This window comes from Antarctobacter heliothermus (assembly GCF_900188425.1).
GTDB classification, from domain to species: domain Bacteria; phylum Pseudomonadota; class Alphaproteobacteria; order Rhodobacterales; family Rhodobacteraceae; genus Antarctobacter; species Antarctobacter heliothermus.
This window is the reverse complement of sequence record NZ_FZON01000034.1, coordinates 1-52,610: the sequence shown is the minus strand read 5'-3', so window position 1 is coordinate 52,610 and position 52,610 is coordinate 1. Positions and strand designations below refer to the sequence as shown.

At 62.0% G+C, this 52,610-nt stretch carries 58 protein-coding genes and 1 pseudogene; 33 read left to right on the top strand and 26 right to left on the bottom strand.

Features of this window, described 5'->3' with window-relative positions:
- On the bottom strand, window positions 1–292 hold a 292-nt coding region (gene tnpA / locus CHB90_RS16345; protein ID WP_089278939.1), incomplete at its 3' end, for an IS66-like element accessory protein TnpA.
- Window positions 293–453: 161 nt separating this feature from the next.
- Between tnpA and CHB90_RS16340 the strand changes: the two genes are divergently transcribed.
- On the top strand, window positions 454–828 hold the full coding sequence (locus CHB90_RS16340) for a hypothetical protein (protein WP_089278930.1): 375 nt from the start codon (window positions 454–456) through the stop codon (window positions 826–828).
- 206 nt (window positions 829–1,034) lie between these two features.
- On the opposite strand, the gene CHB90_RS16335 is transcribed toward CHB90_RS16340, so the two are convergent.
- Entirely contained in the window at window positions 1,035–1,907 is an 873-nt protein-coding gene (locus tag CHB90_RS16335; protein ID WP_089278929.1) for a branched-chain amino acid aminotransferase, read from the bottom strand.
- Window positions 1,908–2,073: 166 nt separating this feature from the next.
- Between CHB90_RS16335 and CHB90_RS16330 the strand changes: the two genes are divergently transcribed.
- The 6 genes from CHB90_RS16330 to dxs all read left to right on the top strand — a co-directional run bounded on the left by CHB90_RS16330 (window position 2,074) and on the right by dxs (window position 7,366).
- Window positions 2,074–2,577: a MarR family winged helix-turn-helix transcriptional regulator gene (locus CHB90_RS16330; protein WP_089278928.1), complete on the top strand. Its 504-nt coding sequence runs from the start codon at window positions 2,074–2,076 to the stop codon at window positions 2,575–2,577.
- Window positions 2,574–3,275 (top strand): response regulator, encoded by a 702-nt coding sequence (locus CHB90_RS16325; RefSeq protein ID WP_089278927.1) that lies wholly within the window; start codon window positions 2,574–2,576, stop codon window positions 3,273–3,275. Before CHB90_RS16330 ends, CHB90_RS16325 begins: the two co-directional genes overlap by 4 nt.
- A gap of 112 nt (window positions 3,276–3,387) precedes the next feature.
- Window positions 3,388–4,311 (top strand): histone deacetylase family protein, encoded by a 924-nt coding sequence (locus tag CHB90_RS16320; RefSeq protein WP_089278926.1) that lies wholly within the window; start codon window positions 3,388–3,390, stop codon window positions 4,309–4,311.
- Entirely contained in the window at window positions 4,308–4,550 is a 243-nt protein-coding gene (locus CHB90_RS16315) for an exodeoxyribonuclease VII small subunit (protein ID WP_089278925.1), read from the top strand. The genes CHB90_RS16320 and CHB90_RS16315 overlap by 4 nt, the downstream gene beginning before the upstream one ends.
- The gene (locus tag CHB90_RS16310) at window positions 4,550–5,422 is read left to right on the top strand and encodes a polyprenyl synthetase family protein (protein WP_089278924.1); all 873 of its coding nucleotides are present in this window, start codon (window positions 4,550–4,552) and stop codon (window positions 5,420–5,422) included. Before CHB90_RS16315 ends, CHB90_RS16310 begins: the two co-directional genes overlap by 1 nt.
- An 18-nt stretch (window positions 5,423–5,440) precedes the next feature.
- The gene (dxs, locus tag CHB90_RS16305) at window positions 5,441–7,366 is read left to right on the top strand and encodes a 1-deoxy-D-xylulose-5-phosphate synthase (RefSeq protein WP_089278923.1); all 1,926 of its coding nucleotides are present in this window, start codon (window positions 5,441–5,443) and stop codon (window positions 7,364–7,366) included.
- A 30-nt stretch (window positions 7,367–7,396) separates the two neighbouring features.
- Here dxs and CHB90_RS16300 read toward each other — a convergent pair whose 3' ends face one another.
- The gene (locus tag CHB90_RS16300; protein WP_089278922.1) at window positions 7,397–8,041 is read right to left on the bottom strand and encodes an exopolysaccharide biosynthesis protein; all 645 of its coding nucleotides are present in this window, start codon (window positions 8,039–8,041) and stop codon (window positions 7,397–7,399) included.
- Entirely contained in the window at window positions 8,038–8,901 is an 864-nt protein-coding gene (locus CHB90_RS16295; RefSeq protein WP_089278921.1) for an SDR family oxidoreductase, read from the bottom strand. The genes CHB90_RS16300 and CHB90_RS16295 overlap by 4 nt, the downstream gene beginning before the upstream one ends.
- Window positions 8,902–9,090: 189 nt before the next feature.
- Between CHB90_RS16295 and CHB90_RS16290 the strand changes: the two genes are divergently transcribed.
- Window positions 9,091–9,573 (top strand): lytic transglycosylase domain-containing protein, encoded by a 483-nt coding sequence (locus tag CHB90_RS16290; RefSeq protein ID WP_089278920.1) that lies wholly within the window; start codon window positions 9,091–9,093, stop codon window positions 9,571–9,573.
- A 66-nt stretch (window positions 9,574–9,639) separates the two neighbouring features.
- A complete protein-coding gene (locus CHB90_RS16285) occupies window positions 9,640–10,266 on the top strand; it encodes a class I SAM-dependent DNA methyltransferase (protein WP_089278919.1) in 627 nt (208 codons plus the stop codon).
- A gap of 5 nt (window positions 10,267–10,271) precedes the next feature.
- On the opposite strand, the gene CHB90_RS16280 is transcribed toward CHB90_RS16285, so the two are convergent.
- The 3 genes from CHB90_RS16280 to CHB90_RS16270 form a co-directional block, all read right to left on the bottom strand.
- Window positions 10,272–11,027: a class II aldolase and adducin N-terminal domain-containing protein gene (locus tag CHB90_RS16280; RefSeq protein WP_089278918.1), complete on the bottom strand. Its 756-nt coding sequence runs from the start codon at window positions 11,025–11,027 to the stop codon at window positions 10,272–10,274.
- Between the two features lie 37 nt (window positions 11,028–11,064).
- The gene (locus CHB90_RS16275) at window positions 11,065–11,547 is read right to left on the bottom strand and encodes a hypothetical protein (protein WP_089278917.1); all 483 of its coding nucleotides are present in this window, start codon (window positions 11,545–11,547) and stop codon (window positions 11,065–11,067) included.
- Between the two features lie 72 nt (window positions 11,548–11,619).
- Window positions 11,620–12,039: a VOC family protein gene (locus tag CHB90_RS16270; protein WP_089278916.1), complete on the bottom strand. Its 420-nt coding sequence runs from the start codon at window positions 12,037–12,039 to the stop codon at window positions 11,620–11,622.
- Between the two features lie 79 nt (window positions 12,040–12,118).
- On the opposite strand from CHB90_RS16270, the gene CHB90_RS16265 reads away from it, so the two are divergent.
- On the top strand, window positions 12,119–13,603 hold the full coding sequence (locus tag CHB90_RS16265; RefSeq protein WP_089278915.1) for an AMP nucleosidase: 1,485 nt from the start codon (window positions 12,119–12,121) through the stop codon (window positions 13,601–13,603).
- Window positions 13,604–13,735: 132 nt separating this feature from the next.
- A complete protein-coding gene (locus CHB90_RS16260) occupies window positions 13,736–14,023 on the top strand; it encodes an HU family DNA-binding protein (RefSeq protein WP_089278914.1) in 288 nt (95 codons plus the stop codon).
- Between the two features lie 92 nt (window positions 14,024–14,115).
- On the opposite strand, the gene CHB90_RS16255 is transcribed toward CHB90_RS16260, so the two are convergent.
- From CHB90_RS16255 to CHB90_RS16245, 3 genes are all read right to left on the bottom strand, one after another.
- Window positions 14,116–14,712, bottom strand: coding sequence for an ImmA/IrrE family metallo-endopeptidase (locus tag CHB90_RS16255; RefSeq protein WP_141135907.1), 597 nt, complete (start codon window positions 14,710–14,712; stop codon window positions 14,116–14,118).
- Between the two features lie 128 nt (window positions 14,713–14,840).
- Window positions 14,841–15,545 (bottom strand): GNAT family N-acetyltransferase, encoded by a 705-nt coding sequence (locus CHB90_RS16250; RefSeq protein ID WP_089278912.1) that lies wholly within the window; start codon window positions 15,543–15,545, stop codon window positions 14,841–14,843.
- A gap of 3 nt (window positions 15,546–15,548) precedes the next feature.
- Entirely contained in the window at window positions 15,549–16,940 is a 1,392-nt protein-coding gene (locus CHB90_RS16245) for an aminotransferase family protein (RefSeq protein ID WP_089278911.1), read from the bottom strand.
- A gap of 368 nt (window positions 16,941–17,308) precedes the next feature.
- Between CHB90_RS16245 and CHB90_RS16240 the strand changes: the two genes are divergently transcribed.
- The 3 genes from CHB90_RS16240 to CHB90_RS16230 all read left to right on the top strand — a co-directional run bounded on the left by CHB90_RS16240 (window position 17,309) and on the right by CHB90_RS16230 (window position 20,510).
- Window positions 17,309–18,316, top strand: coding sequence for a taurine ABC transporter substrate-binding protein (locus tag CHB90_RS16240; protein WP_089278910.1), 1,008 nt, complete (start codon window positions 17,309–17,311; stop codon window positions 18,314–18,316).
- Window positions 18,317–18,441: 125 nt separating this feature from the next.
- On the top strand, window positions 18,442–19,248 hold the full coding sequence (locus tag CHB90_RS16235) for an ATP-binding cassette domain-containing protein (protein WP_089278909.1): 807 nt from the start codon (window positions 18,442–18,444) through the stop codon (window positions 19,246–19,248).
- Window positions 19,245–20,510, top strand: coding sequence for an ABC transporter permease (locus tag CHB90_RS16230; protein WP_089278908.1), 1,266 nt, complete (start codon window positions 19,245–19,247; stop codon window positions 20,508–20,510). The genes CHB90_RS16235 and CHB90_RS16230 overlap by 4 nt, the downstream gene beginning before the upstream one ends.
- 174 nt (window positions 20,511–20,684) lie before the next feature.
- Here CHB90_RS16230 and CHB90_RS16225 read toward each other — a convergent pair whose 3' ends face one another.
- Complete coding sequence (locus tag CHB90_RS16225) at window positions 20,685–21,569, bottom strand: zinc-ribbon domain-containing protein (protein ID WP_245823272.1); 885 nt, start codon at window positions 21,567–21,569, stop codon at window positions 20,685–20,687.
- 156 nt (window positions 21,570–21,725) lie between these two features.
- Between CHB90_RS16225 and CHB90_RS16220 the strand changes: the two genes are divergently transcribed.
- From CHB90_RS16220 to CHB90_RS16205, 4 genes are read left to right on the top strand one after another with little or no spacing between them, the layout of a single operon-like run.
- A complete protein-coding gene (locus tag CHB90_RS16220; protein ID WP_089278907.1) occupies window positions 21,726–22,403 on the top strand; it encodes a cell division ATP-binding protein FtsE in 678 nt (225 codons plus the stop codon).
- Between the two features lie 2 nt (window positions 22,404–22,405).
- Window positions 22,406–23,305 (top strand): cell division protein FtsX, encoded by a 900-nt coding sequence (locus CHB90_RS16215; protein ID WP_089278906.1) that lies wholly within the window; start codon window positions 22,406–22,408, stop codon window positions 23,303–23,305.
- Complete coding sequence (locus CHB90_RS16210; RefSeq protein ID WP_170941092.1) at window positions 23,305–24,027, top strand: lysophospholipid acyltransferase family protein; 723 nt, start codon at window positions 23,305–23,307, stop codon at window positions 24,025–24,027. Before CHB90_RS16215 ends, CHB90_RS16210 begins: the two co-directional genes overlap by 1 nt.
- Window positions 24,014–24,619, top strand: coding sequence for a pyridoxamine 5'-phosphate oxidase family protein (locus CHB90_RS16205; RefSeq protein ID WP_089278905.1), 606 nt, complete (start codon window positions 24,014–24,016; stop codon window positions 24,617–24,619). Before CHB90_RS16210 ends, CHB90_RS16205 begins: the two co-directional genes overlap by 14 nt.
- Window positions 24,620–24,626: 7 nt before the next feature.
- On the opposite strand, the gene CHB90_RS16200 is transcribed toward CHB90_RS16205, so the two are convergent.
- The 12 genes from CHB90_RS16200 to mdh all read right to left on the bottom strand — a co-directional run bounded on the left by CHB90_RS16200 (window position 24,627) and on the right by mdh (window position 39,232).
- Window positions 24,627–25,154 (bottom strand): hypothetical protein, encoded by a 528-nt coding sequence (locus CHB90_RS16200; protein WP_141135906.1) that lies wholly within the window; start codon window positions 25,152–25,154, stop codon window positions 24,627–24,629.
- A gap of 147 nt (window positions 25,155–25,301) precedes the next feature.
- The gene (gene lpdA, locus CHB90_RS16195; RefSeq protein WP_089278903.1) at window positions 25,302–26,696 is read right to left on the bottom strand and encodes a dihydrolipoyl dehydrogenase; all 1,395 of its coding nucleotides are present in this window, start codon (window positions 26,694–26,696) and stop codon (window positions 25,302–25,304) included.
- Between the two features lie 116 nt (window positions 26,697–26,812).
- Window positions 26,813–27,223: an MAPEG family protein gene (locus CHB90_RS16190; protein ID WP_089278902.1), complete on the bottom strand. Its 411-nt coding sequence runs from the start codon at window positions 27,221–27,223 to the stop codon at window positions 26,813–26,815.
- A 64-nt stretch (window positions 27,224–27,287) separates the two neighbouring features.
- Window positions 27,288–28,286: a glycosyltransferase family 2 protein gene (locus CHB90_RS16185; RefSeq protein WP_089278901.1), complete on the bottom strand. Its 999-nt coding sequence runs from the start codon at window positions 28,284–28,286 to the stop codon at window positions 27,288–27,290.
- A 103-nt stretch (window positions 28,287–28,389) separates the two neighbouring features.
- On the bottom strand, window positions 28,390–29,928 hold the full coding sequence (gene odhB, locus CHB90_RS16180; RefSeq protein WP_089278900.1) for a 2-oxoglutarate dehydrogenase complex dihydrolipoyllysine-residue succinyltransferase: 1,539 nt from the start codon (window positions 29,926–29,928) through the stop codon (window positions 28,390–28,392).
- Window position 29,929: 1 nt separating this feature from the next.
- A complete protein-coding gene (locus CHB90_RS16175; protein WP_089278899.1) occupies window positions 29,930–32,902 on the bottom strand; it encodes a 2-oxoglutarate dehydrogenase E1 component in 2,973 nt (990 codons plus the stop codon).
- A 102-nt stretch (window positions 32,903–33,004) separates the two neighbouring features.
- Complete coding sequence (locus CHB90_RS16170) at window positions 33,005–33,706, bottom strand: flagellar basal body-associated FliL family protein (protein ID WP_089278898.1); 702 nt, start codon at window positions 33,704–33,706, stop codon at window positions 33,005–33,007.
- A 4-nt stretch (window positions 33,707–33,710) separates the two neighbouring features.
- Window positions 33,711–34,592 carry a succinate--CoA ligase subunit alpha gene (gene sucD, locus CHB90_RS16165; protein ID WP_089278897.1) on the bottom strand — a complete coding sequence of 294 codons (882 nt, stop codon included), beginning with the start codon at window positions 34,590–34,592 and terminating at the stop codon, window positions 33,711–33,713.
- A gap of 100 nt (window positions 34,593–34,692) precedes the next feature.
- Complete coding sequence (locus CHB90_RS16160; RefSeq protein WP_089278896.1) at window positions 34,693–35,577, bottom strand: hypothetical protein; 885 nt, start codon at window positions 35,575–35,577, stop codon at window positions 34,693–34,695.
- A 57-nt stretch (window positions 35,578–35,634) separates the two neighbouring features.
- A complete protein-coding gene (sucC, locus tag CHB90_RS16155) occupies window positions 35,635–36,828 on the bottom strand; it encodes an ADP-forming succinate--CoA ligase subunit beta (RefSeq protein ID WP_089278895.1) in 1,194 nt (397 codons plus the stop codon).
- A gap of 187 nt (window positions 36,829–37,015) precedes the next feature.
- Window positions 37,016–38,185, bottom strand: coding sequence for a hypothetical protein (locus CHB90_RS16150; RefSeq protein WP_089278894.1), 1,170 nt, complete (start codon window positions 38,183–38,185; stop codon window positions 37,016–37,018).
- Window positions 38,186–38,269: 84 nt separating this feature from the next.
- Window positions 38,270–39,232: a malate dehydrogenase gene (gene mdh, locus CHB90_RS16145; protein WP_089278893.1), complete on the bottom strand. Its 963-nt coding sequence runs from the start codon at window positions 39,230–39,232 to the stop codon at window positions 38,270–38,272.
- A 159-nt stretch (window positions 39,233–39,391) separates the two neighbouring features.
- Here mdh and CHB90_RS16140 point away from each other — a divergent pair, with 159 nt between their 5' ends.
- Window positions 39,392–40,147, top strand: coding sequence for a sulfite exporter TauE/SafE family protein (locus tag CHB90_RS16140; RefSeq protein ID WP_089278892.1), 756 nt, complete (start codon window positions 39,392–39,394; stop codon window positions 40,145–40,147).
- Between the two features lie 66 nt (window positions 40,148–40,213).
- Here the strand turns inward: CHB90_RS16140 and CHB90_RS16135 are convergent, their stop codons facing one another.
- Window positions 40,214–40,534 (bottom strand): hypothetical protein, encoded by a 321-nt coding sequence (locus CHB90_RS16135; protein WP_245823271.1) that lies wholly within the window; start codon window positions 40,532–40,534, stop codon window positions 40,214–40,216.
- A 341-nt stretch (window positions 40,535–40,875) separates the two neighbouring features.
- Between CHB90_RS16135 and CHB90_RS16130 the strand changes: the two genes are divergently transcribed.
- The 13 genes from CHB90_RS16130 (at window position 40,876) to CHB90_RS16070 (ending at window position 51,200) form a co-directional block, all read left to right on the top strand.
- Complete coding sequence (locus tag CHB90_RS16130) at window positions 40,876–41,724, top strand: HpcH/HpaI aldolase/citrate lyase family protein (protein ID WP_089278935.1); 849 nt, start codon at window positions 40,876–40,878, stop codon at window positions 41,722–41,724.
- Between the two features lie 33 nt (window positions 41,725–41,757).
- Window positions 41,758–42,303 carry an NnrU family protein gene (locus tag CHB90_RS16125; RefSeq protein WP_089278934.1) on the top strand — a complete coding sequence of 182 codons (546 nt, stop codon included), beginning with the start codon at window positions 41,758–41,760 and terminating at the stop codon, window positions 42,301–42,303.
- Window positions 42,304–42,307: 4 nt separating this feature from the next.
- Window positions 42,308–42,511, top strand: coding sequence for a DUF1737 domain-containing protein (locus CHB90_RS16120; RefSeq protein WP_089278891.1), 204 nt, complete (start codon window positions 42,308–42,310; stop codon window positions 42,509–42,511).
- Window positions 42,512–42,514: 3 nt separating this feature from the next.
- Entirely contained in the window at window positions 42,515–43,543 is a 1,029-nt protein-coding gene (locus CHB90_RS16115; protein ID WP_089278890.1) for a MaoC family dehydratase, read from the top strand.
- A gap of 213 nt (window positions 43,544–43,756) precedes the next feature.
- Window positions 43,757–44,428, top strand: coding sequence for a DUF1194 domain-containing protein (locus CHB90_RS16110; RefSeq protein ID WP_089278933.1), 672 nt, complete (start codon window positions 43,757–43,759; stop codon window positions 44,426–44,428).
- Between the two features lie 156 nt (window positions 44,429–44,584).
- Entirely contained in the window at window positions 44,585–44,968 is a 384-nt protein-coding gene (gene sdhC, locus CHB90_RS16105) for a succinate dehydrogenase, cytochrome b556 subunit (RefSeq protein ID WP_089278889.1), read from the top strand.
- A 12-nt stretch (window positions 44,969–44,980) separates the two neighbouring features.
- On the top strand, window positions 44,981–45,352 hold the full coding sequence (gene sdhD / locus CHB90_RS16100) for a succinate dehydrogenase, hydrophobic membrane anchor protein (protein WP_089278888.1): 372 nt from the start codon (window positions 44,981–44,983) through the stop codon (window positions 45,350–45,352).
- Between the two features lie 81 nt (window positions 45,353–45,433).
- Window positions 45,434–47,236: a succinate dehydrogenase flavoprotein subunit gene (gene sdhA, locus CHB90_RS16095; RefSeq protein ID WP_089278887.1), complete on the top strand. Its 1,803-nt coding sequence runs from the start codon at window positions 45,434–45,436 to the stop codon at window positions 47,234–47,236.
- A complete protein-coding gene (locus CHB90_RS16090) occupies window positions 47,236–48,084 on the top strand; it encodes a hypothetical protein (protein WP_089278886.1) in 849 nt (282 codons plus the stop codon). Before sdhA ends, CHB90_RS16090 begins: the two co-directional genes overlap by 1 nt.
- Before the next feature lie 386 nt (window positions 48,085–48,470).
- A complete protein-coding gene (locus CHB90_RS16085) occupies window positions 48,471–48,797 on the top strand; it encodes a hypothetical protein (RefSeq protein ID WP_245823270.1) in 327 nt (108 codons plus the stop codon).
- Window positions 48,798–48,807: 10 nt separating this feature from the next.
- Complete coding sequence (locus CHB90_RS16080; protein WP_089278885.1) at window positions 48,808–49,587, top strand: succinate dehydrogenase iron-sulfur subunit; 780 nt, start codon at window positions 48,808–48,810, stop codon at window positions 49,585–49,587.
- Between the two features lie 199 nt (window positions 49,588–49,786).
- Window positions 49,787–49,918, top strand: coding sequence for a hypothetical protein (locus tag CHB90_RS27345; RefSeq protein ID WP_281256111.1), 132 nt, complete (start codon window positions 49,787–49,789; stop codon window positions 49,916–49,918).
- A 436-nt stretch (window positions 49,919–50,354) separates the two neighbouring features.
- Entirely contained in the window at window positions 50,355–51,200 is an 846-nt protein-coding gene (locus CHB90_RS16070) for an urea carboxylase-associated family protein (RefSeq protein ID WP_089278884.1), read from the top strand.
- 27 nt (window positions 51,201–51,227) lie between these two features.
- Here the strand turns inward: CHB90_RS16070 and deoD are convergent, their stop codons facing one another.
- Window positions 51,228–51,932: a purine-nucleoside phosphorylase gene (gene deoD, locus CHB90_RS16065; RefSeq protein ID WP_089278883.1), complete on the bottom strand. Its 705-nt coding sequence runs from the start codon at window positions 51,930–51,932 to the stop codon at window positions 51,228–51,230.
- Window position 51,933: 1 nt separating this feature from the next.
- Window positions 51,934–52,242 carry an H-NS histone family protein gene (locus tag CHB90_RS16060; protein WP_089278882.1) on the bottom strand — a complete coding sequence of 103 codons (309 nt, stop codon included), beginning with the start codon at window positions 52,240–52,242 and terminating at the stop codon, window positions 51,934–51,936.
- A gap of 220 nt (window positions 52,243–52,462) precedes the next feature.
- Between CHB90_RS16060 and CHB90_RS26220 the strand changes: the two are divergent.
- A pseudogene (locus tag CHB90_RS26220) lies at window positions 52,463–52,610 on the top strand (IS5/IS1182 family transposase); the annotation flags it as partial.

Below are 52,610 nucleotides of genomic sequence, written 5' to 3'. Positions count from 1 at the left end.
CAGGGGGATCAACCGGCCCGGGCCGAGAGGTCGGGACATCCTGCGTCACGGTCACCGGGGCGAAGGATACCGGGCGGGCCGCACCAAGCTCACCGTTTCGATACTGCCGACGCCAGATCGTCAACAGCGATCGGCAAATGCCATGCCGCCGCGCCGTGACCGAAACTTGCCGGTGGCCGACAAAACTTTCCTCGACAATCCGGAGCTTGTCCTTATCCGACCATCGCCGACGGCGAACGCCATCGGCCGCGGAGAGAACTTCGATTTGAGGGCGGTAAATGAAATCAGACATAAGGTCGGACTTATCATCGGATCGTAGCCGAAGTCAGACGGCCCCCGCCGGAGCCTCACGTAAAGACCTTTGTCGAAGGCGAAACATGTGTTTTTGCCCGCATTCGGGACGCGATCCTGCGCGGCCAATTCCTGAGCTTTGCGACCTCAGTCGAACAGGAAATGGTCGCGTGTTTCGGAAACAAGGCCAATGACTACCCTGACGGCTTCGACATCGCGTTCGAGATCGCCGAGGTTGAACGGCATAGAGAGGGGGTTCTGCGCGACACCGTCGCGACGCTGGACCGGGTAGAATCCGAGGCCAAGCGTTTCGCCCGCAGCGTCCTGGACATGAAGCGGTATGTCACGGGTCTCAGCTCGACCCGCATGATGTGCAAGATCGAGAGTGCCAGCCTTTCAGGATCAGGCACCGCGCTGACCGGCATCGTCGAACAACTCGACGAATGTCAGAGGGAAATCGAACAACGGCTCGCCCGCATGGTCGAATTGAACGCTGTCATACAGAGCAATACCGGGATGTTGCGTTCTATGCTTTAGGCGTGCCTTCCCGGCGTATCGCGACCAAGCGAATCGGTGATTTGGTCGGCCACAGAGAGTCTGATCAACCTTTGCGGGACAAAGGCCCTGACATCACAGCAAGGCGGCGGTTCAAGGGCCCTTTTTGCAGTGCCGGGGCAGGTCAAATGCGAAACGGCAGAGCCTGTGGCCCTGCCGTTGAGAAAGCCTGGTGGAGCAACGAACGTTCAGCTGCGCACCAGCTTTTCGTACCCTTCGGAAATCTCGCGTGTCAGCGCGCCAACCTCAAAATTGAAGTCGCCAATCTGGCCCACCGGCGTGACCTCGGCCGCGGTGCCGGTCAGCCAGCACTGCTCAAAGCCTTCCATCTCTTCGGGCATGATGTGGCGCTCGTGCACCTTGATCTGCTTGTCTTCCAGCATCCCGATCACGGTTTGGCGGGTCAGCCCATTGAGGAAGCAGTCAGGTTTGGGCGTGTGTACCTCTCCGTCCTTGACGAAAAAGATGTTGGCGCCTGTCGCCTCGGCCACATAGCCGCGATAGTCCATGAACAGCGCATCCGAACACCCCTTGGCCTCTGCCGCGTGTTTCGACGTGGTGCAGATCATGTACAGACCGGCGGCCTTGGCGTGCACCGGGATCGTTTCGGGTGAGGGGCGTTTCCATTTGGAAATGTCCAGCTTGGCGCCCTTCATCTTGGCATCGCCGTAGTAGTTGCCCCAGGACCAGGCCGCGATGGCCAGGCGAACCGGGTTGCGTGCCGAGGCGACCCCCATGTCCGGTCCCGCCCCACGCCACGCCACCGCGCGCACATAGGCATCGGTCAGCCCGTTGGCGGCCAGAACCGCGATCTTGGCGGCCTCGATCTCATCAACGGTATAGGGGATCTCGAAATCCAGTTCGCGGGCCGAGAAATGCAACCGCTCGGAGTGTTTGCGCGACAAGAAGATCTTGCCGTTGTAGCACCGCTCGCCTTCGAAAACCGAACTTGCGTAGTGCAGACCGTGGGTCAGTACATGCACATTGGCCGCCCGCCAGTCCACCATCTGGCCATCCAGCCAGATCTTGCCGTCGCGATCGTCATATGCGCCATCTGCCATCTTGGTTCTCCTCACATGCAGTAGGTCGATTTTTTCGATTATTGCGTTTCTTGCGTCCGAAACGGACATAAAGTTGCGTCAAATCTGCGAATCGCTACCAGTTCACTCTTGGAATGTCAACAAGGCTGACTTAAACTGCCTCCGGGCCAGACAAGGGCGATGACATATGACAGAGGGGCGTACAGCACAGGGAGAGACCCTGCTTTACCTCACGGATGAACAGTTGCGGCAGGGGGCTGAGGCGATGTTCTTTGCCTACCGGGGCTTTACCGCCGATCCTGATCGTATCTTGGACGGGTTATGCTACGGTCGTGCGCACCACCGCGCGCTGCATTTCATTCATACCGCGCCGGGTACGACGGTGAACAACCTGCTGAACATTCTCGGGGTCACGAAACAATCGCTGAACCGGGTGCTGCGCACAATGATTGAGGACGGTCTGGTTGAAAGCCGGGTGGGCCGCGTCGACAAGCGTGAACGCCACCTGTACCTGACAGAGGCGGGCGATGCGCTGGAGCGACAGTTGTCGGATGCACAACGGATGCGGATGCGCGCGGCCTTTCGCGATGCGGGGCCAGAGGCTGTCGCGGGCTTTCGCCGTGTGCTGGAGGCGATGATGGACCCGGAGATGCGCAGGCAGTACCAAAGGCTGAGGGAGGGCCGGGGATGAGCGAAAACGACGCCCATCTGCTGATCGTCGATGACGATGAGCGGATTCGGGGGCTGCTGCAGAAATTCCTGATCCGGAACGGATTTCTTGTCAGTGCTGCACGCGATGCCGCCCATGCGCGGCGGCTGTTGTCGGGCTTGGATTTCGACATGATCGTGCTGGACGTGATGATGCCGGGTGAGGACGGGGTCAGCCTGACCAAGGGCATTCGCGAAACCTCGCAGACGCCGGTGCTGTTGCTGACGGCCCGCTCCGAAACCGAAGACCGGATCAAGGGACTGGAGGCAGGGGCTGACGACTACCTGGCCAAGCCGTTTGAACCCAAGGAACTGTTGCTGCGGATCAACGCGATCCTGCGCCGGATGCCGGAAACCACCGCCGAGGCCAGCGTGCCCAAGCTGCTGACGCTGGGTGACATCCGCTATGACATCGAACGCGGCGAGATGTGGCAGGGCGAGGACATGGTGCGTCTGACCGCGACAGAAAGCCAGTTGATGCGGATTTTCTCCGCCCGTCCGGGAGAGCCGCTGAGCCGTGCCAAACTGGTCGAGGAACTGGGCCGGGACAAGGGGCAGGCGCAGGAACGCGCGGTCGATGTTCAAATCACCCGGCTACGGCGCAAGATGGAGGCCGACCCGAAACAGCCGCGCTATTTGCAGACGGTGCGCGGCGCGGGATACATGCTGGCGCCAGACTGACAGCCCGATTGACAGGTTGCGGCGGCGGGCGTTTCGCGATTTGGTCGGCCCGTGGCGTCCAGTACTTGGTCGCGGCTGTGAGTATTTTTACCAAGAAGAAGCTGGGGGCACGATGGCAACGGCACTCTTTACCCATGCGGATGCACTGGATCATGTAACGCCCGAGGGGCACCCGGAACGGGTCGCGCGGATCGAACATCTGTTGCACGCGCTGGCCGGGCTGGACCTTGAGCGCGAAACTGCGCCCGAGGCGACAGAGGCGCAGTTGCGGCTGTGCCATCCGCAACGCTACATCGACCGGATTCGCGCGGCGGTGCCGGACAGCGGCCAGTTTCAGCTGGACGCGGATACCTGGCTGTCGCCCGGTTCATTCCGGGCCGGATTGCGCGGGGCAGGTGCGGCTGTCGCGGCGGTGGATGCGGTGCTGGAGGGGCGGGTGGCCAATGCGTTTTGCGCCATGCGCCCGCCGGGCCACCATGCGGAGACAGAGACGCCGATGGGCTTTTGCCTGTTCGGCAACGCGGCCATTGCGGCGAAACATGCGCTGGAGGCGCATGGGCTAGGCCGCGTGGCGGTGGTCGATTTCGACGTGCATCACGGCAACGGCACGCAGGATCTGCTGTGGGACGAGGCGCGCGCGCTGTTCATCGGCTCGCACCAGATGCCGCTTTGGCCGGGCACCGGCTGGGTGGAGGATCGTGGCGCGCATGACAACGTGCAGAACCTGCCACTGGCACCGGGATCGGGCGGGACCGAGATGCGCGCTGCATGGGAGCCGGCCTTGGCCCGCATTCGTGCCTTTCAGCCGGAATTGCTGATCATCTCTGCCGGTTTCGACGCGCATCAGGATGACCCACTGGCGCAACTGGAATGGACCGTGGACGATTTCCGCTGGATCACCCGCGAATTGTGCGATTTGGGGGCGGATGTTTGCGGTGGGCGCGTGGTGTCCTGCCTCGAAGGCGGCTATGACCTCGGCGCGCTCAGCACCAGTGGCAAGGCGCATGTGGAAATTCTGATGGAGGCAGGCCAATGAGCGAGACCCCGGTCGAAAAGATGAGTTTTGAGCAGGCCATGACCGAATTGGAAAAGGTCGTGGGAATGCTGGAACGTGGCGATGTGGCGCTGGAGGAGTCGATCACGTTGTACGAACGCGGCGCTGCCTTGAAAAAGCGCTGCGAGCAAAAGCTGAAGGAAGCTGAGGAAAAGGTGGCGCTGATCACGCTGGACGCGGACGGCAATCCTGTGGGGACGAAGCCGGTCGAGGGCCTCTGATGAGTTTCGAAGACGGTCTGGCGGCAGCAGAGGCTCAGATTCGTGGGCATCTGGCCAAGGTGCTGGCCGGGTTTCCCGCGCTGCCGGTCACCGATGCGATGGGCTATGCGGTCGCGGGCGGCAAGCGTCTGCGCGGTTATCTGGTGCTGGAAGGCGCGCGCCTGCATAACGTGGGTCCGGCCCGTGCCATTTGGCCCGCCTGTGCGATCGAGGCGATCCATGCCTACAGCCTTGTGCATGACGATCTGCCCTGCATGGACGATGACGATCTGCGCAGGGGCCTGCCCACGGTGCATCGCAAGTGGGACGAGGCGACCGCCGTGCTGGCCGGCGACGCGTTGCAGACCCTCGGGTTTGAACTGGTGGCGCGGGCGGAATGTCACGACGATCCGGCGGTGCGGGCCGATCTGGCGCTGAGCCTTGCGCGCGCCTCTGGCGCGAAGGGTATGGTATTGGGGCAGGCGCTGGACATGGCCGCCGAACAGGCCGAAACGCCGCTGACACTGGATCAGATCACGGACCTGCAGGCGGGCAAGACCGGCGCGTTGATCTGCTGGTCGGCAGAGGCGGGCGCGCGGCTGGCCCGTGCTGATCTGGCACCGCTGACCGCCTATGCGCAGCGGCTGGGACTTGCCTTTCAGATCGCCGATGACATTCTGGACGTCGAAGGCGACGCCGCGCAGATGGGCAAGGCGGTGGGCAAGGACGCGGACCGGGGCAAGGCGACCTTTGTCAGCCTGCTGGGGCTGGACGGGGCGAAACGCCGCGCACAAACCCTTGTGGCCGAGGCGTGCGATTGCCTATCTGTGTATGGTGCAGAGGCGATCAACTTGCAGCAGGCCGCGCGCTTCGTTATTGTGCGGCGGACCTGACCAGACGGAGGCTGCCCCATGACCGATCGGCCCCAGACCCCCTTGCTTGACCGGGTATCGTCCCCGGCGGACCTCAAGCAGTTTTCCGATGCCGAGCTTGAGCAGCTGGCTGAAGAACTGCGGGCAGAGACAATCTCTGCCGTGTCCGAGACCGGCGGCCACCTTGGCGCGGGTCTTGGCGTGATTGAATTGACGGTGGCGCTGCACGCGATTTTTGACAGTCCGCGTGACAAGATCATCTGGGACGTCAGCCACCAGTGTTATCCGCACAAGATCCTGACCGGGCGGCGTGACCGCATCCGCACCTTGCGGCAAAAGGACGGGTTGTCGGGGTTCACCAAGCGGTCGGAATCGCCCTACGATCCTTTTGGCGCGGCGCATTCCAGCACCTCGATCAGCGCGGCGCTGGGCTTTGCCGTGGCGCGCGATCTGGGGGGGCTGTGTGAAACCGGGCACGGCGACGCCATCGCGGTGATCGGCGACGGTGCGATGAGTGCGGGCATGGCCTTTGAGGCGATGAACAACGCGGGCCATCTGGGCAAGCGGCTGATCGTGATCCTGAACGACAATGAGATGAGCATCGCACCCCCGACCGGCGCGCTGTCCTCCTACCTCAGCCGTCTGTACGCCGAGGCCCCGTTTCAGGATCTCAAGGCCGCCGCCAAGGGCGCGGTGTCGTTCCTGCCGGAACCGTTCCGCGAAGGGGCGCGGCGGGCCAAGGAGATGCTCAAGGGCATGACCGTGGGCGGGACGCTGTTCGAGGAACTGGGGTTTTCCTATCTCGGGCCCCTGGACGGGCACGATCTGGACCAGCTGTTGCCGGTCCTGCGCACGGTACGCCAGCGCGCCACCGGGCCGATCCTGCTGCATGTGCTGACGAAAAAGGGCAAGGGCTATAGCCATGCCGAACATGCCCCGGACAAGGGGCACGCGCGGGCCAAGTTCGATGTGGTCACTGGCAAGCAGAAAAAGGCGCCGTCCAACGCGCCCAGCTATACCAAGGTCTTTGCTCAGGCGCTGTTGCAGCAGGCCGCGGACGATCCGCGCATCTGCGCGGTGACGGCGGCGATGCCGGACGGCACCGGGCTGGACCTGTTCGCAGAACGCTATCCGTCGCGGTGTTTCGACGTGGGGATTGCCGAACAGCATGGCGTCACCTTTGCCGCCGGACTGGCGGCTGGCGGAATGCGGCCGTTCTGCGCGATGTATTCGACCTTTCTGCAACGCGGCTATGATCAGGTTGTGCATGACGTGGCGATCCAGCGCCTGCCGGTGCGGTTTGCCATCGACCGCGCGGGGCTGGTCGGGGCCGACGGCGCGACCCATGCGGGCAGCTTTGATGTCGCTTATCTGGCGAATCTGCCGGGGTTCGTCGTGATGGCTGCCGCCGATGAAGCAGAGTTGAAACACATGGTCGCCACCGCAGCGGCGCATGATGAGGGGCCCATCGCCTTTCGCTATCCGCGCGGTGAGGGTGTTGGCGTTGAGATGCCGGAACGCGGCGAGGTACTGGAGATCGGCAAGGGCCGCATGATGCGCGAGGGCAAGGGCGTTGCGATCCTGTCCTTTGGCACCCGTCTGTCCGAGGTGATGAAGGCGTGCGAGGCGCTGGAGGCGCGCGGCGTGTCCCCCAGCGTGGCCGACGCCCGTTTCGCCAAACCGCTGGACCGCGATCTGATCCTGCAACTGGCGCAAGACCATGAGGCGCTGATCACCATCGAAGAGGGGGCCATTGGCGGCTTTGGCAGCCACGTGGCGCAGTTGCTGGCCGAAGAGGGCGTCTTTGACCGCGGCCTGAAATACCGCTCGATGGTGCTGCCTGATACCTTTATCGACCATGCCAGCCCAAGCGATATGTACGCCGCCGCCAAGATGAACGCGGCGGACATAGAGGCGAAAGTGCTGGAGGTACTGGGCGTAAAGGTGCTGGACAAGCGGGCCTGAGCAGGCCCGCCTCTGTTGCACCAGATCAGGTCAGATCAGGCCCGACCAGATCGAGATCAAGGCCAGTGTGACCAGCCCGGCCTGCGTATAGCCCGCCAGCAGGTAGATTCCGTCGCGCGTCATCACGCCGAACATCATCATCGCCACGGCCCCGGCAAAAAACGAAGTCACAAACGGCAGGATCTCCAGGAACGGCCAGGACAGCGCGATCAGCGTCACCGCCGCAAAGGCAAAGGGACGCAGCGCGCGCGAACTGAGCAGCTTGAGCCGCCCGCTGCTGTGCCGATCCATCCAGCCCGCAGGTTTGCTGAGCCAGTCGATCGCCTTGGTCATCTTTTTCGCGCTGACACCGCGACGGCGCAGGAAACCGGGCAACCATAGATGCCGCCGCCCAAGCAGCGCCTGGATCGACACCAGCATGGTGATCAACGCGCCGATGGTCGGACTGCCCGGAATGCCGGAAATCGGCGAGACCAGAACAATTGCGGGCACCAGGATCACGGCGGCAAAGGATTGATCGCCGATACGGTTCAGCACATCGCCGACTGAGACATGCGTGTCGCCCTCACCCGGGCGCATGGCTTCCAGCAGCTCACCCAGGCTTAGAGGGCTGCGCGCGGGCGGCGGCGCGGGCGGCAGCGCGGGCGGTGTCGTTTCGGGGTCGGCGGTCATCATTCCGGGGCCTGTTCAGCCGCAAGGATCGCGGCAAGCGCGCTCTGGTAGTCGGGATAACGCAGGGTCACGCCCAGCTCCTTTTTGATGCGCGTGTTCGACACGCGCTTGCTTTCGCCATAAAAACTGCGGGCCATAGGAGACATCTCTGCCTCATCAAAGGGGACCTCGGGGGGGACGGGCATGCCCAGCATTTCCGCCGCACAGGCGATCACGTCCTGCGGCGGTGCGGGGGCGTCGTCGCACAAGTTATAGATAGCACCGGGTTTAGGCCGCGCGATCGAGGCCCGCAACACCTGCGCGATATCTTCGACATGGATGCGTGAAAACACTTGGTTCGGCTTGATGATGCGCCGCGCGGTGCCTTTGCGCAGCTTGGCAAAGGGGCCGCGCCCGGGACCGTAGATGCCCGCCAGACGGAAGATGTGCAGCGGCAAGCCAGGGATGCCCGCCCAAGCCTGTTCGGCGGAGACCCGCATCTGGCCGCGACGGCTGGACGGGGCCAGCGGCGTTTCCTCATCCACCCAACCGCCCGCGTGGTCGCCATAGACGCCGGTGGTCGACAGATACCCCGCCCATTTCAGAGCAGGCGCGCGGCGGGCGATTTGCGGACCGATCAGGCGCAGGGCCGGATCGCCTTCGGCGTCCGGGGCGGCCGAGATCAACAGGTGGGTCGCGCGTTCCAGCGCCTCTGCCACCGCGTCCGCCTGCCACAGGATCGGGGTGACCCCGGTGGCGGCAAGCCGTTCCAGCTTGTCGGCGCTGCGGGTTGTGCCAATCACCTGCCAGCCCTCGGGCAGCAGCACATCGGCCAGGGCGCTCGCGGAAAATCCGTGGCCAAGTGAGAGCAGAGTATTGGTCATTGGCCTTAGTTGGCGCTGCGGGCGTCAAGTTGCAAGTCTTGACGCAATGTCGCAGGAGGAGAAACGGCGCGCGGACGGGCGCCGCTCTGTTGCGCGACTCGGGCGACGTTTCGCCGATCGGTTCGGCGCGGACTCGCGCGGATGGACAGCGCGGGCTAGGACACATCCGTTCCTTCCGGAGTTTCCGACATGCTGGCCCGTCGCGCCTTTCTGCTCACCGCCCTTGCCGCCGTTGCAGGGTGTTCCACCGCCCCGCGGGAGACTCGTGCCGGGGGCGATCCCGCACCAACGGCGCTGCCGCTGCACCCCAATGAGACGCCCGAATTGCGCGCCAAGATCAACAAGTGGGCGGACCACTACGAATTGCCGCGCGGTCTGGTGCACAGGCTTGCCATTCGCGAAAGCACGCACAATCCGAAGGCACGTGCCGGGCCGTATTGGGGTCTGCTGCAGATCCTGCCGCAAACCGCGCGCACCATGGGCTTTCAGGGCAAGAACTCGGATCTGCTGGATGCCGACACCAACCTGAAATACGGGCTGAAGTACCTACGCGGTGCTTATGTGGTTGCGGGCGGCAACTGGGACAATTCGATCAAATGGTACGCGCGCGGCTACTACTATGAGGCCAAGCGCAAGGGTCTGCTGGTCGAGACCGGATTGCGTCCCGGCTGAACCAGAGACGATTTTTCGACGAAAAATCGGTTCACGCGACAGGGGATTCGCGTCTAGTCTGTGGTCATGCAGGATGATCCCGATCTGGAAGCCGCCTACGGGCTGGAAACCCCCGACGACAATCGCAGGCTCTATGCGCAATGGGCGGCGACCTATGACGATGAATTTGCAGTGGACATGGATTACATGCTGCCCCTGCACGTCGCCGAGGCCTATGTCGCGGCGGGTGGGCAGGGGCCTGTGATTGATCTGGGCGCGGGCACCGGCCTTTTGGGGGCCGCACTGCGCAGCTGTGGTGTTGGCCCGGTCGAGGCCACGGACCTGTCGCAGGACATGCTGGATGTGGCCGCGAAGAAGGGCCTGTATGACCGACTGTTTACCGGCGACCTGCTGGACCGGCTGCCGGTGGACGACGGGGCCTATGCGGGCGCGGTCAGTTCCGGCACCTTCACCCACGGTCATGTCGGCCCGCAGGCGCTGGACGAGGTGCTGCGCGTGGTTCGGCCCGGCGGTATGGTGGCGCTGTCGATCAATGCCGAACACTGGGCGGCCAAAGGCTTTGCCGCGCGGTTCGACGCGTTGGGCGACCGGATCGCCGATCTGTCCCTGCGCGCTGTCCGGATCTACGGGCCAGAGGCGTCCGGCCCGCATTCCGGGGATCTCAGCCAGGTGGTGACGTTCACCCGGGTCTGACATCCTCAACTGGCATAGTCAGACCCTTCTTCGTCGAGGAGCTTTTTCAACTCGTCCAAATGGTGATGGTCGCCGCCGGGGTAGTCCTCAATCTCGCGCGCGGTCTTTTCGGCCACTTCATCGGACAGGATGTCCAACGGCAGCCCGGTCTGCAATGCGGTGATATAGACCTGCGCCGCGCGTTCGAACATGTACATCCGGTTAAAGGTGTCGGCCACGGTGTCGCCGATCACCATTATGCCGTGGTTGCCCATCACCAGCGTCTTGACCTTGGGATCGGACATCAACTGCGCGCAGCGAATGCCCTCTTCCTCGAACGCCAATCCGCCGTATTGATCATCGACCGCCTGACGGTTGAAAAACATCGCCGCGTTCTGATCCAGCGGCGGCAGGCGTTTGTCCTTGAGACAGGCCAGCACGGTGGCGTTGATCGAATGCACATGCATCGCACACCGCGCGTGCGCGCAGGCCCGGTGCAATCCGCCATGCAGGCCCCAGGCTGTCGGGTCCGGTGCGCCGGGACGGTCCAGCGTTTCCGGATCGTTGGCATCGACGACCAGCAGGTCAGACGCCTTGATCCGCGAGAAATGCACCCGGTCCGGGTTCATCAGGAACTTTGTGCCGTCCTCGTTGATCGACAGGCTGAAATGGTTGGCCACGGCCTCATGCATGTTCAGCCGGACGGTCCAGCGGAAAGCGGCGGCAAGGTCGACCCGTTCTTGCCAATGGTCGATATTGGCGATGTTTTGCGGTGCGTTCATGGGGGGCTCCGGGGTTGGCACGTTTGCGCAGAGCCTATCAGCGCCCGCAGTCCTCGCGCAATGTGTCGTAGGCCTGTTGCGCCTCTTCGGTGTCCCACTGACCGCGCAGGGCACGGCGCTGGCCGCCCTCAAGGACAAAGACCTCATAGCCGATGGTGTCGCTGGTCAGGATCGTGTCCAACAGTCGTTCGGGCGACTCGTGCCGTGTCCAGGCCCAGACCCCGCGTGAGAGAAACGGCACCTCGCGCAGGCCAAGGGCCATCAGATGATCCGCCGTGTCGTCGAACACTGCGCCGGATTGCGTATCGATGAACAGCGCCACGCTGCCCTCCAGGTCCACTGTCAGCAACAGACGGTCCCGGCCCGGCAAGCGCGCATTGGTCGCGATCCAGCAATAGCCGTCATCATCGAACAGCGACCAGTTGGTCAGGCGGTCGTTGCGGTGAATCTCTGTCTGGGCGGCAAGCGGCAGAGCGGCGCAAAGCGCCGCAGCCAGAGTCGCCGGAAAACGAAACGTCATTGGCCCTGTCCGATTTTGGGTTACCGAAATCACAGTCCCAGACTAGCCGCATCACCGCCGCATGCAAACAGATCACAGCGGGCGTGAGGGCACCCAGGCATACCCGTCCGGGCAGATCAGATAACATTCGCGCAGCCCGTGCGGCTTGTCCGTGGGGGGCTGGAGAATGTGCATCCCCTGCGCCTCTGACAATGCCGCCGCCGAGTCGGGGTCGCTGTCATACAGCCGCAGTTCAGCACCCGCGCCGCGCGGGCCGGCCTCTGGCAGATAGGACAGGTAGGGGTTGGCGTGGTAAGTGCCGTCGGCGTGCAGTTGAAACACCGACATGCCGTAGCGAAGAATTGCGAAATCGGCACTGACGCGGTGGGTCGTCATGCCAAAAACGGCCTCCAGCATCGTGCAATAGCTGCGCACGTCCCGAACCAGCAGGTTCAACCCCAGCCCGTGCAACGATGCCCCAAATTCCCCGGCCGGGACGGTTTCGTAATCCATGTCAGCCCCTATGACCTTAACCCCAGCTTGAACACGGCTCCCGGACCTGTCAATCTCCGCGCAAAATCAGGGGGCACGCATGCAGGACACGGCAGAAAATCTAGAGATTATCACGCCGGAGGTCCCTGGTGAAGAGAGCTTTGACGATGCAGAGACAGCGGTTGCGCGCCTGATCGATCTTTACGACACGGCGGCGGTTTTCTTGCGCGACGGTTTCCTGAAGGCCATGACCACGGGCCATCCCGGCACCCGGCTGCGCGCCTTTTATCCAGAAATCCGCCTGACCACGACACGTTTTGACAAGATCGACAGCCGCCTCAGCTTTGGCCATGTGACCCAGCCGGGCACCTATGCCACCACGGTCACGCGGCCCCATCTGTTCCGCAACTACCTGATGCAGCAGATCGATCTTTTGCTGGGCAACCACGGCGTCAAAGTGCGCATCGGACTGTCAGACACACCGATGCCGGTGCATTTTGCGGTGGCGAATTTCCCCAACGTCAATGTCCCGCAAGAGGGGGCCGCCAGTTTCGCCCTGCGGGATGTCTTTGACGTGCCGGACCTGACAACCACCAACGACGACATCGTCAACGGTGAAGCACAGCCCGCGCCCGATGGCACCTTGCCGTTGGCGCCGTTCACGGCGCAACGGGTGGATTATTCGCTGGCGCGGCTGTCGCACTACACGGCGACAGATCCGGAGCATTTCCAGAACCACGTCCTGTTTACCAACTACCAGTTCTATGTCGATGAGTTCGAGGCCTATGCCCGCGCGATGTTGGCCGATCCCGACAGTGGCTACACCAGTTTTGTCAGCACCGGGAACGCCGAGATCACCGATCCCAGCGCGGTACTGCACACGCCGGACCGTATGCCGCAGATGCCCACCTATCACCTCAAGCGGCCCAAGCAGGCCGGCATCACGCTGGTCAACATCGGCGTGGGGCCGTCGAACGCCAAGACCGCGACGGACCATATCGCGGTCATGCGGTCACATGCCTGGCTGATGGTCGGGCACTGTGCGGGGCTGCGCAACTCACAATCGCTGGGTGACTATGTGCTGGCCCATGCCTACCTGCGGGAAGACAAGGTGCTGGACGACGATCTGCCGGTCTGGGTGCCGATCCCGGCGCTGGCCGAAATCCAGATCGCGCTGGAAAATGCAGTGGCCGAGGAAACCCAGCTGGACGGGTTCGACCTCAAGCGTGTGATGCGCACAGGGACCGTCGCCTCGCTGGACAACCGCAACTGGGAACTGCGTGAACAGAGCGGCCCGGTCAAACGTCTCAGCCAGTCGCGCGCCATCGCGCTGGACATGGAAAGCGCCACGATCGCCGCCAATGGATTCCGGTTCCGGGTGCCTTACGGGACGCTGCTGTGCGTGTCAGACAGGCCGCTGCATGGCGAGTTGAAGCTGCCGGGCATGGCCTCTGATTTCTACAGATCGCAAGTCAGCCGCCATTTGCGCATCGGGATTCGCGCCATGGAAACGCTGCGCGAGATGCCGTTGGAACGCATTCATAGTCGGAAACTCCGCAGTTTCGAGGAAACCGCGTTCCTTTGACGCGGCGGAAACCAGCACAAAATGCACAAATGGCATATGTGCCGGGGCCCTAATCGTTGTGTTTTGCCCAACATCCGGTTTTATTGCGATCGAGAGGCCCTAAGTGTGACGGGCAGTGAAGGAGACCATGAAATGGCGAAACCCATGACAAAGACCCAGCTGGTGGCTGCACTGGCTGAAAAGATGGATGCGGACAAGAAAGTGGCCGGTGCTGCGCTGGACGCGATCACCGAGATCATCACATCCGAAGTGGCGGCAGGCGGTGCCGTGACCCTGCCCGGCGTCGGCAAGGTCTATTGCCGCGAACGCCCCGAGCGTATGGTGCGCAACCCGGCAACCGGCGCGCAGTTCAAGAAAGAGGCCGACAAGCAGGTCAAAGTGACCATTGCCAAGGCGCTCAAGGACAGCGTGAACGCCTGATCCCCGGCATCTGACCGGAGACACAGGAACGAAGGGTCGCTTTGGCGGCCCTTTTTCTTTGCCGGGTTTCCGGGATGGGAAGGGCGGCGGTGTCAGTATCCGCCAGCGACCTGCGCGCGTGACTTCCATTCGAACTTGTTGCCCTGACCATCGTCAGTGGGAATATCCAGCATGGCGGCGCGTTCATAGACCACCTGCGTGGGCACGTTCAGTGTTTCGGCCACCAGGTTTGCGCGCCCTTCGTACCAGAGACTGCAAAAAACCTCGCGCGGCATTAACAGGATGCGGGCAAAACGAACGGCCTCTGCCTGCGCGGCGCGGTCGGTCGGACGCAGCAGCGCCTGGATTCCGCAGCCCGGGTGCGCCTCACGCGTTGCGGGGACGTGCAGTATCCAGTGACCGACCCCCATCGCCGCCATAAAGCGATCCTGACGTGGCTTGCCCTGTTTCGGCAACCAGATGCAGGACTTTTTGCCCAGCGGCACGTCCAGCAGGATTTCATGTGGTGGATTGGAGTATTCGATGTCGACATTCAGCGCCCGACAGATCGGGTCCATCGGATCGCCATGGGGCAGCGACATGCCGGGAGACTGAGACACAAGATCATCAATGATCTCTTCAATCTCGGCGTTGCTGACGCCGGTCGACTGAGGTTCGACGTAGGCATAGCAGGGGTATTTGGGCGGCATGGAAATCTCCGCTTCGACAAATGGCGCATGGGTTTGACCAGCCCGGATGCCGATTGTTGTCACGGAAAGGGTTTCCAAACCCTGAACAGAGGGGCGAACCGCTAAGATTGCAGGCGTTTCGCGCAGCGTCAGGCTTTTGCGGACTCGATCAGTGCGCTTAGGGATTGCCGCTGTCGGCCTTGCGTATCGAAATTCTCAGGTGCCAGCCAAGGTTCAAAGCCTTGGCGCAAGGCGGGCCATTCGCTGTCCACGATCGAATACCACGCCGTATCGCGGTTGCGTCCCTTGTAAATCAACGCCTGCCGAAAGATGCCCTCAAAGGAAAACCCCAACCGCAGCGCCGCCCGTCGCGACGGCGCATTCAGCGCGTCACATTTCCATTCATACCGGCGATAGCCGAGGTCTTCAAAGACGTGGCGCATCAGCAGATATTGTACTTCGGTCGCGGCGCGGGTCCCCTGCAAGGCAGGGGAGAAATGGATGAATCCCACCTCGATCGACGCGGCCTGCGGGTTGATCCGAAGCAGCGACAGGAACCCCACGGGGCGCTCCTGAACAAGGACGGTATAGAACAGCGGGTCGCGGCTGGGGGCTTTGCCCGCCGTCCAGTTCCGCGCATGTCGGCGGTCTTCAAACGGCGTCTCTTCGCCCAGATAGGTCCAGCCGGCGGGGTCGGTGAAGACGTCGAAAAACCCGTCGGCATGATCCACGGACAGTGGATCCAGCACGGCATACTGTCCGCGCAAGACCTGATGCGGTGGACGCGGTCGGGGCAGGGGCAGGTCGACGGGCAACCCGATGGGCTGCCCGTACTCGTTCAGACGATGGTCCATCCCTCAGCCAAAGACGCGGCCAAGCGCGCCGTCCACCGCCGAAATGATCTCGTCGATGTCGTCTTGGGTAGCGATCAGCGCCGGCGAGAAACACAACGTGTTGTTGCGACCGGGGACCGAGCGGTTGGTGGCGCCGATGATGACACCCTGTGCCATGCAGTCGCCAACGACGGCCTGTACCTGCGCCTCTGCCACCGGGTCGCGGGTCTGCCGGTCCGAAACCAGTTCCGCGCCCAGGAACAGACCCTTGCCGCGCACGTCACCGATCACCGCATGGCGGTCGGCCAGAGCGCCCAGCTGATCAAGCATGTAGTCGCCCATGGCCACGGTGTTGTCCAGCAGGTTCTCATCCTCGATGATGGCCATGTTCTCGATCGCCGCCGCCGGACCGGCGGTGCAACCGCCAAAGGTGGAGATGTCGCGGAAGTAGTTCATCGGATCGCTGGCATCGTCCTTGAACAGGTCGAACACCCGTTCAGAGGTCACACAGCAGGCAATCGCCGCATAGCCAGAGGCCACACCCTTGGCCATGGTCACAAAGTCCGGCTCGATTCCGTAGTGCTGATAGCCGAACCATGTGCCGGTCCGGCCCAGCCCGCAGACCACCTCGTCGATGTGCAGCAGGATGTCGTACTTGCGGCAGATCTCTTGCACCTTCTGCCAATAGCCGTCGGGGGCAGGGATCACGCCGCCGCCCGCTGTCACCGGCTCCAGGCACAGCGCGCCGATGGTGTCCGGCCCTTCGGCAAGGATCACCTGTTCGATCTGTTCTGCCGCCCACAGGCCATAGTTCTCGTCCGGAGCGCCGGCCTGTTCGTGTTTGCGATACTCCAGACAGTGCGGCACGCGCACGAATCCGGGGGTGTAGGGGCCGTATTGCGCGTTGCGTTCATCCTGACCGCCCGCCGACAGACAGGCGATGGTGGTGCCGTGGTAATCGCGGTCGCGGTACAGGATCTTGTGCTTTTTGCCGCCGTACCGTTTGTGCGCGATCTGGCGCACCATCTTGAACGCCTTCTCGTTCGCCTCGGAGCCAGAGTTGCAATAGTAGACCCGCGTCAGCCCGGGCATCTTGTCGATCAGCTTTTCGGCGAACAGCGCACCGGGCACCGACCCGGCGGCCCCGGCGAAATAGTTCATGCGCAGCAGCTGGTCGTAGACTGCCTTGGCGATCCGTTCCCGTCCGTAGCCGACGTTGACGGTCCAGACGCCGCCGGACACCGCGTCGAGGTGTTCCTTGCCCGCCTGATTCCAGACGCGCATGCCTTTGCCCTCGATGATGATATTGGGGTCCTTGCTTGCGAACCCCTTGTGCTGGACCAGATGATGCCAGACGTGGGCCTTGTCGGCCTCGACAACATGGCTGAGGTCGTTCTTGGAATAGGTGCCGTCCATTCTGTTGCTCTCCTGTGGCCGTCGCGCGATTTGCGTAGGGATACTACCACATGGGCCAGTTTTATGGGCAGTCGTTAGGTCCAGATTTTGCGCGCATATAAGTCCAAAGTCGCGGGGTTTCGCCGAATCCACGACGGCCCCTCAACGCGTTTTCAAACATTTTCAGCACGATAGATAGATTTGGCTTTCTGGAAAGGAACAACTGTTGCGGTGAAATCCGGGGAAACATCGGGAAAAACCGTTGATCCGTTGCCTGTTTTCCGGTCCGAATTGGCCAGAGCGCCCGGCACGAGGCGCCGCCAAACGCGCGACCCCGTGCGTACGGACCGATCCGCCAATGTGGCGGACTGCTAACAGGGAGACCAACTATGATGATCAAGACCACTCTCAAAGGGGCCGCCGCGGCGCTGGCCGTGCTGGCCGGAACCCAGACCGCCTATGCCGCGGGCCACAGTGAGATCACTGTGGGCTATTTCCTCGAATGGCCGATGCCGTTCCAGTACGCCAAGGCGACTGGCATGTATGATGAGGCCATGGGCGTCACCATCAACTGGGTCAGCTTTGACACCGGCACGGCGATGTCGGCGGCGATGGCCTCTGGTGATGTGCAACTCAGCGTGTCGCAGGGTGTTCCGCCCTTCGTGGTGGCCACCAGCGCCGGTCAGGATCTACAGATCCTCGACGTTGCGGTCACCTATTCGGAAAACGACAACTGCGTCGTGCTGGAGGCGCTGGAGATCGACAAGGATTCGGCGATTGAGCTGGAAGGCAAAAAGGTTGCCGTGCCGCTGGGCACCGCCGCGCATTACGGTTTCCTCAAGCAGATGGGCCACTTTGGCGTCGACATCGGCACGATGGAAGTTGTCGACATGGCGCCGCCCGATGGCGCCGCCGCCCTTGCACAGGGATCGGTTGACATGGCCTGCGGATGGGGCGGGTCGCTGCGCCGCATGCTGGAACACGGCAACATCCTGCTGACAGGCACCGAAAAGGAAGAGCTGGGCATTCTGGTCTTTGACGTCACCTCCGGCCCGGCGGGCTGGGTTGCGGAAAACTCTGACGTGGTGACCGCGTTCCTCAAGGTCACCGCAGAGGCCAACGCCATGTGGGCGGATGAGGCCAACCACGACAAGATGCTGCCTGTGATTGCCAAGGATGCCGGCATGGACCCGGATGCCACCATGGCCACCATCTCGACCTTCATCTTCCCGACCGTCGCTGACCAGCTCACGGCCAAATGGCTCGGCGGCGGCGCGCAGGAATTTATGAAGGGCGTCGCAGATGTCTTTGTCGAGGCAGGTTCCATCGATGCCGCGCTCGACAGCTACGCCGACAACGTGAATGTCGATCCGCTGACAGCCGCAAACGGCATGTAAGCACGCAACGGCCCGGCACATGCCCAAAGGGTGTGCCGGGCCGACAGGTTTTTTGCCCAACCTGATGCAAGGTGTCCAAAGACGCCTTTCCCCCTCCTGTAACATCCAGTGAAAGACCGGAGGCCATGAGCGGACTTACCATCGAAAAGATCTCCATGCGTTTCGACCTGCCAAACGGATCCTCCGTTCAGGCGCTCAAGGACGTATCGCTGCAACTCGCCGAAGGCGAGCTGCTCAGCGTGCTGGGCCCCTCGGGCTGCGGCAAGACCACGCTGTTGAATATCGTCGCGGGCTTTCTGGCGCCCACCGACGGCACGATCACCCTCAACGGCCATCGCGTGAAAGGCCCCGATGCCGAACGCGGCATGGTGTTCCAGCAGGGCGCGTTGTTCGAATGGATGAGCGTGCGGGAAAACGTCAGCTTTGGCCCCCGCATGGCGGGCAAGCGCGAACGTGACTGGGGCACCCACGTCGACCACCTGCTGGACGTGGTCGGCCTGCGCGACTTCAAGGAAAAGGCGGTCTATGAACTGTCGGGCGGCATGCAACAGCGCGTTGCCCTGGCCCGCTGTCTGGCCAATGACCCGGATGTGATCCTGATGGATGAACCGCTGGGCGCGCTGGACGCGCTGACGCGGGAAAAGATGCAGGGCCTGGTGCTGAAGCTGTGGAAAGAGACTGGCAAGACCATCATCCTGATCACCCATTCCGTCGAAGAGGCGCTGTTGCTGGGCGAACGCCTGCTGGTCATGGCCCCGCGTCCGGGGCGCATCCACCGTGAATACCGGTTGCCCTTTGCCGACATGGGCGTGAACGCCGACCTGCGAGAGGTCAAGAAACACCCGGATTTCGGGCAAAAACGCGAAGAGATCCTTAGCATGATCTGGGACATGGAAGAGGAAATTATGGGCCGCACGGAGGAAAGCGCATGATCGTCTTTGCCATCTACTTCGCGATCTTTGTAATCTCATTCTTTGTGGTCAAATTTGTCGTCCACCGCGCGGCGACCGATTACACCTCGCTCAAGACCGTGACCTTTGGCGACGAAAGCGCGGTCACCCCGAACCGGATCGCCAGTGTGGTCTCTGTTCTGTCGATCTTTCTGCTTTGGGCCGCCTTCACCGGATCGACCCTTGTGCCAGGGTTCCTGCACGCGCCGGGTCCCTTTATCGGTGACGCGACCTTTACCTACACCGCGCAGGCAGCGGGGCAGGCCCCCGACGACGCCACTGTGACCATCCGTGTCTTTGAGGTCGGAACAGAGGTCGAACAGCCGGTCGTTGATCCCGGCGACGGCTGGGCCAAGAACGATGTCGACACCGTCGGTGCGTGGCGTTCTGGCCTGATCCGGGTGGACAGCAACGATGAGTTTGGCCGCGATGACGGGCATGAGGTGATCGCGGTGAATGGCGAACCCATTGCGCCGGGGCAATCCGTGTTTACCAAGTTCGGTCGTGTCGGCATGTCGCCAAAGGGGACGCTGAACTTTGAGCCTGCAAAAGGCTGGCAGATGGAGCCGATCTGGCTGCCTGCACCAGAGGCGGTCTGGGTCCGTGTGGGTGAGATCGCCACCGAAGGCTATCGCAGCTTCACCCTATTGGAGCACCTTGGCTATTCGCTGTTTCGCGTTGTCGTGGGCTTTGTCTTTGGGGCGCTGGTCGGCATCCCGCTGGGTTTTGCCATGGGCCTGTCGAACTGGTTTCGCGGCTGGTTCGATCCGATCGTCGAATTCATGCGGCCGGTGCCACCACTGGCGCTGATCCCGCTGGTGATCATCTGGGCGGGCATTGGCGAAGTGGGCAAGATCATCTTGCTGTTTCTTGCGGCGCTCTGGATCATGGCCATTGCCGCCCGCGCAGGTGTGTCGGGCGTGTCGATTTCCAAGGTCCACGCGGCCTATTCGCTGGGCGCGTCCAAGTTCCAGATCATGCGCCATGTGATCATGCCCAACTCCTTGCCGGAGATCTTTACCGGCGCGCGTGTGGCGATGGGCGTCTGTTGGGGCACCGTGGTGGCCGCTGAACTGGTGGCGGCGGAAAAAGGCGCGGGCATGATGATCATGGTGGCATCAAAGTTCCAGCAGACCGACATCGTGCTGATGGGCATTATTCTGATTGGCGTGATCGGCTTTGGCATCGATATTCTGATGCGTATGGCGGAAAAGGCCCTGGTGCCGTGGAAAGGCCGAACCTGACGGCGGTAAATGTTGGGGCGAGACGCCGTACGGCGCTCGTCCCGGCCTTTGGCCGGAACATCGCCCCGCCCGCCGTCCCGCAGAGCGCGCCTTGGGCGCGTTTTTGCGTTTTAGCCCACCAACCCGGAACAGGCACCAGGACCGCGGGGTCTGTCAGTAGGGCCGTTGGTTCGATCAGTTGGTTGAATCTGGGGCCACCGGATCGGGGGCTGCGGCCTCAGAACTGAACTGGTCAAGTTGTGACAGCAGCGCCTTGACCTGAACGTCCAGCCAGACGCGCCCCTTGTCCACCGTCGCAACATAGGTATCGAGGTAGGGGGCCGCTTGCGGCACCTGCTGTGACAGTTTCGGGGCGCTGACATAAAGGGCCACGCCGATCACCGCCAACAGCACGACAAGCATGAAGCCGCGCGCAAAGGGATTGCCTGTCTGGCGCGGCACGCCACGGGATGGCGTCCCGGCCTCGCGGTCGATGACGCGCGGCTCGGACGAGGCGCGCAGGGTCTGGTTGATTTCGTCCACATCGGGCAGCAATTCGCGCCGCGACGCGGCGGCGGCCGCCACCGCCGCAGCCTGCAGTTCAGCATCTGCCGGGGCAGGGGCAGGCACCGGGCGGTCTGACCCTTGGGCAATTTCTTCGCCCTTGAGCTGCGCCATGCGTTCGCGACTCTCACGGGTGCGGCGCGTCCTTTCATCTTCGGCGGGGGGTTCAAGCCCCAGATCCGGCTGTGTTTCCAGGCCCTCGGAAGCGCGCTGGCGCGCCTCGAATTCGCGCTCTTCGCGGAACAGTTCGGCCATTTCCGGGTCGATGCTTTTCTTTGGGGCGGGCAGGTCCGGATCGGGCGGTTCCGGTATCGCGATCGGTTCCGGGGTTGGCGCAGGCGCCGAGTGCGCCTCTGGTGACGGCGCCACCCGCTTTTGAAACCATGTATGTCCACAGTTCGAGCATTGCACATCGCGGCCCGCCTCGGGGATCACTTCGACGGGCACGTCATATTGCGCGCCGCAATTTGGGCAAACCAGCCGCATTCCGTCTCGATCCCCTGTCTCGTCCTGCATGTGTCGTCTTTTGCGATGCCCCTCCGGGGCGTCCGCCTGAACCTTAAGCTGCCCGTTTCGGCGGGAAAAGTCCAATTCTGCGGCCCGCGCGTTGCAACGGCGCGATACCTAAGGCAAAACTGCGTCCAGAACGCCAACAACAGAGGCAGAGCCCCCGTGATCGAGCTGGACAACGTGGCCTATTCCTACAGCGGTGCAGCGCTGTTTTCGGGCCTGTCCCTGCAACTGGCGCCCGGATCGTTCCATTTCCTGACCGGCCCGTCGGGATCCGGCAAGACGACCTTCCTGAAACTGTGCTACGGCGCGTTGCGGGCGACAGAGGGACGGGTGTCGGTGTTTGACACCGATGTCGCAGACATGGACCGTGATGCCGTGGCCTTTGCGCGCCGCCGCATCGGTGTCGTGCATCAGGACTGTCAGTTCCTCGACCACTTGCCGCTGGCGGAAAACGTGGCTCTGCCGCTGACCGTGACCGGGCAGGCGTCGGTGGATCAGGTGGACAATTTGCGCGAACTGCTGACCTGGGTCGGACTAACCGCCAAGGCCGACGCCCTGCCGCCCGAACTGTCTGGAGGCGAGCGTCAGCGCGCCGCGCTGGCCCGTGCGCTGATTCTCAGCCCGGATGTGATTTTAGCCGATGAACCCACCGGCAACGTCGACTGGGAAATGTCGCAACGCCTGCTGCGCCTGCTGGTCGAGCTGAACAAGATGGGCAAGACGGTGATGATCGCCACCCACGATTTGATGCTGATCCGCGCCGCCAAAAGCCTGGTGCCCGCCCGCATTCTGCGCATCGCGGGTGGCACGCTGCAATCGGCGGGGGCAGATCTGTGAACATGTTGCTGGCCCGGTTCAAGGGACTGATCACGCGCGACGCAGGCGCCGACCGTGTGGTGCCTCCGGCCGGGTTCACCGTGCGCCTGACGCTGTTCACGGCCGCCGCCATGGCCTTTCTCACGGTTTTTGCGCTCGCCCTCAGCCTGGCCGCCGGGCGACTGGCGAGCACCTGGGGAGAGGAACTGGCCCGTGCCTCGACGATCCGCATTTCCGCGCCCGAGGGACAATTGGCGGCGCAGACCGCCACCGTCCTGCGGGTGCTGGAACAGACACCGGGGATCGACTCCGCCCGTGCTCTGACGACAGATGAACAACGCGCCCTGCTGGAGCCGTGGTTCGGCCCCGATCTGCCATTGGAAAGCCTGCCTATGCCGCAGATCGTCGAGGTGCAGGAGGCAAAGGGCGGCTATGACGCCGACGGCTTGCGCCTTCGCCTGCAGGCAGAGGCACCGGGCGCTGTGCTGGATGAACACAACCGCTGGCGCAGGCCGCTGGTGGCGGCGGCGGGGCGGCTGCGGCTGCTGGGCTGGGTGGCGATCGGCTTGATCGGCGCGGCCACCGGGGCGATGGTCACGCTGGCCGCCCATGCCGCACTGGCCGCCAATGCGCAGGTGATTGCCGTGCTGCGGCTGGTTGGCGCGACAGACGGCTATATCGCGGGCGCCTTTGTGCGCCGCTTTACCCTGCGCACGCTGACCGGGGCGGCGGTGGGCACCTTTGCCGGTCTCATTGTGCTGCTGCTGATGCCCTCTGCCGGGGACACCGGCGGCATCCTCACGGGCCTGCGTTTCGGCGGGCTGCAATGGCTCTGGCCGCTGCTGGTGCCGCTATCGGCTGCGGCCGTGGCCTTTGTGGCAACCGAACTGGCCGCGCGCCGTGTCCTGGGGGAACTGGCCTGATGCGCTGGGTGATGTCGCTTCTTTTTGTCGTGCAGATGTACGCCATGATGGCGGTCATCGGGATTGTTTTTCTGCCTTGGGCGCTGGTGTCCAAACGCGGCGCGCGCGTCGCCTGCAAGACCTACTGCTGCTGGGTGCGCCTGACCGCGCGGCTGATGGTGGGACTGCGGACCGAGGTGCGTGGCCCGGTGCCACAGGATGAGGTGCTGATCGCCGCCAAACACCAGAGCTTTCTCGACATCATCCTGATCTTTGGCGCGATCCCGGCGGGCAAGTTCATCATGAAACGCGAACTGATGTGGGCGCCTGTCATCGGCCAGTACGCATTGCGCATCGGCTGCGTGCCGGTGGCGCGCGGCAAACGCGGGCAGGCCATCGCCAAGATGCTCAGCGACGTGAACCATGGCGCCGCTGATCCCGGCCAGCTGATCATCTATCCCCAAGGCACCCGCATCGCCCCCGGCGTCGTGGCCCCCTACAAGATCGGCACCGCGCTGCTCTATGAACAGACCGGCCAACCCTGCGTGCCGGCGGCCACCAACGTGGGCGTGTTCTGGCCGCGCAAGGGGATCTACCGCAAACCGGGCCTTGCCGTGGTCGAATTCCTGCCGAGGATCGAACCGGGGCTGGGCCGCGACAAGTTTCTGGAACGCCTGCGGGACGAGGTCGAAACCGCCTCTGACGCGCTTATGAAAGAGGCTGGCTTCGATGCGAAGGCTTGAAACACTCGATGATCTGCACGCGCTGTATGGCGCCCCTGTGCCCGCGTCGCTCAGCAAGGTCGCCACTCACCTGACACCGCTCTATCGCCGCTGGATAGAGGGCGCACGCTTTGCTGTATTGTCCACCGTGGGGCCAGAGGGCGTGCACGGCTCGCCGCGCGGCGATGACGGCCCGGTGGTGCGCGTGAGCGATGAAACGACGCTGATGATGCCCGACTGGTGGGGCAACAACCGTCTGGATTGCCTGCGCGACATCGTACAGGACGGGCGCGCGGCGATGCTGTTCCTGGTGCCGGGAACCAACACCACTGTGCGCGTCAATGGCCGCGCGTACCTGACCGACGATGCCGAACTGCGCCAGAGCTTTGCCAAGGGCGAAAAGCTGCCCGCCACGGTCATCGTGATCGAGGTGGCAGAGGTCTACACCCAATGCGCCAAGGCGCTGATGCGCTCCGCCCTCTGGACTTGCGGCGACATTTCCGAGGGCCTGCCAAGAAGCGGCGAAATCCTCGCCGACATGTCAAACGGCGCACACGGCGGCAAGGACTACGACCGCACCTATCCGGAATCCGCCAAACCCAGGATGTGGTAGTCGCCGCTCAGTCCGGCGGGTCGGGATAAAAGAGGGTCAAAGAGCTGCCCGCACCGTCCTCCATCTCGGGATAGGCAAAGAAAACCACGCCCCGTCGCTCATTGGTAAAGGCCTCACCGCGCATCCAGCCGCGTGAAACCGTGCCGTCACCCAAGGTCACGTCTGGATCAAACGCCAGATCGGGAAAACTGTCCAAAACGATCGGTTCGATCCGCGCAGCCAGTTTCTCCGCGTCTCTGCGGCTCAGCGCATTGGGGTCATGGGTCATGATCTCGCACCGGGCGTCGGACATTTCCAGGAAACTGGCCGACACCGGGTCGACCCACATGCGCATGCCCTCAAAGGACTTTATCCGCACCAGTCCCCGATAGGGGGGTGTCGCCAATTCCTCACCAAACGCCTGCGTGACGCAGACCTCTTCGAACAGGGTTGCAATCCTCTTGTCTCTGGGCGGCGGGGCCCATATCAGCCCCCCGGCCATGTAGCCGACAGCTCCGCCAACGACGACGATGGCACTCAGGATGATCTTGTTCACCAAGACCTCTGCCCAGCATCCGGTTTGCGCAGCGATGGGGCGAAAATCCTGAAAAACACGTTCGTCCCCAGCTTCTTTTCTGCAAAAATACCCCACGGGGGTGCGGGGGAGTGAAACCCCCGCTCGGCCCCCACCGCCCACGCTGGCTTACATATGGATCGCGCCGTCACCACAGGCCAACGCCGCCTCACGCACCGCTTCCGAGAACGTCGGATGCGCGTGACAGGTCAGCGCGATATCCTCGGCAGAGGCTCCGAATTCCATGCCGACACAGATCTCGTGGATCAGATCGCCCGCCGCCGGGCCGATGATGTGACAGCCCAGAATGCGGTCCGTTTCCTTGTCCGCCAACAGCTTGACGAACCCGTCGCCCTGGAACACGGCCTTGGCCCGGCCGTTCCCCATGAATGAGAACTTGCCAACCTTGTAGGAAACGCCCTCTTCCTTCAGTTGCTCTTCGGTCTTCCCGACAGAGGCGACTTCGGGCGTGGTGTAGATCACGCCGGGGATCACGCCATAGTTCACATGGCCGTGTCGACCCGCGATCACCTCGGCGGCGGCCATGCCCTCATCCTCGGCCTTGTGCGCCAGCATCGGGCCGTCAATGGCGTCGCCAATGGCGTAGATGCCGGGCACATTGGTGCGCCACTTGCCGTCGGTCTTGATCTGGCCGCGCTGGCTCATCTCGACCCCGAGCGCGTCCAGTCCCAGCCCGTCGGTGTAGGGTTTGCGACCTGTCGCCACCAGAACCACATCCGCATCCACGGTGTGTTCACTGTCATCCTTGCGCAGCTTGTAGGTCACCTTGGCCTTGGTCTTCAGCGTCTCGACCTTGGACACCGCCGCACCCAGAGTGAACTCCATCCCCTGCTTCTTGAGGATTTTCAGCAGACCCTTCTGCATGTCGCCATCCATGCCCGGCGTGATATGATCGAGGAACTCGATCACATGCACCTCGGTCCCCAGACGCTTGTAGACGGACCCCATTTCCAGCCCGATCACACCGGCGCCGATCACAACCATCTTCTTCGGCACCTTCGGCAGATCCAGCGCCCCGGTCGAGGTCACGACGATCTTTTCGTCAATCGTCACCTCGGCGCCCGGCACCGACGACGGCTCTGACCCCGAGGCGATGATGATGTTCTTGGCGTCATGGACCTCATCGCCCACCTTGACCTTGCCCGCCTCGGGGATGGATCCCCAACCCTTGAGCCAGTCGACCTTGTTCTTCTTGAACAGGAACTCGATCCCCTTGGTGTTCTGACCGACAACGTCGTCCTTGTAGGCCTTCATCTGGTCCCAATCGACCGACGGCGACTTGCCCTTCAGACCCATCTTGGCAAAGTTGTGCTCTGCCTCGTGCAGCGAATGGGTCGCGTGCAGCAGCGCCTTGGACGGGATGCAGCCGATGTTCAGACAGGTGCCGCCCAGAGTGTCACGGCCTTCGACGCAGGCGGTCTTCAGCCCCAGTTGGGCGGCGCGGATTGCGGCCACATAACCGCCGGGGCCAGAACCGATGACGATAAGATCGTATTGTGCCAAGGTATGTTCCTTTCGTTGTCAGCGGCGAAGGGGGCGCTGCCCCCGTCTGCAAGGGGCAGACTCCGCATAGGTATGGTCAGCCCGGTCAGGGCAGGGTGTGGCGCGATTCCAAAGGCTCATATCAAAGCCAGCAAAAGCAAGAGGGCGGTGGCACCAAAGCCCACCAGCCAGATCAGCGACCGCCACGGCGTCCAGCCAAAGTAATAGGCCGGGACATACAGCAGGCGGGCCAGCAGATAGACAAAGGACAGGGCTGCGGTGATCCCGGTGCCCTGATCCGAAAAGGTAATCACGAAGACGGCGATCGAAAACAGGATAAGCCCTTCAAAGTGATTGTTCAGCGCCCGCACCAGCCGCGCGGTTTTCGGTGACAGTTGGTCCTCTAGCGATCCGCCCAGCCGGGCGCGGTCGCGCGGGCTCATGGTCTTGCCCGGACCCAGTTCCAGATTGGCGGGCACCGACATCAGCACATATTGCACCACCTGCAACAGCGCGGCGAGGGTGAGGGCCGTCAGTTCGGGGGTCATAGCATCCCCCCGTCCCGGGCCGGACCCGGGACCTCATGGTTGGCATCATACGGTGTCACAGTGGTCATATACTCACCTTTCCACGGGTCCACGCCGCCCGGTTTTCCGGCGTCAGCAACTGCGCGCGGCGGGCGATGAACCAGTCCTGACAGGCTTTTTCGGCCTTGGCGATAGCCGGGTCGGCGCGCCACTCTGCCAGGGTCTTGCGCAGCGCAGGCGCGCAGTCGGCCAAAGCGCGCTCTTCAACCTCGTTGCGGTTTGCCTTGCGGTGCCACGCGCTGTTCAGGTGGTATTTGGCCTCGCCCTGTCGGCCTTGGCCGTCGCCACGATCGTTCTTCATCAGGAAACAATCTTGCGCCCGTATCGCGTAGTGAAACAATTGCGCGGTCTTCGGACGGGCGGCAATGTAGTGCGGGCGAAAGCGCGCGCTCTTGGCGTTATACAGCGTGCGGTTGTCCAACAGTTCGGCGTCCGGGGTCATCACCACCGGGTCATCCACCTGCGGGTCCAGCGGATTGTGATCGGTGGCGCGGGCAAAGCTGGCCACCCGGAACAGGCATTTGGTCTTGGTCTCACGCGGCACGGGGGCGGCTTCGGCATGGGTGTTCCGCTCTGTCACCAGATCGCCGGGGGACCAGTGCGTGACGCCTGAATCCCCAAACGCCCGCCACGGAACGGCGACCACATCGGCCTGTTCTGTGCGCGTCATCAAGTCAGCCAAAGAGCCGTCCAGCAGGGCCAGAAATTCGTCACTGTCGATGTGCAGGATATGGCTGATGCCCCTGTCGCGGGCATGGCGCAGGACACGGTCCATGCCGCTGTCCTGTGGCGCGGCCCCTGCGGGCACGGTCTGCGCGATATGGGTGACAAGCCCCTTGGCGGCAAGCGCATCCAGCAGCGTGTCAGAGCCATCGGTGATGTCGTTCGTGACAACGATCACCGGGTCAAAGCCAAGCGCGCGGTGATGCGCCAGCCATTCCAGCACAAAGATGCCTTCGTTGCGCATACAGGCGGCAAGGGCGATGCGCCGCGCATAGGACGTTTTGTCTTGGGCATCGCTCATGAGGGACGGGCGCAATTCGGTGAGGTGGGCAAGGTGCGCAATGACTGCGCACCTGTTCAATAAGCAGGCGTAGGCCGGGCTTCAGCCCGGCCCTCGAAAAGAATCACAGATCCATCAGCAACCGGCGTGGATCTTCCAGCGCCTCTTTGACCCGCACAAGGAAGGTCACAGCGCCTTTGCCGTCGACGATGCGGTGATCGTAGGACAGGGCCAGATACATCATCGGGCGGATCTTGATCTCACCGTTGATGACCATAGGGCGGTCCTGGATCTTGTGCATGCCAAGAATACCGGACTGCGGCGGGTTGAGGATCGGCGAGGACATGAGCGAGCCGTAAACACCACCGTTCGAGATGGTAAAGGTGCCGCCCTGCATTTCCGCCATCGACAGTTTGCCGTCGCGGGCGCGCTTGCCCTTTTCGGCAATCGCCTTTTCGATCTCGGCAAAGGACATCTTGTCGGCGTCGCGGATAACCGGAACCACCAGACCCTGCGGCGTGCCCGCCGCGATGCCCATGTGGACAAAGTTCTTGTAGACAATGTCAGTGCCGTCGATCTCGGCGTTCACTTCCGGCACTTCTTTCAGCGCATGGCAGCAGGCCTTGGTGAAGAAGGACATAAAGCCAAGGCGCGCGCCGTGCTTCTTCTCGAACAGATCCTTGTATTCCTTCCGCAGCGCCATCGTTTCCGTCATGTCCACCTCATTGTAGGTGGTCAGGATCGCGGCGGCATTCTGCGCGTCCTTGAGACGGCGGGCGATGGTCTGGCGCAGGCGGGTCATCTTGACCCGTTCCTCACGCGCGGCATCGTCGGCGGGGACCGGCGCGCGCGGTGCAGAGGCCGGGGCCGCAGATTTGGGCGCGGCGCTGGCGGCGGCCACGGCGGCGGCGACATCGGATTTTGTCGCGCGGCCATCGCGGCCGGTTCCGGTCACGGCGTCGCGCTGGACCCCGGCCTTTGCCATCGCTTTTTCAGCGGCGGGACCGTCCTTGATGTCCTTGCCCGGACCGCCATTGCCCGCGGCCGGGGTATGGTACTGAGTGCCGCCCGCAGCCTCTGATTTGGCTGCCTGCGCGGCACCGCCGCCCGAGGACAGAACCGCCAGCTTGGCGTCGGCCTGCACGGTGTCGCCTTCGTTGGCGATGATCTCTGTCAACGTGCCTGCGGCTGGGGCGGGCACCTCGACAGACACCTTGTCGGTTTCCAGCTCACACAGCATTTCGTCCTGCGCGACCTGATCGCCGACCTTCTTGAACCATGTGGAAACGGTCGCCTCTGTCACGGATTCGCCCAGCGTGGGCACCATGACGTCAACGCTGGCCCCTCCTGCGTCCGCATCCGCCTTGGGAGCGTCGGCAGAGGCGTCTTTTGCCTTGGGTTTGGGCGCGGCATCCGATCCGCTGTCCCCCTCGGAGATATTGGCAAGCAAGGCGTCCACGCCAACCGTCTCTCCCTCTGCGGCCACAATGTCCGACAGGGTGCCGGCAATGGGCGAGGGCACCTCGACCGTGACCTTGTCAGTCTCCAGTTCGCAGAGCATTTCGTCCACCGCCACGGCATCGCCGGGCTTTTTGAACCAGGTTGCGACCGTTGCTTCGGTCACCGATTCCCCAAGCGTGGGAACACGCACTTCGGTCATGATCTCAGTTTCCTTCCATCGTCAGCGCTTCGTTCACGAGCGCCTCTTGCTGTGCTTTGTGCATGCTGGCCAGACCCGTCGCAGGGCTGGCCGATGTGGCGCGGCCCACGTAACGCGGGCGCGGGTGGTCGGCCTTGATACGGCCAAGCACCCATTCGATATTGGGCTCGATAAAGCTCCAGGCACCCTGGTTCTTGGGCTCTTCCTGACACCACAGCATCTCGGCCTGCTTGAAGCGTTCCAGCTCCTTGACCAGACTGATCGCCGGGAAGGGGTAGAACTGTTCGACCCGCAGCAGGTAGACATCGGTGATGCCGCGCGCGTCGCGTTCCTCGAGCAGGTCGTAGTAGACTTTGCCCGAACACATCACCACCCGCTTGATCTTGTCGTCGGCCACCAGCTTGGTGTCGGACTCGCCGGATTCCGCGCTGTCCCAAAGGACGCGGTGGAATGACGACCCGCCGGTGAAATCCTTGGCGGTCGAGACGCACAGTTTGTGCCTGAGCAGCGACTTGGGCGTCATCAGGATCAGCGGCTTGCGGAAGGTCCGGTGCAGCTGGCGGCGCATGATGTGGAAATAGTTGGCGGGCGTCGAACAGTTCGCCACGATCCAGTTGTCCTGACCGCAGGCTTGCAGGAACCGCTCCAGACGCGCGGAGGAGTGTTCCGGCCCCTGGCCCTCGAACCCGTGCGGCAACAGGCAGACAAGGCCCGACATCCGCAGCCATTTCGATTCACCCGAAGAGATGAACTGGTCGAACATGATCTGCGCGCCGTTGGCAAAGTCACCAAACTGCGCCTCCCACAGGGTCAGCGCGTTGGGTTCCGCCAGCGAATAGCCGTATTCAAAGCCCAGCACAGCGTATTCCGACAGCGCAGAGTCGATCACCTCATAGCGGGCCTGGCCCTCACGGATGTTGTTGAGCGGATAATAGCGCTCTTCCGTCTCTTGGTTGATAAAGGCCGAATGCCGCTGCGAGAACGTACCGCGCGTGCTGTCCTGCCCGGACAGACGCACCGGATACCCTTCGAGTTGCAGCGACCCAAAGGCCAGCGATTCCGCCGTGGCCCAGTCGAACCCTTCGCCGGTCTCGAACATCTTGGCCCGTGTTTCGATCAGGCGGCCCACCGTGCGGTGGATCGGAAAGCCGTCCGGCACCCGCGTCAGCGCATTGCCGATGTCCTGCATGGCCTCTTTGGATAATGAGGTCTTGCCGCGCTGGTATTTGCCCTCTTTCTGCTTGTCGAGATGCGACCAGCGGCCATCCAGCCAGTCCGCCTTGTTGGGGCGGTAGACCTTGCCAGCCTCGAATTCCTCATTCAGCTGCGCCTGAAACGCGGCCTTCATGTCCTCGATCTCGCCTTCGGGGATCAGCCCGTCCTTGACCAGACGTTCGGTGTACAGGGTCAGCGTGGTCTTATGCTTCTTGATCTGGTTGTACATGATCGGGTTGGTGAACATGGGCTCATCGCCCTCGTTGTGACCAAACCGGCGGTAGCAGAAGATATCCAGCACCACGTCCTTGCCGAACTTCTGGCGGAACTCGGTCGCGACCTTGGCGGCGTGCACCACGGCCTCGGGGTCGTCTCCGTTGACGTGGAAAATCGGTGCCTCAACCACCAGCGCGTTGTCGGTGGGATAGGGTGACGAGCGCGAAAAGTGCGGCGCGGTGGTGAACCCAATCTGGTTGTTCACCACGATGTGCATGGTGCCGCCGGTGCGGTGGCCGCGCAGACCCGACAGGGCGAAACATTCGGCCACGACACCCTGACCGGCAAAGGCCGCGTCGCCGTGCAGCAGGATCGGCATGACCTGCGTGCGGCTGGCATCATTGAACTGGTCCTGCTTGGCGCGGACCTTGCCCAGAACCACCGGGTTCACCGCCTCCAGGTGGCTGGGGTTGGCGGTCAGCGAGAGGTGGACGCTGTTGCCGTCAAACTCACGGTCGGACGATGCGCCGAGGTGGTATTTCACATCACCAGAGCCATCGACATCCTCAGGTTTGAAGCTGCCGCCCTGAAATTCGTTGAAGATCGCCTTGTAGGGTTTGCCCATCACGTTCGCCAGCACCGACAGACGACCGCGGTGCGGCATCCCGATGATGATTTCCTTGATGCCCAGATTGCCGCCGCGCTTGATGATCTGTTCCATCGCGGGGATCAGGCTTTCGCCGCCATCAAGGCCGAACCGCTTGGTGCCCATGTATTTCACATGCAGGAACTTCTCGAAACCCTCGGCCTCGACCATCTTGTTCAGGATCGCCTTGCGGCCTTCGCGGGTGAACTTGACCTCTTTGCCAAAGCCCTCGATCCGCTCTTTCAGCCAGCTGGCCTGCTCGGGGTCGGAAATATGCATGTACTGCAACGCAAAGGTGCCGCAGTAGGTGCGTTTCACGATCGACAGGATCTCGCGCAGCGAGGCGATCTGCAGGCCCAGCACGTTGTCGATAAAGATCGGCCGGTCCATGTCCCCTTCGGTAAAGCCATAGCTTTTCGGGTCCAGTTCCGGGTGGTTCGACGTATCGCGCAGGCCCAGCGGGTCCAGATCGGCGGCCAGATGGCCCCGGATGCGAAAGGCGCGGATGATCATCAACGCGCGGATGCTGTCCAGAACGGCGCGCTGGATCGCCTCGTCGCTGACGGTGACGCCCTTGGCCTCGGCCTTGTCCTTGATCTTCTTGGCGGCCCCTTTGGCCTCTGCCGGAACGGCGGGCATCGGCCATTCGCCGGTCAGCGCGCCGGTCAGATCGTCGTCGGGCTGCGGCGGCCAGTCCTTGCGCGCCCAAGAGGGGCCTTGCGCCTCTTTCTGCACGTCCATCTCGGCATCGCCAAGCTGGCTGAAGAACGCCGCCCATGCGTCATCGACCGCGTTCGGATCGGCGGCATAGCGGGCGTACATCTGTTCGAGGTATTCCGCGTTGTGCCCCTGCATGAAACTGGAGGCGTGGAAGAGGTCGTTGGGGCTTTGGTCGTTCATGAGGCTGGCCTTTCGAAGAAGGGCATGGGGGGATGGGTTCTGATCAACGTGTCAGCAAACATCGGGACACGGACGGAGGAGACAAGCCAACAGGTGAGCAGGTCATTTCGACAACTCCCCACGAAAGCCATTGCGCGACAGGGTTCGGTACTTTGGTTCTGCCCCCAGCATGTCTGTGAGTTGCTGCCATTCCGCAGATGATCCGCCGTCCTTGCGGATCAGGGCCAGGGTTGCGACCCACAGGCCGGGACGCGGTTGTTGACCGTCAGTTGACACGGACGAGGCCCAAGCATGTACATGAGTGACATAAGGAAAGGCGTCGATCATCCTGTAGTACCAGTCGCTCTGGCCTTCGTCGGCGATAAACAGGGCGCAAAAGGCGGTATTGGGCAGACCGTCTGCATCGCTGTTGTAAACGGCAAGCATGGCGTCGTCGTCAAAACCGTAGGCCATGACACCGTCTTTTGCCAGATCCTCGCGCATGTCAGCGATCTGAGCGTCATAGACCGCGCGTTCCTGTTCGGCGTCGAACGGCCCGCCCAAGGCAACACGAGAGGCAACGTGAAAAGTGCCGGTGGCATCCAAAAGGGCGTCCTGTCCGGTGGCATCCAGCGAGACCCAACCGATCTGACGGATCAGCGGATCTGCCTCTGCCAGCGGCATGGCCGTGTTGCAGAGCGCCATGAAGGCGCCCTGCGGTGTGTCAGGTGCGTCAGATCCGGACTGCGTCAGCCACCACGCCGCCGCCCCCGCGCCTGACAGCGCGACGGCAGTAGCAGCAAGGAGGGGCACCAGGCGCGCCATTGCCTTAGCCGATGGCCTTCAGAACGGCCTCACCCAGCGTTGCAGGGCTGTCAGCGACCACGATACCTGCCTCTTTCATGGCTTCGATCTTGCTCTCTGCATCGCCTTTGCCGCCGGCAACAATCGCGCCCGCGTGGCCCATGCGACGTCCCGGAGGGGCGGTGCGGCCCGCGATAAAGCCAGCCGTCGGCTTCCAACGGCCCTTCTTGCGCTCATCGGCCAGGAACTGCGCCGCTTCTTCCTCGGCAGAGCCACCGATCTCACCGATCATGATGATCGACTGAGTCTCATCGTCGGCCAGGAACATCTCCAGCACGTCGATATGCTCGGTCCCTTTGATCGGGTCGCCACCGATGCCAACGGCCGTCGACTGGCCCAGACCGATGTCAGCCGTCTGCTTGACCGCCTCATAGGTGAGCGTGCCCGAACGCGACACCACGCCAACGCTGCCACGCTTGTGGATGTGACCGGGCATGATGCCGATCTTGCAGGCGTCAGGCGTGATGACGCCGGGGCAGTTCGGGCCGATCAGACGGCTCTTGCTGCCTTCCAGCGCGCGCTTGACCTTCATCATGTCCAGCACCGGGATGCCCTCGGTGATGCAGATGATCAACTCCATCTCGGCGTCGATTGCCTCTAGGATTGAATCGCCTGCGAAGGGCGGCGGCACATAGATCACCGATGCGTTCGCCTCGGTCACGGCCTTGGCCTCATGCACTGAGTTGAAGACTGGCAGGTCCAGATGGGTTTGCCCACCTTTGCCGGGGGTCACGCCCCCGACCATCTTGGTGCCGTAGGCAATTGCTTGTTCGGTGTGAAAAGTGCCCTGCGAGCCGGTGAGGCCCTGACAGATGACTTTGGTATTTTCGTCTACGAGGACGGCCATGTGCTTTCCTGTCTTTGCTTCGGTTAAGTGCGGCGCGGCTGCGCGGCGTTAGGTTGTGCCTGCGAACAGGCGAAACTGTGGGTAGGGGACGACGGATGTATCAGCACCGCGTCTCCGATCCCGCCGCCCAGCTCCGGAATTCCGTCTGGCGGTCGGCGAAAAAGGTGCTTTCGATCCAGCCCATACCCTCTGCGTTGCTCTGGGCGATCATGTCGCGGGTCTGCGCTGACAAAACGGGGCGTTTCGGGGCGCGTGACCATGGATTCATGCGGTTGCGGAACGTGGTATTCACACGTTTCGAGCGCGTAGGCAGAGTTCCGGCAGGAAGGTCGAGGACCGTCTGGAAATCTCTGACAAGCCCGCCACCGCCGAGCCAGCTTTCTTCAAAGAGGCGCACGTCCAGTGCCTCTTGACCCACGGCAGTGCGCCACATGTCCAGCAAACGCGCAAAAGGTGCCGGGCCAAAGCGATCAACAAAGGCAGTCAGATCTTCGGGACTGGCAGTCTTGCGCAGTTGGTGACCAAACAAGCTGACCAGCCAAGTTTCCGGGCGGCGAACATACGCGACGTAGCGTACGTTCCCAAAGAGGCCCGACAACCAATCGGCCAGTGCTGATATCGCTTCGGGGGTCATGAAGCGTGACACCAGTGCCTCGCTGGATCCGACCCATGTTTTGAACCCGCCATTGGCTACCTGCGCCTCGAATTGTTCACGAAACGCATGTGCAACCGCATCTTGAGCGACCCGGTCCCCCTCTGGAATACCCAGCACAGCATTCATTGGACGGCTGGGCACCGGCTGATCCGCAAGGGTAAAGGCCAGCACTTGGAGGTGCGGGTTGGTGCAGACCACGTCCGTCCGCGGATCCATCCTGCGATACCAGATGCCTTGCGCCAGCAACGCGTCCTCTTGAGCGCTCAACCATTGTTGAAGCGCGGTCGAGCCGCATTTGTTGAAGCCGATATGAAGAATTGCGTCTGGCATGAACCTTGGTGTTCCAGCATGGGCGGACGGGGTGGGCCGAAGGCCCGCCCCTTGCGCTTACCCCTTGACCGCTTTCACGATCTTCTCGGCGCCGTCTGACAGATTGTCAGCGGCAATGACGTTGAGGCCAGAGGTCGAGATGATCTCTTTGCCTTTTTCGACATTGGTGCCTTCCAGACGCACAACCAGCGGAACCTGCAGGCCGACCTCCTTGACCGCGGCGATCACGCCCTCGGCGATGACGTCGCAGCGCATGATGCCGCCGAAGATGTTCACCAGAATGCCTTTAACTTGCGGGTCAGAGGTGATGATCTTGAACGCCTCTGTGACCTTTTCCTTGGTCGCGCCGCCGCCCACGTCAAGGAAGTTGGCAGGCTCTGCGCCGTACAGCTTGATGATGTCCATCGTCGCCATGGCAAGGCCCGCGCCGTTCACCATGCAGCCGATCTCACCGTCGAGCGCGATGTAGTTCAGGTCGTACTTGGACGCCTCCAGTTCCTTGGAGTCTTCCTCGGAGGTGTCGCGCAGTTCGGCGATATCGGCGTGGCGGTAGATCGCGTTGCCGTCAAAGCTCATTTTGGCGTCGAGACACTTCAGGTCGCCAGAGTCGGTGACGATCAGCGGGTTGATCTCCAGCATCTCGACGTCTTTTTCGACAAAGATCTGGTACAGCGTGCCCATCAGGGCGACGCATTGCTTCACCTGCTTGCCGGTCAGGCCAAGGTTGAAGGCGATGCGGCGACCGTGGAACGCCTGATAGCCTGTGGCCGGGTCAACGCTGAACGACAGGATCTTTTCGGGGGTCGACTCGGCGACTTCCTCGATGTCCATGCCACCCTCGGTCGAGGCGACAAAGGACACGCGGCTGGTCTGACGATCGACGAGCAGGGCCAGGTACAGTTCGGTTTCGATGCCAGAGCCGTCTTCGATGTAGATGCGGTTGACCTGCTTGCCGACATCGCCGGTCTGTTTGGTCACGAGCGTGCGGCCCAGCATGCGCTTGGCCTCCATCTCGGCTTCTTCGACGGATTTGGCGAGGCGGACGCCGCCTTTTTCGCCTGCATCGGCCTCTTTGAAAGAGCCTTTGCCGCGGCCACCGGCGTGGATCTGCGCCTTGACCACCCAGAGCGGGCCGTCAAGCGCGCCAGCTGCGGTTTTCGCCTCTTCGGCTTTCAGGACGACGCGGCCGTCCGAGACAGGCGCCCCGTAGCTGCGAAGTAGGGCCTTGGCCTGGTATTCGTGGATGTTCATGGGTCGACTGTCCCCGTTTTGCTGCGGATTTGCCCTACCTATTCAGGGTCTGGCGCGGGTTTGAACCGCTATTTTGCCGCATGGGCGGTTTTGGGGGCAGGTTTCCGACATTTGTGATCACACCCCCGAAAACTGTGATCACAAATTACCAAGGCCATGTGCGCAAAGTGATTCGCGGTGAGCGCTATCAGTTCAGCCAGACCATGAAGAGGAGAGCATCCCCCCGGAACATCTGCTCAAACAGACGCAGGTTGCCGTCGTCCACAAGTGGCCCCTTTTCCATGTAAGGCAAAAGGCCGTGGCCATGAACCCACGTCACGATGTCCACCGGAATGGGGTCCTGCAACAGCCGCGCGACATTGACACCCGCTGCCGGTTCGACCCGCCAGTGGGGCGCCAGAAGGCGCCCCTCCAACACACCTTCGGCGTCATCCAGAACTTTCATCCACAGCGGACCCGCGTCTTTGGGCAATTCGATGCCCATGGCCGAAACCTGCCCCGCGCCGGGAATCCACTCTCGGTCATTGTCGGTTTCAAGCGCCAGAAGATCCCAGAACCGCCGGTTTTGGGCGACCATCGCCAACAGGTTTTCTCGCAGGGCGCGGGTGTGTAACGGATCCGGTTGCCGGTTCAGCGCGCCATAGAACATCGCAAATGTGTCGATCCAGCTTTCGAACCCGCGCAGATAGCTTTGGCGGGTGTTTGGCTCCGCGCCTCTCAGATCGGACATGGCATCAATGCTGTGGCCGACTTCGGCGATGACCTCGGTCGGGTCAAACGCGAGGAAGACATTGGTAAACGCCTCTAGCAGGTGCGTGTATGCCGTCAGCCATGCGGCATCCGCCGTATCAAATCGTACCACCAGACTGTTCAGATCGCTCTGCGGCGCGGCGCGGCCAAAGGCGGATCCGGCGGCTGACATCAGACCCTCACCGGCATCCCGCGCCCCGTTTTCATTGATGTCGAACCAGACGCGGGTCAGGTCTAGAGTCACGCCGAAATCGCCCTCGGCCCCGGTCAGTACGGCGCGCGCGCCCTGCATGTCCGTGCCAAGGTCGTGGAACAGATCGGTCACCAGCGCGGGGTAGAAGGGCGCGGCGTCAGGATTTGCGGGCAGGGGCAGGCGCAGCACCGGCAGACCCAATTTTCCAAAATCGGCGTTGTGGCGATACCGCAGTTGCAATGACTTTTCGATGCCACGCAGAAAAAGCATGCCGCCAAGGGCAAAGTCGCGCCCTGGGCCGGGCGGATCGTTTTCCAGCGCCACGATCGTGTCAGTCAATCCGACGCTTGAAACCAGCGGCGTCAGGTCGATGTCCTGCGCGGCAGCAACGCTTGCCGAAAAGGTCAGGGCCAATAAGCTTGTGCGAAATAACATCATGGAAAAAAAGAATGCGCGCCCAAGGGCGCGCAATCAAGTATTTCAAACCGGCTGAACCGTTCAGGTCAGCGAGCCGTCGATAGCCTTGCAGGCAGTGACCAGACCTTGAACGGCCTTGATCGAGGCGTCGAACATCTCTTGCTCTTCCTTGTTGAGCTTGATGTTGACGATCTTTTCGACGCCACCGGCACCGATCACGGTCGGCACGCCGACATACATGCCATCCAGGCCAAACTCGCCATCGCAATAGGCGGCGCAGGGCAGAACGCGCTTTTGGTCCTTGAGGAACGCTTCGGCCATTTCGATGGCCGAGGTGGCAGGCGCATAGAAGGCAGAGCCGGTTTTCAGCAGGCCAACGATCTCGGCGCCGCCGTCACGGGTGCGCTGAACGATGGCGTCCATCTTGTCCTGCGTGGTCCAGCCCATGTCGATCAGGTCGGGCAAGGGGATGCCTGCAACGGTCGAATACCGCACCGACGGCACCATCGTGTCGCCGTGCCCACCCAGAACAAACGCGGTGACGTCTTTCATCGATACGTTGAACTCTTCGGCCAGGAAATGGCGGAAACGTGCCGAATCCAGCACGCCGGCCATGCCGCAAACCTTGTTCGCGGGCAGGCCCGAGAACTGCTGCAACGCCCAGACCATCGCATCCAGCGGGTTGGTGATGCAGATCACGAACGCGTCGGGGCAATTGTCGCGGATGCCTTCGCCGACAGATTTCATGACCTTGAGGTTGATGCCCAGCAGGTCATCGCGGCTCATGCCCGGCTTGCGCGGCACACCGGCGGTCACGATGCAAACGTCCGCACCGGCGATGTCGGCATAGTCCTGCGTGCCCTTGAGGCTGGCGTCAAAGCCTTCGGACGGACCGGATTCGGCAATATCGAGCGCCTTGCCCTCGGGGGTGCCCTGAGCAATGTCAAACAGGACGACATCGCCCAGTTCCTTCATTGCCGCGAGGTGGGCAAGCGTGCCACCGATCTGTCCCGCGCCGATGAGCGCGATCTTGGGTCTGGCCATGGATTCAATCTCCGCCTTGCGTGAATTTGGCGCTTTGCGTACGCGCAGTCGGGCTGACGCGCAAGGGTGCTGCGATGCGGCGCTTGGTCCGCGCGCCTTGTAGATAGCGCTAAATGCAGGATAAAGACCTGTCACGGGGAGATATTTGCAGAGGCGCTCATGGATTTATTTACCGCATCCGTTTTCGCGGTGTGCATCCCGGCCGTTATCTTTGCGGGCATTTCCAAGGGCGGTTTCGGTTCCGGCGTGGCGTTTGCCAGCGCATCGATTCTGGCAATTGTTCTGGAACCCGGCGTGGCATTGGGCCTGATGCTGCCCCTCCTGATGCTGATCGACATGGCCAGCCTGCCCGCCTATTGGCGCAAATGGGACTGGGCCGCAGCAAAAGTTCTGCTGATCGGATCGGTGCCGGGCACGTTGCTGGGGGCGCTGTTCTACGCTTGGACAGACCCGGATGCGGTGCGCTTGCTCATTGGCCTGGTGGCGCTGTTGTTTGTGGCCTGGCAGATGGCGCAATCAACCGGGCTTATCAATCTGCGCGGCAGGCGGTTTGGCCCCGGCACGGGGCTGACCGCAGGCGTGGTCCTTGGATTCACCAGTTTCGTCAGCCATGCGGGCGGTCCGGCGGCGGCTGTGTATCTTCTGGGGCAGGGGTTGGGAAAGACGGCCTTTCAGGCGACCACGGTGCTGATTTTCTGGGCGGTCAATCTGTCCAAGGTCGGGATTTATGCCGGGATGGGCATTTTTACCACCGAAACGCTGCTGCTGGACCTCGTCCTTGTCCCCTTTGCGCTGTTTGGCACATGGCTGGGGATCAAGGCCCATCACATTGTGCCAGAACGGCTGTTTTTTGGCATCGCCTATTTTACGCTGACGCTGACCGGTACCAAACTGATCTGGGACGCGCTGACCTGACTTTGGGTAGGCGAGGCGAGGTGTTTCAGGAACCGATCCTGCTGTGAAGAACCGATTCCTGGGAATTCAAGCATCATCCCCCTTGGGGGGCAGTGCCTCGGCCAGTTCCTCAAACGCCTGACCGCTGGCGACAAGGCAGGTGATGCCATTGGCCATGGTCACTGTAATGGTCCAGGATCCGGAATCGGGTGAGGCGAAAAGCTCCATCACCGCGTTGTTTGCGCCAAGCCCCATGCTTTGCCGGGTTTCGCCAAACTTGGCGGCCAGTCGGTCGACCACCTCATGGCGCGGAGCGCAGTGGCGCGGTGTCTCCGCCTCTACGATGGTGGCCGCGCCCAACAGCAAGCCCGCCGAAAGCAGCGTCAGCTTGAAATATTTCTCCGTCATAGTGTCACCTTTCGGCTGCGTGCCGGGCGGATTTGGCGGGTTTTCCGCGAGCCCGGCACAGGGTATGTCCCCTCTGGTCCGGGGCGCCATCCTTGTGGCCTTTTGCCCCGTTGCCGCGTTCAACGACATGTCCCGATAGTCCGCCTGACGCCGCTTAGATTGGGTTAATGCACCGAGCGTTGCGTCGAATCCGCGGAATTTGGCGGACTGCGTGACACAAAAACACGCAGATTTGCTGCGGCGCGGCGTATTCGGTCTTGAATTATCCGGCAAAAAATGCGCATTTCCGCGCAATAAAATTTCGCTGGATGACTCGGGCGAAGACCTTGATGGAGACTCTGATGGACCTGCGCACGCGCCCTTACCGTTCCGTACTCTATATCCCCGCGTCCAAGGAGCGCGCGCTGGAAAAGGCCCGTGCCCTGCCTATCGACGCGATCATCTTCGACCTCGAAGATGCCGTCTCGCCGTCGGAAAAGACCGCCGCCCGGGACACGCTGGCAGAGGCGCTGTCGCGCCCTTACGGCAACCGCACCCGGATCGTGCGGATCAACGGTTTTGACACTGAATGGGGCGAGGCGGACGCCCGCGCCGCCGCCGTGATGGACTGCGATGCGATCCTGCTGCCCAAGGTCGAAACCACCGAGCAACTGGATGCGCTGGCGGCTCTGACCGACAAACCGCTTTGGTCGATGATGGAAACGCCGGCCGGGATGCTGGCGGCAAACCAGATCGCGGCACATCCGCGTCTGGCCGGCATGGTCATGGGCACCAACGACCTTGCCAAAGAGCTCAATTCCCGCTTTCGCGCCGACCGGCTGCCGATGCTGACCGGCCTTGGCCTGTGTGTTCTGGCCGCCAAGGCGCATGGCGTCACCATCGTCGACGGTGTCTACAACGCCTTCAAGGACGATGAGGGGTTGCAGGCCGAGTGTGTGCAGGGCCGCGACATGGGCATGGACGGCAAGACGCTGATCCATCCCGCGCAGGTCGCGATCGCCAATGCCGCTTTCGCCCCCGGTTCGGACGAGATCGACCTTGCCCGCCGCCAGATCGACGCGTTCGAGGAGGCGGCCAAAGCCGGGCAGGGGGTTGCCGTGGTCGATGGCAAGATCGTCGAGAATCTGCACGTTGAAACCGCCCGAAAGATGCTCGCCAAGGCCGAAGCCATTGCAGCGCTGGCCGAATAAACGCAGGTTCACGCCGAAACCATGGAGGCCAAAATGCTGCTATTGATTCTCGGCGTCGCACTCTGGTGGGGGGCGCATCTGTTCAAACGTGTCGCCCCCGGCGTGCGCGCACCCATGGGCGACAAGGGCAAAGGCGTTGTGGCGCTGGCGATCGTCGCCAGCATCGTTTTGATGATCTTTGGGTACCGCATGGCGGACGGCGCCTTTTTCTGGGGCCGCCACCCGGCAACCGTGGGCATCAACAACCTGATCATGATCTTCGCCTTGTACCTGACCTCGCCGGGACCGTCCAAAGGCGCGCTGTTCTACAAGATGCGGCACCCGATGCTGACCGGCTTTTTCCTGTGGACCGCAGCGCACCTGCTGGTGAACGGCGACGTGCCCAGTTTTGTGCTCTTTGGTGGTCTGGGTGTCTGGGCGCTGGTCGAGATGGCTGTGATCAACCGGGCAGAGCCGAACTGGACGCCAAATCCCAAAGGCGCGATCAAGAAGGACGCGATCTTTTTGGCCGCCTCTGTCGTCTTGCTGGCAGTGATCGGCTACGTCCATGGCCTTCTCGGCTATCCGGCGTTTGGATAAGTTTATGAAATTGTACCGTTTCCTGTCGAGCGACGACACGTCTGTCTTTTGCCACAAGGTCACCGCCGCCCTGAATGCCGGATGGGTTCTGCACGGCGGGCCGACCTATGCATTCGACGCCGCCAACGGCGTCATGCGCTGCGGTCAGGCGGTGGTCAAGGACGCCCCCGGCACCTATTCCCCCGACATCAAACTTGGAGAGCAGTGACATATGGCCAAGACCAATCCGGGTCGTTTTTTCGAAGACTACACCGTGGGCGAGGTCATAGACCATGCCGTGCCGCGCACCGTTTCAGGCGGTGAGCGGGCGCTGTATCACGCGCTCTACCCCATGCGCCACGCGCTCTATTCCTCGGATGAATTTGCGCGCAGCTGTGGGTTGTCAGCGGCACCCATTGACGATCTTGCCGCTTTTCACATCGTCTTTGGCAAGACGGTCCCGGATGTCTCTTTGAACGCTGTGGCGAATCTGGGCTATGCTGAGGGACGCTGGCTAAGGCCTGTCTGGCCGGGGGATACGATCCGGTCGCAGTCCGAGGTGATCGGGGTCAAGCAGAACTCCAACGGCCGCACCGGCGTGGTTTATGTCCGCTCTCGCGGGCTGAACCAGCGGGACGAGATTGTCATGGAATATGCGCGCTGGGTGATGCTGCGCAAACGCGACATGGACGCGCCCGCGCCTGAGCCTGTTATCCCCGATCTCAAGAAGAGCCTTGAGCCGTCTGACCTCGTGATCCCCGACGGGCTGGATTTCTCGCACTACGATTTCACGTTGGCGGGCGAAAAGCACCGCCTGTCGGACTACGAGGTGGGCGAGACCATCGACCATGTCGACGGCGTCACCATCGAAGAAGCCGAGCACATGATGGCCACGCGCCTGTGGCAGAACACCTCAAAGGTACATTTCGATGTCACGGCACGCCCGGATCAGCGCCTGATCTATGGCGGGCATGTCATTTCGATGGCGCGCGCGCTGTCATTCAATGGCCTTGCCAACGCGCAGATCATTGTCGGGTTGAACGCAGGGGCCCACGCCAACCCTTGCCTTGCTGGCAACACTGTCAAGGCGTGGTCCGAGGTGTTGGACAAGGCAGAGACCGCAGCCCCCGGCGTTGGCGCGATCCGCCTGCGCCTGGTCGCGACCAAAGGCGGCGCGCCGTTCGAGTTGAAGGGGCCGGACGGCAAGTATCTCCCGGACGTGCTGCTGGACCTGGACTATTGGGCGTTGATGCCGGTCTGATCCCAACGACCGAATCGCAGGCCCGTCCGGCCTCTGGATAAGACGGGCCCGCAGCAGCCAAAGCGTCGGATCAGCATCTTTTGGGACGCATGTGACAGTTGATTTGCGCTATCCCGGATTCAGGAACGACAATCGGTGCCGGTGAGGGAATACGCGGCGATGTCACCCTGACGTGACTTGCGCGCCCCCGTCGGTCACGCTCTGTTTGTGCCTATGCGTCTTGGTTTGGTCATTGCCCTCTGTCTTTTGCCCGCGCGCCTGATCGCCTGCGAGGTCGCGCTGATATTGGCGGTCGATGTTTCGGGTTCTGTGGATACACAGGAATATGAGACCCAGATGCAGGGGCTTGCCCTGGCGCTTGGCGACAGTGCCGTGGCCGAGGCGTTGATCCGGGGACGCGCGCAGGTGGCGCTTGTGCAATGGACCGGGAGTTCGCGCCAACAAGTGACGTTGCCCTGGCGTGAGGTCCGCAGCTTTGCCGACACCCGCGCGCTGGCTGATGAGATTGCGAACGCCCCGCGCGCCTGGCGCCATTTTTCGACTGCGATCGGAGAAGCGCTGCGCGTGTCGGCCAGTCTGTTTGACAGCGTTCCACATTGCCGTCGCCGGGTGATCGACCTGTCCGGCGATGGAATGTCCAATGAGGGGCTGCCTCCGGCCGCGCTTCGCACGGACATTGGCGATCGGGGAATTATCGTGAACGCGCTGGCCATAGAAGGCGCACAGGCGGGCGACCTCACGGCCTATTTCTTTGAGAACGTCATTGTTGGCCCCGGTGCCTTTGTTGCCACAGCAAACAATTATGCCGAGTATCCCGACAGAATCCGTCAAAAACTCCTGCGCGAATTGACCAAACAAACAGCGGCAACTCAGAGCGTACGTTAGCGCGAAACTGTGATCACACATTCCAAAAGCGTGATCACAAACCACGAAAATCCCGCCCGTTGCGCCAAAAAACCGCAGGATTTTCGGGACCACCCCCGTGACACGCCGCGTGAAAGAAGTAGAACAAGAGGCAACGGACCCGAAAGGACATCATCCATGGCCGACGTAAACCGGGGCAATCGCCCGCTCTCTCCGCATCTGCAGGTCTATCGCCCGCAGCTTACCTCGATTTCCTCCATCCTCACCCGCATCACCGGCAACGCGCTTTTGTTGGCCGCGTTGATGATCGTGTGGTGGTTCCTCGCTGCCGCGACCTCGCCAGAGTATTTCGCGACCGCCGACGCAGTTGTGCGTTCATGGTTCGGCGATCTGGTGATGCTCGGCTCTGTCTGGGCGATCTGGTATCACCTGCTGGCCGGTGTGCGTCACATGATCTGGGATGAGGCAAAGATGCTGGAGATCGACGCCGCCGAAATGCTGGGGTGGGGTGTGATCATCGGCTCCGTCTTGCTGACCCTCTTTACCATCATCGTTGTCTGAGGAGGCCCGAACATGGCATTTCTGACCGATCGCAAGCGCGCAGTAGGCTGGGGCGCAGCCAAATCCGGAACCGAGCACCACTGGGCCATGAAGAAAAGCTCTGTTGCGCTGCTCTTCCTTGTCCCCTTCTTCATTTTCACCTTTGGTGGCGCGTTGGGCGGCACCTATGAAGAGGTGCTGGCCTACTACAGCCGACCGTTCCCGGCGATCGTCGCTGCGTTGACCATCCTTGTGGGGTTTCACCACTTCAACATGGGAGTGCAGGTGCTGATCGAAGATTATGTGCATGGAGTCATGGAGAAAATCCTGATCCTGGTCATGACCTGCCTCAGTTACGGCGCCGCCGCAGTCGGCGTTTTCGCCATCGCCCGCATCGCCCTCTGAGACGACGCGCCAGACCCATCCGCCAGTGACGATTTTTCGCCGAAAAATCGCCTCCCGCTTCAGATCGACAGGTACATTCCAATGGCAGCATACGAATACGAGACGCATGATTATGACGTCGTGGTCGTCGGGGCCGGGGGCGCAGGGCTGCGCGCCACGCTCGGTATGGCCGAACAGGGGCTGCGCACCGCCTGCGTGACCAAGGTCTTTCCGACACGCTCGCACACCGTGGCCGCTCAGGGTGGCATCGCCGCATCGCTGTCGAACATGGGGCCCGACCACTGGCAGTGGCACATGTACGACACCGTCAAAGGCTCTGACTGGCTGGGCGACACCGACGCCATGGAATACCTCGCCCGTGAGGCGCCCAAGGCGGTCTATGAGCTGGAACACTACGGCGTCCCGTTCAGCCGCACAGAAGAAGGCAAGATCTATCAGCGTCCCTTTGGCGGCCACACCACCGAATTCGGTGAAGGCCCCCCGGTGCAGCGCACCTGCGCCGCGGCCGACCGCACAGGCCACGCCATCCTGCACACGCTGTACGGTCAGTCGCTCAAGAACAACGCTGAATTCTACATCGAGTATTTCGCAATCGACCTGCTGATGGAGGACGGCGTCTGCAAAGGCGTGCTCTGCTGGAAGCTCGACGACGGCACTTTCCACGTCTTCAACGCCAAGATGGTCGTGCTGGCCACCGGCGGCTATGGCCGCGCCTATTTCTCGGCGACCTCGGCGCATACCTGCACCGGCGATGGCGGTGGAATGGTGGCCCGAGCCGGCCTGCCCCTACAGGACATGGAATTTGTCCAGTTCCACCCAACCGGCATCTACGGCTCCGGCTGCCTGATTACCGAAGGGGCACGAGGCGAGGGCGGCTATCTGACCAACTCCGAGGGAGAGCGTTTCATGGAACGCTATGCCCCCACCTACAAGGATCTCGCACCGCGCGACTACGTCAGCCGCTCCATGACCATGGAGATCCGCGAAGGCCGGGGCGTTGGCGCCGAAGGAGATCATATCCACCTGAACCTGTCGCACCTGCCTGCCGAAGCTCTGGCTGAACGTCTGCCGGGTATTTCGGAGTCGGCCAAGATCTTTGCCGGTGTGGATGTGACCAAGGAACCGATCCCGGTTCTGCCCACTGTTCACTACAACATGGGCGGCATCCCCACGAACTATTGGGGTGAAGTGCTGAACCCGACCGAAGCCGATGCCAACGCGGTTGTTCCCGGTCTGATGGCTGTCGGTGAGGCTGGCTGCGCAAGCGTCCACGGTGCCAACCGTCTTGGGTCCAACTCACTGATCGACCTCGTTGTCTTTGGCCGCGCTGCCGCGATCCGTGCTGGCAAGGTGGTTGACCCTGACACTGCCGTGCCGACCGCGCCCAAGGACCAGATCACAAAGGCGTTTGATCGCTTTGATGGTATTCGCAATGCCAATGGTGGCACGCCCACAGCCGAGTTGCGGCTAGAGATGCAAAAGACGATGCAACGCGACGCTGCCGTCTTCCGGACCGCCAAAACCATGGCCGAAGGGGTTGAGGCGATGACCGCCATCGCGGGCAAGATGGATGACATCAAGGTCACTGACCGCAGCCTCGTCTGGAACTCGGACCTGATGGAAAGCCTTGAGTTGACCAACCTGATGCCCAACGCACTGGCGACCATCGTCGGTGCCGAGGCGCGCAAGGAAAGCCGCGGTGCGCACGCGCATGAGGATTTCTCGACCCGTGACGATGAAAACTGGCGCGTGCACACCATCGCCCGCGTCGAGGGCAACAAGGTCGATCTCAGCCATCGCCCCGTTGTCGTTGACCCTCTCTCGACGGAAGAGCAGGGCGGCATTTCGCTCCAGCGCATTGCGCCCAAGGCACGGACCTTCTGATGATGACAGAGCCTGTTTCTTTGGCATCCAAGCGTGTGATCGTGCATCTTGGCCTGCCCAAGACGGGCTCGACGGCCTTTCAGGAATGCGCCGGGGCGTCTCGTGGCATCATCGAAGGCGCCGGCGCGACCCTGTTCCAAAAGGATGTCACGCGGGGTTACAAGATGCGTGCAAAAACAATTGCACGACACGGCCCCAGCCCATGGCGCAAGGCCAAACTGAACAAGGCGGCGCGCCAATTGCGCGCCCGCCCCACTACGCAGGGCCGCGACAGTATCCTGATCACGGACGAAAATCTGTTGGGCTGGGGCAGCCGCAATATTTTCCCGCTCTCCTTTGATCGTGGTCCGAAACAGCCAATCAAGGCGCTGCAAAAAGCCTTTGAGCGGTATGATCCACGATGGGTCGTCTATACCCGTGACCCAAAGACCCATTTGCGTTCGGCCTACCGCTACGGTGTCAAATTGCGTAGTGTCAGTGAGGATTTTGACACTAGGGCACGTCGTGTCGGATCGGCAGAGACCCTTTCACAATTGATCTTTGATACTCGGGAGTTCCTGGGCGCCAATGGCGTTTTTCTGGACATGAAGACGGAAAAGCAGTCCAAAGACCTCTTGGAGGCTCCGATCCTCAGGCTCGTAGGTATTGCAGACAAGGTCATTGCCACAATGCCGCCTGCGCCGGTCACCAATGTCGGCATCCCTGATGATCTGTTGGAGTATGTCCACAGGATCAACGCAATTGGATTTGACAAGGAACGGCCGCTCAGGGCCGTCGATGTCTTGCTGACCATGCATTCGGACCTGACGGATGGTGGGTCGCCTGCTGCCTATGGGAGGGTGGAGTAAATGTGCGAAACTTCGAATAGACCGCTGACGCTGGCCAACAAAGGGAAACATGCGTGCGGTGCCGTTGCAAAGACGCGTTCGGTCCCTTTTGATCGACCATCAATCCGGTCGATGATTGCCACGTCTCTTTTCGTTGCTGTGGCGATGCCTGCTTTTGCGGATGGTTATGGTCAAACAGCCCGCAATTGTGAGGCATTGGCGCATGACTACGCCTACACTGGGGCCAAATCTGGCTATGCAGATCGCTACCAATGGGCGTTGTCCGACTGCCGCAGCCGACAAGCCGCGCCCGCGCCTCGCCGGACTTATCGCAAGCCCGTTGTGGTGGTTCCGGCACCTGTCGGCTGTTACCCCGGCGCTCCGCGCATGTACCGAGGCACGCTTTATTGTTTCGATTGATCCGCCATAGCCTTGTCGCGGCCGCGCTGGCGATCCTTGTTGCCTGCACTCCGCAGGCGCAGGATCAGATTGCCCGAAACGCCGCGCGCAGTGCCCTGACCCCCGTGGTGTCCGAACAGTTTCCCGGCGTGCCGCTGCAACCTGCTCTGGATTGCCTCATCGACAACGCCAATGCGCAACAAATCCGCGCGCTGGCGGCCGACGCCGTGCTGGGTCCGACCGAAAGTACGCTTCAGATCGCAAAGGACATTGCGTCCAAACCCGAAACCCTCCGCTGCCTGGCCATCAATGGCCTGCCAGCCTTGCTTCGCTAAGGAGAGAGAAATGGTACAATTCACGCTCCCCAAAAATTCAAAGATCAAGACCGGCAAGACCTGGCCCAAGCCGAAGGGAGCCAAGAGCCTGCGCAAGTTCAGCATCTACCGCTGGAATCCGGATGACGGAAAGAACCCGCAGGTCGACACCTATTTCATCGACATGGACACCTGCGGTCCGATGGTTCTGGACGCGCTGATCAAGATCAAGAACGAGATCGACCCGACGCTGACGTTCCGCCGGTCTTGCCGTGAAGGGATCTGTGGTTCTTGCGCGATGAATATCGACGGGATCAACACGCTGGCCTGTATCTACGGCCTGGACGAGGTCAAGGGCGACGTGAAGATCTACCCGCTGCCCCACATGCCTGTGGTCAAGGACCTGATCCCGGACCTGACGCATTTCTACGCCCAACACGCCAGCATCATGCCGTGGCTGGAGACCAAGACCAACCGCCCCGCCAAGGAGTGGAAGCAGTCCATCGAGGACCGCAAAAAGCTGGACGGACTGTATGAGTGCGTTATGTGTGCCTCTTGCTCGACGGCTTGCCCGTCGTACTGGTGGAATGGTGACCGCTATCTTGGACCGGCGGCCTTGTTGCACGCCTACCGCTGGATCATCGACAGCCGGGACGAGGCAACGGGGGAACGCCTGGATGAGCTTGAAGATCCGTTCAAGCTGTACCGCTGCCACACCATCATGAACTGCGCCAAGACCTGCCCAAAGGGGCTGAACCCGGCGCTGGCGATTGCCGAGATCAAGAAAATGATGGTTGATCGCGCGGTCTGATCGGACGGTTTGTCGACGCGCGTCAATTGGATAAACGCCCCGGCTGCCTTGGCGCGGCCGGGGCGCATTTGTTCGGGTGACGTAACTTCCCTTGCATTGCGCGCAACACGCGGTTGCGGCTTTGATGGGTGTCACGGCTGCTGCGGTGGACTAGGTTGCACGACAGGGAGGGGGTCGCTGTAGATCGAAAGGCAACCCCATGAAAGAGAACCAGAAAAGCAAGGCGAACGCCGCCCTTGAAGCCCTCAATCAGGCTTGGGCCTACTACACCCCTGAACGACGACCCGAATGCACGGTGCCGGTCTATGAGGATCTACCTTTGGCCGCATGACACCAGGTTGAATTCGCCCGGCCCTTTGGACCGGGCGCTTTTGTCTGTGCGACGGGCGCAGCGGGCCTGATACGCGGAACCGTACCCCCGAAAGCTTTCGAGGCCCGACCAGTTGCTTTTCCTGCTCGACTGCGACCGCTACACGTTCTCCATGTTTGTCGTCGTCGGCCTTATCATCGCCTTTGTCCTCGTTGCCGTGTTTTCCAACCGTGCCACCCGCCTTTGCCGATGGCGCGAGCGGCGGAAAGACGGGGTCAGCACATGGACCTGTGTGCATTGCGGTGCGCAGGTGCCAGGCGCCATTGGGCAACCTCCGCGCGAATGCCACTGGCCGGACGCGCAAGCCCGCCGCTGACACTCGTGAAGAGAGCGTGGACGGGCTCCTCTTGCCTTCCGCGGGCCTCGGGGGTTCACTGCCAGAAAAAGGAGACGCGCCATGACGATACCGCCCGCTGACGCTGAGGCCCGCCGCGCCATACCGCCGGTGATCTGTTACCCCAATGAGACGCTGCCGCAGCCCGACCTGTCTGTTTTCCGCGCGGCGTTGGAGTCCGCAGAGGTCAGGGATACGGTTCTGGCAGAGCCGCGCAACGCCTGCACCTTTTCAGTGCCTGCCGGGCATTTCTTCCGCATTTCTTCCGTCGAAGGTCCGCAGGTTGGCGATCTGAACCTGTGGAATGCGCACGACCTGTCCGAGCGGTTCTATTCCGGCAAGACTCGCGCCCTGCACGGCACCCATGTCACCACCGGGGAGCGTCTTTGGTCCAGTTTTCCAAACCTGCGGCCCATGGCAACCATTGTCGAGGACAGCCTGGACTGGTACGGCATCGACGCTTTTGGAGGGTCCGTGCACGATGTGATCGGCACCCGCTGTGATCCCTACACCGGCAATTTGCTGGCAGGCACGCAATACCATCACTGCTGCCACTCCAACCTGACGCGCGCCTTGGCATCGGCGCGTCAGATGTCCGTGGAAGAGGCAGAAACCCATATCCACGATGTGCTCAACGTCTTTATGTGCACCGGGTTCACCCGCGATACTGGCCAGTATTTCATGAAGGCAAGCCCGGTCCGGCCCGGAGACCAGATCACATTTTTTGCCGAGATTGATCTCTTGGGTGCGCTCAGCGCCTGTCCGGGCGGCGATTGTTCGGCCCAGCACAGTTCAGACACGGCACCCTGCCACCCGCTGAAGATTGAGGTGCTTGCCCCGGAGAATGGTGCATTGGGCGGCTGGCAAAGCCCGCCGCCCAATGGTTATGACCGGACGCATGGTCTGTAGGGCGGGGATTACCCCGCCAGCGTTCGGCTAGGCAAAGGCCGCTTCCAACGCGATCTCGACCATTTCGCCGAATGATCTTTCACGGTCTTCGGCTGGCAGCGCGGCCCCGGTTGTCAGGTGATCGGAAACGGTCAACACGGCCAACGCTCGCGCTTTGTGACGGGCGGCGACAGTATATAGTTCTGCGGCTTCCATTTCGACCGCCAGAACGCCGTGCCTGACCATCTGCTCATTCAGGTCCTGCCGTTCGTCATAGAAAACGTCCGACGAATAGATCCCGCCCACATGGGTTGTCGCCCCATGCTCGCGCGCCGCTGCGACTGCGGCCTCAAGCAACCCGAAATCCGCGCAAGGCGCAAAACTCAATTCCCGGAACAAGCCCTTTGATGGTGTGGACAGGGTCGTTGCCGTCATTGCAATGACGATGTCGCGCAATCCGACATGTTCCTGCATCGCGCCACAGGATCCAATCCGGATCAGCGTCTTTGCCCCGTAGTCGCGCAGCAATTCATTGGCATAGATTGACAGACTAGGCATTCCCATGCCCGAACCCTGGATTGAAACGCGGTGCCCTTTCCAGGTGCCGGTAAATCCAAGCATTCCACGCGTTTCGTTCACGCAAAGAGCATTATCCAGAAACTTTTCAGCGGCCCACTTTGCCCGCCGTGGATCCCCGGGCATCAGCACGGTTTCGGCAATATCGCCTGCGGCAGCCCCGATATGAATCGTCATGTCAGATCGCGAGATCGTCGAGGGTCTTGCCCCCGTCCAGCGCAGCAATCACCCAGTTGGGTTTGCGACCACGCCCGGTCCAGGTTTGAGAGGCGTCTGCGGGATTGGCGTATTTTGGTGCGCCTTTGCTGCCCTTCACATTGGCCGAGTACACCTCGTCCAACGAAAAGCCGAACTCTTTTACAGCCAACTCCGCTGCGCGTTTTGCCTCTGCCCGCTTGCGCGTCTCGACCGTCTTGAGCGCCTTCTGCGCATCCGCGATCAATTGCATAAGTTCCTCTCGAGAGAGTTTCTCCAGATCAATATCCATGTTTCTTCTCCATTATTTTCGGACGTTACTTTCTTGAGCCGTTTCCATGCAACTTCAACTGTTATTTTGTGTCATTTGCAAGCAAGGATAATATGTAACCCAACGTATAGGGAATTCCATGTGCTCGGTTTCGGTCAGCGATTGTAGTCCCGGACGGCTTTGTTGCGCAAAGGCTGGTTGAGGGATTCATCTCGTGAATCCAGCGTGGTAGCTGTCCTGCATGAGCAGACCGATCCCGCCGAGCTACAAGACCAAGAACTGGCCGGCCTACAACGAAGCGCTGAAGCAGCGCGGCTCCCTGACGATCTGGTTCGACCCGGACATGGTCTGGGTGCCACCGCCGACCGGCAAGCGAGGCCGGCAGCCGC

What these genes read in the sequence shown, in the direction of transcription:
- CHB90_RS16340 (WP_089278930.1), top strand. Translation starts at nt 454, where the DNA reads ATGGTCGCGTGTTTCGGAAACAAGGCCAATGACTACCCTGACGGCTTC.
- CHB90_RS16335 (WP_089278929.1), bottom strand. Translation starts at nt 1,907, where the DNA reads ATGGCAGATGGCGCATATGACGATCGCGACGGCAAGATCTGGCTGGAT.
- CHB90_RS16330 (WP_089278928.1), top strand. Translation starts at nt 2,074, where the DNA reads ATGACAGAGGGGCGTACAGCACAGGGAGAGACCCTGCTTTACCTCACG.
- CHB90_RS16325 (WP_089278927.1), top strand. Translation starts at nt 2,574, where the DNA reads ATGAGCGAAAACGACGCCCATCTGCTGATCGTCGATGACGATGAGCGG.
- CHB90_RS16320 (WP_089278926.1), top strand. Translation starts at nt 3,388, where the DNA reads ATGGCAACGGCACTCTTTACCCATGCGGATGCACTGGATCATGTAACG.
- CHB90_RS16315 (WP_089278925.1), top strand. Translation starts at nt 4,308, where the DNA reads ATGAGCGAGACCCCGGTCGAAAAGATGAGTTTTGAGCAGGCCATGACC.
- CHB90_RS16310 (WP_089278924.1), top strand. Translation starts at nt 4,550, where the DNA reads ATGAGTTTCGAAGACGGTCTGGCGGCAGCAGAGGCTCAGATTCGTGGG.
- dxs (WP_089278923.1), top strand. Translation starts at nt 5,441, where the DNA reads ATGACCGATCGGCCCCAGACCCCCTTGCTTGACCGGGTATCGTCCCCG.
- CHB90_RS16300 (WP_089278922.1), bottom strand. Translation starts at nt 8,041, where the DNA reads ATGATGACCGCCGACCCCGAAACGACACCGCCCGCGCTGCCGCCCGCG.
- CHB90_RS16295 (WP_089278921.1), bottom strand. Translation starts at nt 8,901, where the DNA reads ATGACCAATACTCTGCTCTCACTTGGCCACGGATTTTCCGCGAGCGCC.
- CHB90_RS16290 (WP_089278920.1), top strand. Translation starts at nt 9,091, where the DNA reads ATGCTGGCCCGTCGCGCCTTTCTGCTCACCGCCCTTGCCGCCGTTGCA.
- CHB90_RS16285 (WP_089278919.1), top strand. Translation starts at nt 9,640, where the DNA reads ATGCAGGATGATCCCGATCTGGAAGCCGCCTACGGGCTGGAAACCCCC.
- CHB90_RS16280 (WP_089278918.1), bottom strand. Translation starts at nt 11,027, where the DNA reads ATGAACGCACCGCAAAACATCGCCAATATCGACCATTGGCAAGAACGG.
- CHB90_RS16275 (WP_089278917.1), bottom strand. Translation starts at nt 11,547, where the DNA reads ATGACGTTTCGTTTTCCGGCGACTCTGGCTGCGGCGCTTTGCGCCGCT.
- CHB90_RS16270 (WP_089278916.1), bottom strand. Translation starts at nt 12,039, where the DNA reads ATGGATTACGAAACCGTCCCGGCCGGGGAATTTGGGGCATCGTTGCAC.
- CHB90_RS16265 (WP_089278915.1), top strand. Translation starts at nt 12,119, where the DNA reads ATGCAGGACACGGCAGAAAATCTAGAGATTATCACGCCGGAGGTCCCT.
- CHB90_RS16260 (WP_089278914.1), top strand. Translation starts at nt 13,736, where the DNA reads ATGGCGAAACCCATGACAAAGACCCAGCTGGTGGCTGCACTGGCTGAA.
- CHB90_RS16255 (WP_141135907.1), bottom strand. Translation starts at nt 14,712, where the DNA reads ATGCCGCCCAAATACCCCTGCTATGCCTACGTCGAACCTCAGTCGACC.
- CHB90_RS16250 (WP_089278912.1), bottom strand. Translation starts at nt 15,545, where the DNA reads ATGGACCATCGTCTGAACGAGTACGGGCAGCCCATCGGGTTGCCCGTC.
- CHB90_RS16245 (WP_089278911.1), bottom strand. Translation starts at nt 16,940, where the DNA reads ATGGACGGCACCTATTCCAAGAACGACCTCAGCCATGTTGTCGAGGCC.
- CHB90_RS16240 (WP_089278910.1), top strand. Translation starts at nt 17,309, where the DNA reads ATGATGATCAAGACCACTCTCAAAGGGGCCGCCGCGGCGCTGGCCGTG.
- CHB90_RS16235 (WP_089278909.1), top strand. Translation starts at nt 18,442, where the DNA reads ATGAGCGGACTTACCATCGAAAAGATCTCCATGCGTTTCGACCTGCCA.
- CHB90_RS16230 (WP_089278908.1), top strand. Translation starts at nt 19,245, where the DNA reads ATGATCGTCTTTGCCATCTACTTCGCGATCTTTGTAATCTCATTCTTT.
- CHB90_RS16225 (WP_245823272.1), bottom strand. Translation starts at nt 21,569, where the DNA reads ATGCAGGACGAGACAGGGGATCGAGACGGAATGCGGCTGGTTTGCCCA.
- CHB90_RS16215 (WP_089278906.1), top strand. Translation starts at nt 22,406, where the DNA reads ATGTTGCTGGCCCGGTTCAAGGGACTGATCACGCGCGACGCAGGCGCC.
- CHB90_RS16210 (WP_170941092.1), top strand. Translation starts at nt 23,305, where the DNA reads ATGCGCTGGGTGATGTCGCTTCTTTTTGTCGTGCAGATGTACGCCATG.
- CHB90_RS16205 (WP_089278905.1), top strand. Translation starts at nt 24,014, where the DNA reads ATGCGAAGGCTTGAAACACTCGATGATCTGCACGCGCTGTATGGCGCC.
- CHB90_RS16190 (WP_089278902.1), bottom strand. Translation starts at nt 27,223, where the DNA reads ATGACCCCCGAACTGACGGCCCTCACCCTCGCCGCGCTGTTGCAGGTG.
- CHB90_RS16185 (WP_089278901.1), bottom strand. Translation starts at nt 28,286, where the DNA reads ATGAGCGATGCCCAAGACAAAACGTCCTATGCGCGGCGCATCGCCCTT.
- CHB90_RS16175 (WP_089278899.1), bottom strand. Translation starts at nt 32,902, where the DNA reads ATGAACGACCAAAGCCCCAACGACCTCTTCCACGCCTCCAGTTTCATG.
- CHB90_RS16170 (WP_089278898.1), bottom strand. Translation starts at nt 33,706, where the DNA reads ATGGCGCGCCTGGTGCCCCTCCTTGCTGCTACTGCCGTCGCGCTGTCA.
- sucD (WP_089278897.1), bottom strand. Translation starts at nt 34,592, where the DNA reads ATGGCCGTCCTCGTAGACGAAAATACCAAAGTCATCTGTCAGGGCCTC.
- CHB90_RS16160 (WP_089278896.1), bottom strand. Translation starts at nt 35,577, where the DNA reads ATGCCAGACGCAATTCTTCATATCGGCTTCAACAAATGCGGCTCGACC.
- sucC (WP_089278895.1), bottom strand. Translation starts at nt 36,828, where the DNA reads ATGAACATCCACGAATACCAGGCCAAGGCCCTACTTCGCAGCTACGGG.
- mdh (WP_089278893.1), bottom strand. Translation starts at nt 39,232, where the DNA reads ATGGCCAGACCCAAGATCGCGCTCATCGGCGCGGGACAGATCGGTGGC.
- CHB90_RS16140 (WP_089278892.1), top strand. Translation starts at nt 39,392, where the DNA reads ATGGATTTATTTACCGCATCCGTTTTCGCGGTGTGCATCCCGGCCGTT.
- CHB90_RS16135 (WP_245823271.1), bottom strand. Translation starts at nt 40,534, where the DNA reads ATGACGGAGAAATATTTCAAGCTGACGCTGCTTTCGGCGGGCTTGCTG.
- CHB90_RS16130 (WP_089278935.1), top strand. Translation starts at nt 40,876, where the DNA reads ATGGACCTGCGCACGCGCCCTTACCGTTCCGTACTCTATATCCCCGCG.
- CHB90_RS16125 (WP_089278934.1), top strand. Translation starts at nt 41,758, where the DNA reads ATGCTGCTATTGATTCTCGGCGTCGCACTCTGGTGGGGGGCGCATCTG.
- CHB90_RS16120 (WP_089278891.1), top strand. Translation starts at nt 42,308, where the DNA reads ATGAAATTGTACCGTTTCCTGTCGAGCGACGACACGTCTGTCTTTTGC.
- CHB90_RS16115 (WP_089278890.1), top strand. Translation starts at nt 42,515, where the DNA reads ATGGCCAAGACCAATCCGGGTCGTTTTTTCGAAGACTACACCGTGGGC.
- CHB90_RS16110 (WP_089278933.1), top strand. Translation starts at nt 43,757, where the DNA reads ATGCGTCTTGGTTTGGTCATTGCCCTCTGTCTTTTGCCCGCGCGCCTG.
- sdhC (WP_089278889.1), top strand. Translation starts at nt 44,585, where the DNA reads ATGGCCGACGTAAACCGGGGCAATCGCCCGCTCTCTCCGCATCTGCAG.
- sdhD (WP_089278888.1), top strand. Translation starts at nt 44,981, where the DNA reads ATGGCATTTCTGACCGATCGCAAGCGCGCAGTAGGCTGGGGCGCAGCC.
- sdhA (WP_089278887.1), top strand. Translation starts at nt 45,434, where the DNA reads ATGGCAGCATACGAATACGAGACGCATGATTATGACGTCGTGGTCGTC.
- CHB90_RS16090 (WP_089278886.1), top strand. Translation starts at nt 47,236, where the DNA reads ATGATGACAGAGCCTGTTTCTTTGGCATCCAAGCGTGTGATCGTGCAT.
- CHB90_RS16080 (WP_089278885.1), top strand. Translation starts at nt 48,808, where the DNA reads ATGGTACAATTCACGCTCCCCAAAAATTCAAAGATCAAGACCGGCAAG.
- CHB90_RS27345 (WP_281256111.1), top strand. Translation starts at nt 49,787, where the DNA reads ATGAAAGAGAACCAGAAAAGCAAGGCGAACGCCGCCCTTGAAGCCCTC.
- CHB90_RS16070 (WP_089278884.1), top strand. Translation starts at nt 50,355, where the DNA reads ATGACGATACCGCCCGCTGACGCTGAGGCCCGCCGCGCCATACCGCCG.
- deoD (WP_089278883.1), bottom strand. Translation starts at nt 51,932, where the DNA reads ATGACGATTCATATCGGGGCTGCCGCAGGCGATATTGCCGAAACCGTG.
- CHB90_RS16060 (WP_089278882.1), bottom strand. Translation starts at nt 52,242, where the DNA reads ATGGATATTGATCTGGAGAAACTCTCTCGAGAGGAACTTATGCAATTG.